Raw genomic sequence first — 54,485 nt, forward strand, 5'->3', positions numbered from 1 at the left:
AATCTGGACGAGACCAAAGGGGAACGCGCCCGGCTGGAAGAAGCCCTGCGGATCAACCAACCGCTGGCGACGGCGTATTACATGAAAGAAGAGTTTCGCCACTTCTGGGAGCAGGGGAGCCCGAAAGACGCCGCCCGGTTTCTGGACGACTGGTGTCGGCGGGCCGAGGCGTCCAAGCTGTCGGTGTTGCAGAAGATGGCGAGTTCTTTCCAGATGCACCGGACCGGCCTGCTGAACTACCATCGCTGTCCGATTTCGACCGGCCCCCTCGAAGGGGTGAACAACAAAATCAAGACCCTGCAACGACAGGCCTATGGCTACCGTGACCAAGAATTCTTCCACCTTCGCATTTACTCAATCCATCGAGCCAAGTACGAACTTCTCGGATGAGCCCCATTTTTTATCACCGACTTTGGCCCAATCTCCAGCTTGCGGGCTCATGCCTTGCTTGGTGTCAATCAACCCGAGTTTGGCGGCCTTCTCAAACCTCGCCTTGCGAATCGGTTCGTAACCGCCGTCGTATTTGCCTTTTTGTTTGGCGATATCTTCCGGAAGGGCGTGCATCGGCCAGTGGGCGGCCGTGTAGGCGACATAAAGGAAAAACGGATCCTTCGCGTGTTCCTTGTTGTGTTCGCCGACGAATCGCACGGCATGATGCGTGATAGCATCGGTGTAATAGTAAGTGTCCGGTTTGTATTCCGGGTCGGCGAACGGAGAGATCATCGTTTCATCACGGATCAGCGACGACGGATCGAAGAAACTCCCGGCTCCGTGGATGGTGCCGTAATAATGATCGAACCCACGGGAGAGGGGCCAGTTCTCTTTCGGCCCGTCTTTGCCGGCGTGCTTGGTGACGTGCCATTTGCCGACGGCATAATTTCGGTAGCCCGCCGGTTTCAGCATCTCGGCAATCGTGCGGCTTTTGTTCAAATCCCCGCGATAACCGGGGAAGGCCGCTCCCTTGTCCTCCATCATGTGGCCCACCCCGGCCTGATGGGGGTAAAGCCCGGTGAGGAGGCTTGCCCGAGTCGGGCAGCAGCGGGCGCAGTTGTAAAACTGCGTAAACCGCAACCCGTCGGCGGCCAGCGAATCCAGATTCGGCGTGGGAATTTCCCCGCCGTAGCAGCCGAGGTCCGAAAAGCCCATGTCGTCGGACAGGATCACCACGATATTCGGCGGCTTGCGGGCCGGTTCCTCGGCCGCAGCCAGCCCGCCGGTCAGGATGAGGCAGAGAGAACACAACATCCGTTTCATGATCGATTCCTCCTTCGTTCGCATTCGCAGGTGATTCACGTTGGCGGTCATCCTGCTTGATAAAGCGACTTGATGAAGACATGGCCATCGGAAAGCGGCTGAAGGCCGACATCGTTATGTTGGTTGTGTTTCGAGATGATTTCATCCTTCACGTTCACTTCAGTTTGCCGGGATATGCTGGGCAATGAAAGAAGCCATTTGGAACGAATGGCCCGAAATTGTGAGAAAAATATTAAGTTAGCTCTCGACATGAAGCTAAAGGGATTGTTAGAATCGCCTCCGACTTTATCCACCACCAAAGTGTTTTCTGGTGGCAATACCCTCAACATTGTCGGAGTCGATTGGATGAATGCTCTCCGTGTCTGGCTGGCTTGTTTGATTGTGATGGCGACTGGTGTTGCCCATGCGCAGGACAAATCGCTTCTGCGACCCGATCCCAATTGGAAAGGGATGCTGATTGAGTTTCTGTACCCGAAGGAATGGCTGGCGTATTATCCGACCGCCAAAGTGGGTGATTTTGTCGTTTACTCGGGCAAATTCGGAGACAAGCGGGAAGAAGTGGTTGCTGTCACGCCTGATTATGTCGTCGTGTCACGGACGTTTTCTCTCCGCAAAGATTCGGTGACGGAGTTGCGGACGCAATACAAGCTCAGCGACGATGACAAGAAGAAGCTGGCCCAGGGAATCCAACCCCCGGCGGCGAAAACAAAGACACCGACAAAAGGCAAAACAACCACGAAAGGCAAACCGGCCGCCAAGGAAGAAGAGACTTCGGACACAGTCAAGGTGGGTGACAAAGAGTTGAAATGCGAAATCAAAAAAACGGGCAAGACCACCACGTGGCATTCCTCGGAACTTCCCTTTGACGGCATCGTCAAGAAGGAATCGACCGGTGAGTCGTTTACCGTTTCCAGTTTCGGACGAGGCAAGTGACATTGGCGTGATCGCGGGCAAGCGATGACTCCAATGATGGTGCGGAAACAATGACTCGGGTGTGAAAACAATCGTTTTCGCACCCGCATTTTTTTGGAGTGATCGTTGATGCGTATCAGGGAACTGACCGCCGGGGCGTTGTTGTCGGCGATCATCGTCGGCCTTGCTTCCTCTCAACCAATGCCCGAGGGGGGCAAAGGCCCCAAGGGAAAATTCAAAGGCCAGAAGGAAGTCCGGGAACGCCCGGAGGCATTGAAGGTTGACCTCAAGGAACCGCCGGCCGGGTTGGTCAAAAATCCCCGCATCATGACCAAGAGCAGCGATGTGAACATCCCGGAGCATTACATGCTGGAAGGCGATGCCGCCTGGGTGTGGTGCGGCGGGGCCGACGAGGATTCCGAGGCCGGGATCGCGTTGTATTCCGGCGTGGATCGCAACAAAGACGGCCAACGATCCGGCATGGTGTCGCAACGAGTGACCGGGTTTCCCGGCGGCGTTGGCAAATGGTTTAGGTTCACCATTCGGGGTTTGGCCGAACCGGCCTTTGCGGTGGAGAAGGACGCCCTGTTCATGAAGGTTGATTACTTCGGCAACAAAGGAACCAACCCGCTCGACGGGGTCACGCAGAACATTTATCCGCATGTCGAGCGTGACCGCAAAGAACTGGAGAACAACGGGAGATACTTCAAGAACGGCGGGGCGATCTGGAAAACGTACTCCTTTGAATTCCGGTTGCCGTTCGCCGAAATCGACACGCTAAACATCGGCGTCGGCTTCAAGAACGGCTCCGCAAAGACGGCCAAGGATTCCGAGTTTTATGTCACCAATTTCACCCTGAATTCAATCCCGACGCCGGAGGATGCCCCGAAGGTCGTCAAGACGGAGAAGGGGGCGATGCCGAGCCTCAAGTCGTTGATCCCGCTTGGCGGCCGATGGTATTACGACCCGGAAGCCGGCATGAAAGATAGACCGGCGACGCTGGTGGTCACGGCCAAAAACGCCGGGCGACTTTATTACATGGACGGCAAACTCTCAAATCCGTTCGTAGAGAACATGACCGCCTGGCTTCGCAAGGGGCATCTCGACATCAAGGGCAAACTTGTGGAGGAAGACCGGTTTTTGCCGGACAACGTGGTGTTGGAATTCAAGGACGGCAAGGAAATGGTGGTTCACGCCCGCAACATCCCGAACCACCCGACGGGGCTGTTCCCCGGCCGCCGGACGAACCCGAACTCCATTCAAGAATGCGACCGGACCTATTATCTCCCGTTAGAACCGGTTCGCAATCCGAAGGCCATTGCGATGGACAAGACCAATTCCAACCGGGGCCTGCCGATGGGGCCAATCGGTTTCGCCATCAACGGCGTCTCCTTTTTCAATCCCTTCGACATGGAGGGAACCGAGGCCATTGACATCATGGACCGCTGCTGCGGCCATCCCGCCCCGGACAATCAATACCACTACCACAAATACCCGGTGTGCGTGAAATCACCGTTCGTCGATGATGGCGAAGGCCATTCCCCGCTGATCGGCTTCGCTCTGGATGGCTTCCCGGTGTACGGGCCGTATGTGGCGAAAGGCTTGATGGCCCGAGATGACAAAACGAATCCGCTCGATGATTTCAACATGAAGTTCGATGAGGACCGGGGCTGGCATTATCATGTGACCCCCGGCAAGTTCCCCTATCTCATCGGCGGGTTTGCCGGAACGCCCGATGCCCGGAATAACCGACGCGGGCCGCCAAAATAGCCAAGAGTTCTGCGAGAAGGGATCTCAAAATCCCTTCTCGCGTTTTCAAATCACTTCTTGAAATCCCCCGCCCGGATGACGACCAGTTTTTTCGGATCGACATGCTTGCGGAACGCATCCGCAATTTTTTGAGGCGTGAGGGCCAGAATCGCTTTCTCCTGCTGCGCGGAATGAGCGAAGGTGCGGCCGATGTTCAGGTTCGAGACGATTTGACCGGCGATGGCCGCGTCACCCGTGCGGCCGACTTTTTGGGCTTCGACAAAAGCCTGTTTCGCATCGTTGACTTCCTTTTCCGTCGGGCCGTCTTTGATGAATCGCACCAGCTCTTCCATCACAGCAGCCGTGACTTTGTCGATGTTCTCCGGGTTCGTGCTGACGGTCACCGTGAGCGAGGCCACCGGATCGCGGGACGAGGCGGCAAACGACGAAGTTGCGCCGTAGGACAGTCCGTCCTTTTGTCGAATCCGGTCGCCAAGACGCGAAGCCAGCGTGCTGCCGCCGAAGATGAAGTTGCCGATCCGCATCGCGGCATAGTCCGGGTCGCTGTCCGAGAGCGGAAACGTCAACCCGGCGAGGTATTCCGCGTTTGACTTGTCGGGCGTGACAATGTCTTCCTGCATCCCCTTCACGTTGTCAGCCACCTTGCGGTCGAATCGTTTCACCGGAACTTTCGACTCCCAACCGGCCAGCATTTCCTTCACGAGTTTGAGCGTGACATCCGGGTCGAAATCGCCGACGACACCCAGTTCGGCATGCGAGCCGCCGACTTGTGTTTCGTAGAGCGTTTTGATTTGGGCCAGCGTGACCGTCTCGACGCGGTCGAGGCTTTCCTCAAGGGTGGGAACGTATCGGGCATCTTCCAGCGAATAGGGGGACAGCGTCCGGCTCAGTTTGTTCCCGGCCAATGCGCCCGGTTCGGTTCGCCCGGCTGAAAGCATCGAGGTCATGCGGCGTTTGGATGTCTCGAACTCATCGGCTGGGAACGCCGGTTCTCGCAGGATTTCGCCAAGCAGCTTGAGAGCCTTCGGCAACGTATCCCGTTTGGCTTCGACGCTGAACGTCAGTTGCCCTGCGGAACCGCCGCCACCCCCGCCGCCGCGTCCGCCACGGCCCCCGCCGCCAAAGCCGGTTCCGATGCGGATGCCGAGCGAATCGAGTTCTTCACGGAGGGCCTGACGGTCGTGCTTTTTCGTCCCGGCCATCATCAGACCGGGGAGCATTCCCGCCGCCGTCGTTTCCCCCCGGAGGGATTCCGGGTTGCCGTAGTGTAGTGTCAGCACGAGCGAAACCGTCTCGCCCCGGTTTTTCTTGGCCAGCAGACCGGCCTTCAATCCTTCCGATTCAACAACCTTGAGCCGCGAATCCAAGTTGGCGGGCGACGGGTCAAATGCCTCCCCGGCGACCCCGACGCTTCCCCCTTTGTAATCTTTCACGATGGTGTCGATGGCCGGAGCGTTGGGCACGGCAATCCGGGTCGATTCTTTCGACGGAATGTACAGGCCAACGGTGCGGTTGGGTTTCTGGAAATACGCCTTCGCCACGCGGTTCACATCGTCTGCCTTGACGGTCTCGACGCGGTCACGCTGGATGAACAGCAACCGCCAGTCGCCGTGGCTGGAGGCCGAACTGAGGGCCGAGGCCATCCCCTGGCTGTTCGCCTGAAGCATCTCGGCGTTTCGCTTGCTGCGGATTTTGGCCTTGTTTACTTCTTCATCAGTGAACGGCGTGTCACCGAGGGTTTCGAGCGTGCCAATCAGGGCGTCGCGGGTGGCGTCCAGCGATTCCGGAGGGCAGGAGGCCGAGGCGAAAAACAAGCCGGGATCATGCGAGTTGTCCGAGCGGGCGAAGGCGCTGGTGGCCAGTTTGGATTCGACCAATGCCTTGTAAAGCCGGCCGTTGGGTGATTGAGAGACGAGGCCACCGAGCAGGCTCAACGGCGCCCAGTCGGCATGCGAGGCCGAGGGGACGTGATATGCCACGCCCACGGAGCCGACCGCGCCGACCCGGCGCAAGGTGACGGTTCGTTCGCCGTCTTGTGGCGGTTCCTCGGTATAAGTGTCGTCGAGTTTGCGGATCGGTTTCGGAATCGAGCCGAGATGCTTGTCCAACAGAGAAAGAGCCTTGGCCTCCTCGAATTTCCCGGCCACGATCATCACGACATTGTCCGGCTGGTAATACTTTTTGTAAAAGGCCCGGAGGTTTTCGATCGGCACCCGTTCAATGTCGGAACGGTTGCCGATGGTGGATTTGCCGTAGTTATGCCACTCAAACGCGGCGGCGGTAATCCGTTGGTTGAGGATGGAAGCGGGGTTGTTCTCTCCGCGTTCAAACTCGTTGCGAACGACGGTCATTTCGGAAACCAAATCCTCCCGCCGGACGAAACTGTTGACGAGGCGATCCGATTCGAGCGAGATCCCGAATTCCAAGTTCTCGTCCGTGGCTGGCATCGTTTCAAAGTAGTTGGTGCGGTCGTCGTTCGTGGTGCCGTTGAAACTGGCCCCGTGATCGCGGAGGGCTTTGGGAACCTCCGGGTGCCTCGGCGTCCCCTTGAAAACCAAGTGTTCGAGCAAATGGGCCATGCCTGATTCGCCGTAGCCTTCGTGACGGCTGCCGACGAGGACCGTCATGTTGATGGTCACCGTCGGCCGCGAGGCTTCGGGGAACAGCAGCGCCCTCGCCCCGTTGGCAAAGCGGTATTCCGTCACCCCTTCGACGGACGCGACCTTCACCGGCGCCTCCGCCATCGCGGATAAACCGCTGAAAAGAAGGCATCCGATCACAATCAAATGGCGCACGACAACCCCTCCGTTGAATAATCAGTGAGATGAAAAACAGCGAGGGGAAATGAAAATTTGACGAGAGGGAGGATGAGTTCGACAGAGGCCGAACCAGATTCCGCAATTCAATTCCCCGGAATTGATCTGCGAAATCCGGCCGGCAAATGTCTGTTGAAGTTTCTCACCGGGCCGGTTTGGCGCCTTGAAGCGGGACTTCGCAGAACGTCAGCGCCGCGAGGCCGTTCTCCCCGCGAAGCAGCGTCGCCTGGCTCCACGCCTTGCTGTCGAGATAAGTGATATTCCTGGCGGACGAACCCCCCGAGAGCTTAAGCGTTACCCGGTTGCCCAAGCCAGTGCCGGAGGCGATTTTGCCTTTTTCGCCATCAAGGTAAAACTGACCGGTCAGGGTGTTGTCCCATTTCACCGGTTGGTCGAACTCCAGCACAATTTCGTCTTTCTTGTCATCGTTGAAAAAAGCCCGTTTGAGATTCGGCGGGGTGATCGACATGGTCGCGATCTTTCCGTAGTTGTCACGCTCGACCAGCGGGGTGATCAGCCGGGCAAACTCCGCATAACCGGCCGCCGGGAAGTGGCAGCCGCCGGGCGGGTCGATGCCCAGCGTGGACATGATGCTCATGCGGGAAAACGCCGACGGCAAATTTCGCTGCACTTCCCGCAATCGATTGTCGGAACCGTTGATGCCCATCGCGCACGATCTGGGCCAAATCTGGAAGATGTAGTAATGCTGGATATTGGGAAAATCCTGCTTCCAAGAGGCCGCGAGTTCGATGAACAAGGACCGATAAGTTTCCCATCCAAAACCGCCGGTCGGGCCGTCGGCTCCCTGATCGTTCTCGCCCTGATGCCAGAAGAGTCCGCGGATGCCGTGCGTGAGTTTGGCCTGCCGAACGCGCCAGAGCAAACGGCCGTAAATGGTCGTCATGTCTTCCGGGTCGGCTTGGTTGCGCTGGTGTTGGTCAATGCGGGTGCCGCCGACGGCGCCATTGATGATGAAGACCGGAACCTTTTGGCTTTCGACCAATCGCTTCGCCAGTTCCATGCCCCAATAGCCGATTTGAAGTTTTTCCGCGTCCCGGCTCCTGTGAATGGCATTGCCCCAGCCGGACACTCCCTTGGGACTGCCAGACATGCTGCCAAACGTGCGAATCCATTCACTTCGATAAGCCGGGTCTTCCTTGCCGAAATCAGTCGCCACCGCGTTGGATTGTCCGGTGATGATGTAGGCGTCGCCACACACCAAGTTGCCGACGGAGTGCAACACCTTCGTGTTGTTTCCCGTTTTGGTGCCGAACTCGACCCGATACTTGACCAAACCCGGCTTGAGCTTCACGGCAAAAGAGTAAGCGTTATCCTTGCCCGGCTTTTGGTCCAAGGTGTTGATCAATTTGTCGTCGGCATAAAGGTTCAAAAAGGCAGACTCGGCTTGTTCTGGGAGAACGCCGTTGTAGATCAACATGCCTTCGTTCTTGTCGTCGCGTGCGTAGAATTGGCCCTCTTCGGGTTTTTCGTCTTTGCCGGGCAAGCGAGAGATCCAATCGTCTTTTACCGGTTCTTTCACGTTGATGATCGTCGAGTGAATCGTCTCTTGGCCGCCGTTGTGGATTGCCACGGAGACTGTCAGTTTGCCGCTGTTTTGGGATCGTTTGAGCAGGAGTTTTTCCGGCAGAGTTTCCTTGATGACGGCGATTCCGTCAGCCTTCCAAGAGTAGAAAAGTTTGTCGGCCCCTTTAGCCCGCATCTCATCCAGATTGGCGATTTGCGGAACCACTTCGATGGGCTGGCGTCCGTCCCATTCGGTCGGAGCTTTTAAGGTGAACACCGGCTCCGGGATGTCTTCCCGGATGGTCACGGGAATGTCTTTGGTCTTCACTTCGTTGGCGTAGACAGCTTTGAATTGAAGAATAGCCGATTGGCTGCCGACCACCCGGCCGGCGTCGAACGTGAAAGAGAACCGGTCGGTCGCCGCCACGGTTTCTTTGCCATCCCGCTTCACGATCCAATAAATCTTTTCGGCTCCGCCAGCCTTGGCGGTGATGGTGATGCTCTTTCCCTCGGGCACGGCGACTTCCGTTTCCGGTATCGAGAACTCATTTCCCGGTTGCACCAACGGGCCAACGAGTGTCTGCATCGGTTTCTGATTTTCAAACTGGAGCTTGATCCAATCAGCCGGGCGGGCCACCTTGGATATGCGAACCTCGTCGATGTCGCCGACAAAATCGTAATTGTTGTACCATCCCCCGATCCACAAGCGAGCCGGGGTTTTGATGTTGAGCAACGGTTTCGCGGAGCCATCAAGCCGGCCATTGATATAGATCTTGCCGTCCTCGCGGTCATAGGTGTGAACGACATGAATCCACTCACCCAGCGGCAACCGACCCGGCGCGTCCACATCCGAGAAGTCGCTGTCAACATGGACATGCGGCGGGCTGCGAAACTGCATCCGTACCTTGCTGCCCCGGCCGCCACCTTCGTTGCCCCAACCGATGATCGTTGAATTGGGCTTCTCGGCCCGGAACCAAGCCTCTGTGCTGTGGGAACTTGCCGCCGAGGGATAATTCGGAATCTTGTCACCCCCGAAAATCCCCTTCTGGCCGGGGAAATTTCTCCCCCCGCCGACGATGCCCGGCGATGGCGTTGTTCCCGTGTCCTTCGATTCCAGCGTGCCAGCAACATCTTGGACGCGCCCGCCCATGTGCCAGACGCTCACATATCCGTTCGACTCGTTGAACACCGCTGTCGCGTTCGACTCGCTTTTGGCGTCGGCCTTGCCCCAGCGCATTTTCAACTCCTGCCGCTCGTTCCCCCGGATGCGGGGGACGCGCACCCAAATGGCCGCCGTGCCTTCGGCCGGGTTCCATTCGTCAATCTCGTAGGGGAGCGGTTTGCCATCGGCGGTCGAGAAGCGGATGTCCTCTCCGTTGGCCTTCGCCTGGCTGAAATTGAAAAAATCCTTGTGCAACCGAACCAACACCGGAAACTCATTCACCGATGCGGACGCCGCCAGATTCGCTCCCTCGGGAGTGGTCAGCAAATAGAGCGAGCCGGAATGCCGCCAACCCGGTTCTTCGCCAACGGCCAATCCGGTGAACAAGGCGAGCAAGAGCAGGGGGGCTGAAAACCGCGTTTTCATTTTGGGAAGTCCCTTCGCAATTCACGAAGTCGTTTTTGAAAGGGGAGAGATTCGAGAGATCAGAAGTCCGCCAACCGTTGCTGACATGATCTACGGAATCCAACCGAAACGACCGGGCATCATCCAAGATGACAATGTCCCAAGTATCAAACTCGGCTTGATTCCCATCGTTGCCAATTAGAAAATGCACCAATGAACGCCATCACCAGTAATGCCGACCTGCTCGACGATCCGGTTCTCCAAGAGACCGATGCCTTGGCCGTCCAAGAGTTCGTTGCCAATGGGGCTCCTCTTGATCCGGCAGTGCGAGAGCGAGTTTTTGCACGAGCCGCTCGATTGCGACAACAGATTTTGCAGACGCACGGTTCTGTTGACTGGGAGCGATTTCGCAATCTCTCAACGGATGACGCATGAAGTGAATTGTCGATGTTTAGGTTGCGGAAGGCGATTCGATAGAAAAATCGAATCAGCGATTGTCGCCGTTCAAAAGTTCCAAAAACCAAGCCATCAGTATTTGAGTTCGATCTGAAATCGAACAAACGGGCCGTTGCCCACATCCACGCGGTTTCGGCCGGATAATGAGAAGGTTTGCGTCTCGAAGAAGTAGCGGTCAAACGCATAGCCGCCTCCGAGTTCCACGTTGACGCCCGGAGTCGGGATCAACACCAAGCCGGTGTCGAGGCGTTTTTCATAGTAGAAGAATTGGTCGTTACGGGATGGTCGATCCGACCGGAACCATGCTTGGTTCGTCCAGGCAAAGCCGCCATAAGCCCGTGCGTAATCGGTCGGGTACCAGTTCACGCGGGTTTGGATATCAGTCAGCGCGGCGTAATTCAGTTCCCAACCCCAGTCGCCGGGGGGCCGATAATTCAGGTTCACGAACGGGAAGCCAACCGAGCCTTTCCAGTCGGTGGTTTTGAACTCATACGCCAGGCCGGGGATGGGGATGTTTCGGCCGATCTGTCCGTTGGTGGCGCTGACAACATAGAAGAGCCAGGCATCATCCCCGTTGGCCGGTGTTCGCAGGAAGACCAGCGAGTTGACGGCGACTTCGTTGAGGGTTTGAAACGGACGGTCGGAGATGGAGCCGCCGGTGAGGCTGACCCCCCAACTCCAGCCCCTATCCATCTGATGGACAAACAATCCCCCCGCTTGAATGTCGTACCAATTGTTGGCCAGCGGCACATGATCGGTGGGCAAGATCGCCTGCGTGCGGAGGTTCACCCATCGGGTGGAAGCCAGCGCGAACAGTTGATCGGCCCCTTCGTCCATCACCGGGACAGTCAGCCCCCCTTGACTGGTAAGCATGCCGAGGGCGGTTTGCTGGCCGCGAACATGTTGCTTGGGGAGCCATTCCACGCCGAGGCCGTCCGGCACTCCGTTGCTGGCGCCGAGCGCGTACAGCGAATTCAGCACACTTTCTTGGATTTGGGCATGTCCGGCCGCCGGATCTTGGGCCAAGGCCGGGACCGTCAACATGCCCAACAACAAAGCCCATCGGAACCGAGTCATTTTTCGATACCGCTGAGTTCCAGAACCACCGTGTGCCCGTCCCACTTCATTGATTGTCGAATCGGCCGGCCGGTGGTGTCATAGGCCCATTCGGCATCAATCCCTTTTCCGCTGACCTTGTAGCGATTGCCCTCCAAGGTTTGATTGGCGAGCTTCAATTGAATTCGGCCGACGTACTCGATCTTTGCCGGTGTGGTCGTCCCGTCCTCGGAGTCCAAGATAATGGCGTCTTGAGTTTCACGGTCAAATCGCGGAATCCGCCAGCCGGTGACCGGAATGGCGGTTTTTGCGCAAGTTGATGCACGATTATCGACCACCACGGTCAATCCTCGCTCACCCACATCGGCCTTGACATGTGATTTCTTCCCGTCGTCATTAACAACTGATTCAAATTTTTGCACCTCGCCGTTCTTCCAGACCTCGACGCATTTGGAGAGGTATTCGTATTTGATCCCCAGCGTGCGGAAGCGAACATCAACATTCATTTCGACGGTTTCGGCGCCGACGGCCGATGTCACTTTCATGCGGCAAATTCCCGCTGGTTTGCCGTCCACCGACACTTGAAACGTCCGTTCTTCGGCAAAAACCGATGTTGTCAGAAGGATTGTCCAAGCCAATCCGATCAGGGCCGCGCGCATTGTTGTCTTCCTTGACAATCATGGGGGGAATGGTTGACAGGCGAAGTCGCCGGGATACTACCACACAATTTCCAAATGCAAAAGAGGTACCGGCTTGCCGGGCGCCAAAACGAAAATCTGAAAAAAAGATGAGAGAAACAAAATAGTTGGCGCAAGAACTGCATTCTCACTTGTCACAGTCACAGACATGGATGTCTGTTGCTCAATCAACTCGCCACAAGGTCATGGATGATTGATTTATTCTTGCCGCCGTTCGCCATCTCAGCCGAAGCCTTGGCAACCACACCTTTGAAAAGCACCAATAGTCTGCGCTGGCCGAAACCCTTGTCAGGCGTCACTGCCGGACACGATGCCTCATCCAGTCTTCTGGCCGGAGTTTTGAAACGCCGGGCTGGCATTGCAACGGCCGGAGTGATTGGAATGCTGGCGCTTGCTGGAAATCTCTCAGCAACTTCGTGATCCGTCATCGGACTGATTGCCTTGGTGTGAGTTTGGTTGGCTGGTCAACGCCCCGTTCTGATTGAGTCGAAATTATTCCTTCGATTGTTGCTTCGGCAAGAAAAGCCAAACATGAAACGCATTTTACACCCGACTTCCAACGTTCTCATCACAGGCGTCACCGGCCTCGTTGGCGGCGAAATCTTCCGGCATCTTCTGGCCCGCGGCCATCAGGGAATGATCTGGCCGCTGATCCGTCCCGGTGAATCAGACCCGATTTGTCGATTGAATCATCGGCTTGCCCGAAGTGGCGATGATCGTGAATTGCCACCGAATGTGCGGCCGGTCGCCGGGGATATCCTGCAAGACCAGTGGGGACTGGACGTCGATGACCTGATCGACGTGACGGCGGCCGACATCATTATTCACAACGCGGCCGACACCTCGTTCGACGAGAACAGCGAATCGGCCACAACGAACGTGGAGAGTGTTCGGCAACTCATTGATCTGGCCCGCAAGTTTCCCAAGCCGCCTTTGATCGTCTACATGAGCACGGCCTCGAACGTCGGTGATGTGACGGACGCCAACGTCGCCGAGGATGACGGATGCCGGCCGGATAATCACCACCATAACGGATACACCCAATCGAAAGCCGTCTCGGAGCGATTGCTGCAAGAGAGCGGCTTGCCCGTTCTCGTCCTGCGGCCAACCATCGTCCTCAGCCCCGGAATCCCGGATGCCAAATTTGCCCGGCAGATTCTGTGGTGCGTCCCGCTGATGCAAGTGTTTCGCGCGTTGCCGATCAACCCCGGTTCGCGGCTGGATGTGGTGGATGTCGGTTTCGTGGCCGAGGCGACGCTCCGGTTGCTGGAAAAGAAAGACCGACAATTTGACTGCTACCACCTCTCGGCCGGAGCGGATGATGCCGTCACCTTGGGGCGTCTGAACGAAGTCACTTGCGTGTGCTACGACCGTTCCCAACTCGATTTGATCAATCCGGCCGATTGGAATCGGCGGCATCTTCAAGAAGCGTTGCGAGGCCGGGTTCGCCGAAAGATATTCAAGTCTTTGCGATACTACTTCCCGTTCTTGAACATGAACGTTGTCTACGACCGGTCACGATTGGAAAAGGAACTCGGCGACGATTGCCCGGCGGTGCGGCCCCTTGTGGAATATCTGCCGGGCATGCTCGAACTGATTGGCGCCAAGGCCGCGCTCAGGGAAGCCATGATGCCTTGATTAATGACAATTTCTTGATCGCCCGCCAAAGAAACCCGGCGGTCATTTCTTCGCCGGGGCGGTCTCTTTGGACACCTGTTCTTTCCATTTTGCATGGGCCTTGTCCCTCGCGTTATCGCTGGGGAAGGCGTAGTAAAAATGCGAATAAGGCACGCTGTCACCGAAGCGGTCGGTGTTGAAGCCGAAGTCGGATAACTTCTCGTCGGCCAATCGAATGCTGACACCCAAGGCGATGTCTCGAAACTGAACAGACATCGGATCGGTGTTTCCGATGTTGATCGACCCGAGGTCTGTCTTGTCTTCCAGCAGCGGGGCCACGGCCTTCAGGGCTTGCTTGTCGGCTCCCAGATTGCCCGCATGGACCAGCGCAAGCCCGCGGGTGTGACTCGGCAGGTTGCGATCGAAAGCAACCTTCAATTCAATGGGACGCGCCTCCTTGACCTTGGCGGCTGTCGCAATCCGAAAGCCTGCCAGTTTTATGGCCGCCCGCCGTTCGTTTCGGAGCCAGTGCAGAAACAGGTTCTTCATTCCGGGGATTTCTGTTTTGCCCGATACGAATGTCTGCAACTTGGTGGCTCCCGCCACGTTGGAAATCTGCCCGATGTCTTCGTTGGCGTTGGCGAACGCCTTGTGTCCGCGGACGAACAGAAACATAGCGACTTGCCCCCGGTCGGTGAGAAGGGCCTCGTCGCTGAGGTCGCAGGGGCGGGCGCCGGCTTGCGCCCGATCACAGGCGGCGGCACAGAATTCACTCATGAGCCGGCCGGCTGTTTTGGGGTCCGTCTCCAGGGCTTCGATGATTCGATGATGGGCGGTCAGCATCTCCGTGTACAACTGCCGGGTGGCCTTGCTGTCACCGGTGATGGCGAGAAAATCCTCCAACCCGGCAAGGCCTTTCGGCAAGGGAGAGCCGGCCGGCTCCTTTACAAGTTGGGCCAATTTCTCATTCCGTCCGGTGGCGGCGGCCAGCGGAAGCAACTGCCGGGAACGTTCGGCCACTTCCGGATCGGTGTCCTTCTCGCCAAGGGTCAGGGCCGGAATCGCCGCTGATCCCAGTTTCGTCAACTCGCGGGCGGCGGCTTCCCGGACGGTGAACGACTTATCCCCGAGTTGCCGGACCAATGCCGCCAGTTTTGGGTCCGGCGTCATTGGCGTCTCGGGAGGGGCGCCGGACGGGATGGCCGCCAAGATCAGGCAGAAGAGCGGGTTCATGGTTGTGTGCCAGAGGGGAAGGAATGAACCATGCTAACCCGGAATATCCGGGCAATCAAGCGAGCATCACTTGGAGAGCCGCGTGGATAATCACATCATTGTTTTGGGTTGGCGGAGCAATGAACGGGTGAATCTGAAGTTCAGACGAGAAGATGTGGTGATAAAGTGAGAAAATGTCTTCGACAGGAGTCGAACCTGTAACCTTCGGCGCCGGAGGCCGATGCTCTATCCAGTTGAGCTACGAAGACTCACCCATGTGGGTTTTAAAAGTATAAGCACGGAGCGGCCTTCGTCCACTGTGGTTCGGGCACAATTCGGGGCGAACCGTCCGGTTTTCTCCTTGCGAACGACCGGCCTCCCGGCCACAATAACATTCCACCTATGATCAATTGATTTTGTTTGCTCTCCACCAGAAAGGCTGAAATTCCGTGAGTGACGAAACGATCAACAACGGCGTGAACCGCCGCGATGCGATGACCATTGCCGGGGCGACGGCCTTTTCGGCCCTGATGGCCAGCGGCAATTTTGTCCATGCCGCCGAAAGCAACACGATTAATATTGCCCTCATCGGTTGCGGCGGCCGGGGCACCGGGGCGGCGATCAACGCCCTCGAAACCAAGCAGGGGCCGGTGAAGATCGTCGCCATGGCCGACGTCTTCGAGGACAACCTCAAGGGCGCCCACAAGGCGATCAACGGCAAGTTCCCCAAGCAAACCGAAGTTCCGCCGGAACGGCAGTTCATCGGGTTTGACGGCTATAAGAAAGCCATGGATTGTCTCAAGCCGGGCGACGTGGCCATCTTCGCCACGCCCGTGGCCTTCCGTTGGGTCCACTTTGGCTATGCCATCGAAAAGGGCCTGAACGTGTTCATGGAAAAGCCCGTTTCCTTGGACGGGCCGAGCAGCGTTCGCATGTTCAAGCTGGCCGAAGAGAGCGAAAAGAAGGGCCTCAAGGTTTCCGTTGGCCTCATGTGCCGGCACTGTGACGCCCGTGGCGAACTTTACAAGAAGATTCGCAACGGCGACATGGGGGACATCACCTTCATGCGAGCCTACCGGATGGCCGGGCCGACGGCTTCCGCGTTCAGCGAAAAGAAGCCCGATGGCATCAGCGAACTGGCTTACCAAATTCGCCGGTTCCACTCCTTCCTGTGGGCCTCGGGCGGCGCGTACAGCGACTTCCTCATTCACAACATCGACGAATGTTGCTGGATGAAGGACGCCTGGCCGACCCAAGCCAAATCCTCCGGCGGTCGGCATTTCCGCGGCAACTACATCGACCAGAACTTTGACACCTACTCCACGGAATTCGCTTTCGCGGACGGCGCCAAGTTGTTCCTCGAAGGCCGTTGCATCCCCGGTTGTCACTCGGAATTCGCCAGCTACGCCCACGGCACCAAGGGCAGCGCGATCATCAGCGAATCGGGCCATGCCCCGTCGCACGCCCGCATGTTCAAGGCCCAGAACATGATCGATTCCGAAATCAGCTGGAAGTTCGAGAAGCCCGAACCGAACCCCTACCAACTGGAATGGGAACACTTGATGGACGCCATCCGCAAGGACAAGCCCCACAACGAAGCCCGACGCGGGACGGAAGCCAGCCTTGTGACCGCGATGGGCCGGATGGCCGCCCACACCGGCAAGATCATCACCCGCAAGATGATCTTGGAAAGCAAGCACGACTTCGCCCCCGACGCCGACAAGTTGGTGATCGACGGTCCGGCTCCGATCCAAGCCGACAAGGACGGCAAGTACCCGGTCCCGGCTCCGGGCCTGAAGGGCTACAAGGAGTTTTAATTGATCGTGGAATGAGACGACAGTAAAGAACCAAGCCCGACCGCAGGCCGGGGCTTGGTTCTGTTTTTCGCTAGTTTCCAAAGTGTGTAAGCGGGAGATTATGTCGTGGATCGACACGAGGATGATGTTCCCGATGTCAAGTTGTGGAGTTGGTCGGCTTGGCCTGACTGGTTGGCGAAACGGCCCTTCGCCAACATGTTGTTGTTTGGAGGCGGCGGGCTGATCGCGTTCTTTGGCTTGTTGATTCGCGCCAGCGCCCGTGCGATGGCATGGGGAGACGGCGGGGAGCGATCTGCCGCCGGATTTGTCTTTGCCGAAGGCTTTTTCATCGACATTGGCATGGTGTCGATGCTTTTTGGTTTGATTTTGGTGTTGATGGGTGTATGGCGAGTAGTTCGATGATAGAATCGGCCGTCACACCTGTCGAGAGTTTGCCGGAAGAGCGTTCGGTTTCCGAGCGGAGTGGAAATCGACGAAGGATTCTTTTTGTCGTGTTGGCAATGATAATATCGCTGCCCATCTCGTGCGTGACCACCATCGTTCTCAATCTGAAAAGCAACCGGGTTGTCAGACAATGGAATCAACCGGCGGAGATCAGCTACAAGAGTTTCGATCCTTATAGTCTTTCCGTGATCGAAGGTTCTGTTGATTGGGCCAACTTGAGTTTTCCTCGTCGCCATCAATTGGTCATTGCCGTTGGTCCGGGCCATCCAACTTATGGTCATATGATTGATTATTCGTTTAACTCTGGCGGCGATGATATCGACGAACACATTGGCCGGTCAAGGGTCGAGTGGAGCGACGACGGGGTGACATTCATTGAGGTGACAGGCCATCGATTGTTTGTCCCAAAGGCGATGTTCATTGGCGGTCGTTGAGAGGATCAGTTTCGCCCATTACTCGCGTGGGATTTGGACATGATCTTGTTTCCGAATTCCGGATTCCGAATCCCGCATTGGCGAGTTTTGCTCGCGAGCTTCTTCGTCGCTTTTTGCCCGGCATCCCCCGCTTTTGCCCAAGGTCTCAAAGGTTCGGATGATCCGAATCTTGTGTCCAAGGCGTATAACGTGCTGCGGACTTATGGGGTGCGGATCGCCAGTTATCAGACCAGTCTGCCGACACTGGACGAGAACGAGGCCGACCCGGATAATCGGATGCGATTCAACCGGCCGTTTTTGATCACGTTTCCCGGCAAACTCAACTCCGCCGAATTGCCGACGATGCTCGGGCAATGCGCCAAACTGCCCAACCTCGGCGGATTGGATTTTGGCCACACGGTCATCAACGACAGCGGCCTTCGCGGTTTCGACGCCCTCGCCGATTTGGAAGTGCTTTACTTCGACAACACGGCCATTGGCGATTCCGCGATGGAACAGACGGCGAAGTGTTCGCGTCTGCGGTGGCTGGATGCCTCGAACACCCGCATCACCGATGCCGGGGTGAAAAACCTCGGCAACCTCAAGATTCTGCACACGCTCAATCTGGCCAACACCAAGATCACGGATGCCGCGATCAATCATCTGACCGGGTTGTCCAAACTTCGCGTGCTGAATCTCGCGGGCACGGGCGTCACGCTGGCCGATGTGAAGTCTCTGGAGGGGATGAAAAACCTTCGGCACCTCACGCTGGACCGCACGGCGGTGACAGACGACACGCTCAAGGTTCTCGCCGGTTTGCCCGCATTGGAACGCATGTCCATTCAGGACACGGCCGTCACCGGGGCCGGATTGAAACCGCTCGCTGCGCTCGCCAGTTTGCGCGAGTTAGAACTGACCGATAGCAAATTGACCGACGAAGGTTTGTCAGGCGTCGGCGCCCTGAAACAACTTTTCCGGCTCGATTTGTCCAACTCGGCTCCGTTGTCAGATGACCCGAAGAAGTCGACAAAAAGCCAGGTCACGGACGCGGGATTGACGCATCTGGGGGGATGCGAATCGCTCACCACCCTGCGGCTCAACCGCCTCAAGATCAGCGGCGCGGGCCTTGGCGGGCTTGGCGGCCTGACCAATTTTGCCGAACTGCACTTGGAACAATGCCCGCTGGCCGATCCGCAGATGATCAGCCTTTCCCGCCTCAAAAAACTGCGAACGATTAACCTTACCAAGACGCCGGTGACCGGTGAGGGGTTGTTCAGTCTTGGTGAAATTCCCGATTTGGAAACCGTCTTGCTCGACGGGGCAAAAGTCACCGATGTCGGGTTGAAACAGATTGCCGCCGCAAGGGACATCACCGAGCTTTCTCTGCGAGACACGCCGCTTGCCGGGTCAATCCCGGAGTGGAAGCAGTTTCGCCGACTGGCCCGGCTGGACTTGAGCCACACCCGCGCGAACGATTCGATTACCAAGCACTTGGCGAACATCAAGACGCTTGAAGTGGTCGGCTTCGCGGAAACCGCCGTCAGCCCGGTCGGCTATCGGGCCATGCTGAAGTCGAATCCGGAGTGCCGGTTGTTGTTTGCCCTGACGAAGCCCTCGCCCCCGGTTCCCCCGCTGCCGTCCACGGTGGCCCGGCCGAGCCGGCTTCCCGTATTTACTGATTGATCTTTCCTCGTCGGAGGGTGTGACGATGAAAAGGGTTGTTGCCCGGCAGGCGTTGGGGCTTGGCTTGCTCTCGCTGGTTGCCGTTTCGTCGGCCCAGGCGCCGAAAGACAAGCCCGCCCCGGCGAAGCCCAAACTCTCGGCAGTCGAGATCACCCAAATCGAAACCAAACTCCGGGCGGCCAATTGCGCCCTGAGTTACGAGGATCTTCCCCCGCTTGTTCCCAACGGTCCCCGGCAAAAAGGCCAAATGGATCATCTGGCGTTTCCCGCCGACACCAAGGACGCGGACTTGGCCAAACTGGTGCCGCTGGCCGTGAAACTCCCCGGCCTGAAAGTGGTCGATCTGGGAGGCTGCACGCTGGTCACTTCCAAAGGGTACAAAGAACTCGCCAAACTCTCCGACTTGAAGGCGGTCTATCTTGATGGCGCCACCATCGATCATGAGGGCTTGGTCGAACTCGCCAAAATCAGCGGTCTGCGATGGCTCGACCTTTCCCGCAGCACGGTCACCGACACGGATCTTCGGGACATTGGAGATTTTGCCAGCCTGATGACGCTAAAACTGGAGGAAGTTCCCGGCCTCACCGAAAAAGGGCTGGCGCATCTTGGCAATGTCGCCCGGCTGAGGGCGTTGCATGTCACCATCGGAGCCGATCAGGCGGCGATGATGGCCGAGATCGGCAAACTTGCCAAGCTCACGGAGTTGAAGGTCTATCCCGTCAGTGATGCCGAGACCGGGGAGATTGCGAAACTCACAAGCCTGCAAGAGCTGGATGTGAACGATCCTTATGTCTCGAAATATGCCCTGCGGGCGGCGAAAAAAGGAATGGTCCGAAATCCGAAGGTTCCCGGCATCGTGAAGGGGAAAGTTCCGGTGAGGCGGTTTGTTGCCACGACACACGAGATCACCTCGAAGGGACTTGAGAACATCGTCAAATGCGCCGATCTGCGGGTTCTCAAAATCGCGGGGCATCCGTTGAATCTGAAGGAATCGAATATCAGCAAGTTGGAATTCCTCATGGAACTCGACGCCACGGGCACGGATGTGAATGACGACGGGGCCATTTCCCTCGGCAAGATCAAGACGCTCACCAAACTGCGCCTCTCGGCCACGAACGTGACCACGACGGGGGTGCGGGAACTCTCGTTGATCGGCTCGCTGGAGGAACTTTATGTGGACTCTCTCCCGCTCACGGAAGAGATCATCCGCTATGTGAGCCAGAACCGGAAGATCAAGGTTTTGTCGCTTAACAACACCCGCGTGGATTGCACGGATCGGCGGTCGTGGGCCTCCTTCAATCGGCTGGAATCTGTCAGTCTGGAGAACACCAATGTCACGGACAGCACGATCATGGGCCTCGCGGCCGTCAAAACGCTAAAATTTGCGGATGTGGTGATGAATTGCCCGAACGTCACCCAAGACGGGGCGATGAACCTGCAAAAAGAAATGCCCAACGGACGGGTGATATGGTATTCATGCGACATGACGTTCTGGCCGGGCGGGGGGGGCGACCCAAGCGTTTTGGCCCGGCGGCCGGACCTGACGTATCGCATGCCGAATCAAATGCCCACCAAGGGAACCAACACGCCGCCGGCAAACACCAAGGCCCCGCCGCCGGTGATCCGGAACATGGGGGGCGGCGGGGTCGGGACCAAGCCGTGATGTCGCCGGGGCCAAACGCCCCATGCTGAACGCCAACGAGCGGGCGGTGTTGAATGACTGGGTCCGGGCGGTCGCCCCGCGAGCCATCGCCTATGCCCGGTCGCTGTTGGGCCGGTCGTCGGCCGATCCGGAGGATGTTGTTCAAGAAGCCTTCCTGCGGGTGCTTCGACATGCCCGCGATTATGACCTGCCGAACGACGGCGTGAAGATTCTCTTTCGCACCGTCAGCAATTTATGTATCAATGCGTCGGTGCGGGCGAGGAACATGGCCAGCCTGGAAACCGGCGGGCCGGAAGATGGTCCGATGGCCGTGGCCGATGAATCCCTCCCTCTCCCGGAGGAAATCGTTGCCGGTCGGGAACTGGAAGCCCGCCTCAACCGGGCGATGGCCGGGCTTCCCGAACTGCAACGAGCCGCGTTGGAACTCCGCGCCCTCGGGCAAGGAAAACAGGCCATCGCGGAGATCCTCGAAATCACCGAGTCCCACGCCGGTGTGCTGGTCCATCGGGCCAGACAAACACTGGCCGGATTGTTGGCGTCCGACTTGAAGGAACAGGAGTGAACCCCGTGCGAAGATGCCTTTTCGTGATGATGTTCGTGGTCGGTTGTTCCCGACAGACACCGGCCGAGGTTCCCGCCGATTTGGGCACGCGAACGGCCGGTGTTGACTGGCCTCGTTTCCTTGGACCGACGGTCGATGGCAAATCCCCCGAGACCGGCATCCTCACCAAATGGCCCAAGGATGGCTTGAAGGTTCTTTGGGAAACCGAAATGGGGCTGGGTTACGCCCCGCCGGTGACCAGTCGCGGGCGGTTGTTCCACTTCGACCGTTTCCGCGAAAACAACCGGCTAAGCTGCCGGAATGCGGAGACCGGAAAACTCATTTGGAAGTTCGAGTACGAGACGGACTATGAGGACTTATACGGATACAGTCCCGGCCCGCGCGCGTGCCCGGTGGCGGATGACGACCGCGTGTATATTCTCGGCCCCGAGGGGTTGTTGCATTGCGTGAGCGTGGCCGATGGCAAGTTGATTTGGAAGGTGGACACCAAAACGGAATATCACGTCCACCAGAATTTCTTCGGCATCGGCAGCGTGCCCTTCGTCGAGGGGGATGTGCTGATTGTCGCCGTGGGGGGCAGCCCGAAAGGTCCCCGGCCCAATGACCTGCGGGAAGCCAAGGGGAACGGTTCCGGGGTCGTCGGTTTCGACAAGAAAACCGGCAAGGAGCTTTACAAGGTGTCGGACGAAACCGCGTCGTATTCCAGCCCGGTGGTGGCGACGATCAACGACACGAGATGGTGTGTCCACTTCGCCCGTGGCGGCTTGGTTGCCTTCGACCCCAAGACCGGCAAGAACCCGGTTCAGTTTCCCTGGCGGGCCAAAATTCTTGAAAGTGTGAACGCCAGCAATCCGGTGATCGTTGGCAACAAAATTCTCGTCTCCGAATGTTATGGCCCCGGCGCCGCCTTGGTGGAACTTACCCCGACGGGGTTCAAGAAAATCTGGACCGACGATGACAAAGACCGGGGCGACAAATCCCTCCGCTGTCACTGGAACACGCCGGTTTACGAAAAGGGTTACGTGTATGGTTCAAGCGGCCGGCATGAGAACGAGGCCGAATTGCGTTGTGTCGAAATGGCCACCGGCAAGGTGATGTGGAAGGAACCCGGCCTCACCCGTTCATCGCTGACGGCCATCGACGGGCATTTCCTGTGCATGACCGAACGGGGTGAATTGCTGCTGTTGAAGATCAACCCGGAGAAGTTCGATCAGGTCGCCAAATGGCAGACCGACCTCGACGCCCCATCATGGGCCGCCCCGGTGGTGTCGCATGGCCTCATGTACATCCGGGGCAAGGACCGGCTGATCTGCGCCGAGTTGATCCCGGCGAAATAACGGCCGGTCAGCCAATCATGCGGACAAGCCGGAAGCCTATCGTCGGCGTCAGATGAGTCCGTCCCCTGACGCCGTTGATATGGCACATCGAATTTCGGAAACTCACGGTGCAGACATCCGGGCAATCGGCCCATGAGCCGCCGCGAATCACCCGCTCCTCCCCGGTGTCCGGCCCGGTCGGGTCTTCGCGGGGGGATTGCCCGTAAAATTCGCGGTCGTAGTAATCGCTTGTCCATTCCCAAACGCCGCCGGACATCCCATAAAGACCGTAAGCATTCGGCGGCAGGCTCCGCATCGGCTTGATGCCGAAATCGTAAAACCGGTCGCAATCAATCCGCTCCGGCGAAGCCGGTTCCCAACCCCAAGGGAACGGCGCCCCGATCAGCCCGCCTCGCGCGGCTTTCTCCCATTGGGCCTCGGTGGGAAGGCCGTATTGAGTCTTGCCCGCCGGGGAATATTGTCTGTGTTGGTTGACAGGCAATGAATCCGCGGGGTTAACACTGTTGCTTGCAGAAAGTGTCGAGAGCTTATGCGCCAGCAGAGAGGCGATTTGAAAATGCACAGCCGTGTATGGTTTAAGATCCAAACAATAGGATTCAAAAGATCCGTGCGGTTCCTTGTGAAGATCGACCATGTTGTCCGCTGATCCGATGGAATATCTGATCGCCGTGCGATCAGTGAGAGAGATGCTAAAAGTGTTCTCTCGAAGGAAGTTGTATGCAGGATCATCTGCATAAGTGTTCGATTGCCGACCACCATTTCTCTTCCATTCCATCAATCGGTTCAAATCTTCCCAACTAATGCAAGTGTCCGTGACCCAGTAAGGTTTCAACCAAATGGGATGCCACGGCCGTTCATCCGGTTCACTGAAATTGTCCCCCATGAGGAACACGCCGCCGGGGATATAACGCCACGTCAAACCATGTTCTTTTACCTCCAGGCGGTTCAGCAAATTCATGAAAGCCGCGCGTATTTCCAAGTCGTCCGGGGCGAGGCCGAAGGCCCGGTTGTACATGGTGGCCGCCGAGTCGAGATCGCCGGCATTTTCCAGAACCTGACCGGCCTCGAAGGGAATGCGAGGATTGCCTTCCGGCTCGAACTCGACGGTCAGATACTCGAATTCCGGGGGAATCATGGGGTTGTTTCCTTGAATCACAACGGTCACACCATCGGCAGCGCCACACGTCCGTGCATTTCCAAATTGTCCCCCGGATGGTGACAGCCGCCATCGGACCGGTGTTCGTCGTACCACGGATCAGCGGCGTCAACTGAGCCAGCCATGACCAGCGACCTCGCCCGGCAACCCCCTTGGAAACCATCTTCCGGAAGGGCCTGCCTCATCCGGTGCATCGTCTGGCTATGGCGCCAGATATCCGGAAAAGGTGTTTCGCGGATATTCCCGGAGTTGAACGTATTGCCGAGAAAACTGCATGGGTTCACATCTCCCTGCACGGACACGGAACACACATGCTGACCGGCGCCGCAGGTTTGCGAACGATGAATTTGCGGTTCGGTCGCCGTTCGTGTTTCGGGACTGAAGACATCCAGCCCGTGCAGATCGTTGCCCGGCAAATCCAACGTGCGAAGCTCGGCGAGGGCGTTCGTGTATTGTCGGAACGTCGGCATCAGATCGAGATGATGCAGCCCCGTTCCGGCCGGATACATGGGCCGGAAAACGGCCGTGTGCGCCCCGACTTGACGGGCCAGTTCCGCGCAGCGTTTCACGAGATGCACGTTGGTCTTCATCAGGGTAAATGCCAGCGTGAAACGGGTGTGCCTGCCAAGCAACTTGAGTTTTTCGATCACGCCGTCGAAGACACCGGCCCCGCGAACGGCGTCGTTGGTTTCGCGATCCGGGCCGTCCAAGCTCACGTTTAACCAGACAAGGTTCCGCTTGCCAAGTTCGCGGGCCGTCTCCTCCGTCACCAAAAGCCCGTTGGTTGTCAGGCAAGGATGCAAACCATGCGAGGTGGCCGAGTCGAGAATATCGAAGACATCTTTTCGCATCAACGGTTCGCCCCCGGTGAGGCCCAGCCTCATGGAGCCGACGGCCGCCAGATCGCCGAACAACGTGTCCATCTCGCGGACGCTCAGGGGATTCTGGTTGCGCGGCAATTCCCCGGCGAAACAATGCGAACACGCCAGATTGCACGCGGCGATGATTTCCACGTGGGTGGCCAGCGGCCCGACGAGATGGTCGGCCGGAACATCGACGGCCCGCATCTCCGCATCCAGTCGGCCCCGCCGGGTGAAGAACCCCCGATCCTCGAAACAGCGGATGAATAGAAAGACGGCTTCCCGTTCTTCGAGATCGTCCACAGAGCCCAAGACGGCATCAATCCCCTCATGATGCAACCTCATGAGCAATTCGGTGGCCTCATGATCGAAAGGGAGGTAACGGCTTGTGCGGCGTTCAAAGACGAGTGAACCGAAATGTTGCGGAATCAAGACCAGCGATGGCCGGGTGGATGACATGATCATTCCTCCCCCGGAATTACGGCCGGAGCGGGAATCTCAAACACAAAGCGGATAAAATAAGCGGTTTTGCTCAACCAAGGTTTCGATGGTCCAAGTACCATCGCGCCGGCTTCCTTGCAAGAAGCAAAATTGTAGTGTCCCTCGGATTGGCGATCAGGTTCCGCAATGTTGAAAAGCACCAACGGTTTCCAGGCAGAATCGTCGAAGCCCGTTTGCAACCAATCATCCGTTTCGGGCGGACTGGCGGCATGCCGCCAATGGCCGGACGGGGATGAAACAATCTTGATGGCTTGCTCGTTCACATCCCCCGGAAGAGAGCCGTTCAATTTGCCGATGCTTTCCAAATGGAACATCACCACCGGATCGGCGGAAGCTTGATCATCCGTTTTCAGGGCATAGACATGCTTGCCGGGGGAGAGGTCCATCATCCGGTCTTTCAACTCCCGGCCGTCAAGGTATTCATGGATACTGTGACCGGGGTAGGTCCGCACTCGCACACAACGACCGGCGAAAGGATTTCGCCATCGCAGAATCGCTCCTCCGCATCCGGCGGGCACTTCGCAATGGCTGTGCTGTTCAAGCACTAATTTCGAGGAACGCTTGCGGAACCGGTTCAGGGAATTCAAATGTTGTTCGTCGGCCACGGCTTCCTCACCATGAGAAGGGTGAAGTCAGATTAGCCGGTGATGGGCGGGAGGGAGAAGAGAAAAATGTGTGTCATCAAAAATAGCGAGCCGGGCCGCAGACGCAGCCCGGCTCGCTTGGTCGAACCGGTCGGTGATTGTTATTGCGGGATCACTTTCAGCTTCACTTTCTTTTCCTCACGCAACACCTCGAATTCCAGCTCTTCGCCTTTCTTCGCGCCGCCCATCACCTTCATGTAATCCTGCACATTCTTGACCGGCTTGCCGGCGATGGCGGTGATGCGGTCGCCTTTTTTCATGCCCCCTTTTTCGGCCGGGCCGCCGGGGATCACGTTTTCAACGGCCATGCCTCGGGTGTCCGTTTCGTCGTAACCCGGCATCACGCCGATCTTGGGGCCGCCCCGGCTGCCGCCGGATATCGAGCCGCCCATCCCGGCGACGTATTCAGGTCGATCGGGGGTGGTGCTGATGCGGTTGGTCATAATCTCCACCAGATCGGCGATCTTCTTGATGCCCGCGATGTTGATGGTTTCCGGCTTGTCCTTCGGCGTGTGGTATTCCGGGTGGTCCTTGCTGAAGAAGAAATACACCGGCACTTTTTCCAGATAAAAGGAGGTGTGATCGCTCGGGCCGGTACCGCTCTTGCCCTTGTCGAATTTGAAATTCAGATCCTTGTTGCTCTCGTCCAGAATCTGCTCGAAGTTCTTTGCGGAGCCGACACCCCCCACGAAGATGTTGTCCTGCTTCGATTTCTCATCCGGCCGGACGCGGCCGATCATGTCCATGTTCAGCATGGCCACGGTGTCCTTCAGCGGGAACAGCGGGTGCTTGGTGTAGTAGAGGGAGCCAAGCAAGCCGCGCTCCTCGCCGGAGAAGGCGATGAACACCAGTCGGCGGCCCTGTCGGTTCTTGTTGGCCCCATACCGGCGGGCGAGTTCCAGCAAGCCGGTGGTTCCGGAGGCGTTGTCGTCGGCCCCGTAATGGATTTCGGTGTTGCCTCGCAGTTTGGTGCCGGTTTCGCCCCGGCCGAGGTGGTCGTAGTGGGCGCCCAGCACGACGGTTTCATTTGCCAGCGGGCCATTTCCCTCCAACACACCCACCACATTTTTGATGTTCAGTTCTTTGATGCCGATGGTCGCTTCGGTCGTCGCGGACCATCCGGTGATTTCGATGCTCTGCGGTTTCGCTTCGGCAACAATCGTCTTTTCGATGTCTCCGAGGCTTTTGCCCGCCGGTTTCAACAGGGCGTCGACCACTTCCCGCCGGACTTGGAATACCGGGACATCGGAAGTGATTCCCGAGTCTTGGGCGTATTCAAAGCCCATCAGGCGGTCTTCTTTGCCGGCCATGTCAGCATCGTTGACGAAAATCACGGCCGCCGCTTTGCGTTTGACGGCTTCGGTGATTTTGGTTGTCAACGGGGCGTATTTTTGAACGTCCTCGTCCGAGAACAGCGGTTTGTCGCCGACCTTCGCCTTGGGAACCTGACGCATCACGACAACCACTTTGCCGGCCACGTCCAGCCCGGCGTAATCGTCGTACTTCTTGTCGGCCGATACGCCGAACCCGGCGAACACCAGTTTCCCGGTGGCGGTTCCCTTGCCGGTGAGGCCGCACACGCAGAACTGCTTGTTCAAGGCCAGTTCGAGTTTGGCATTGTCAGGACCGGTGAGGTTGACCTTTTGGGCGCCCTCCGCGAGGAAACTTTCCTTCACCACAAACGGTTGGAAGTAACTCCCGTCCGCCACGGCCGATTTCAATCCGGCGGCCTTGAACGTGTTGGCGATGAGATCGGCCGCCTTGTTCAGCCCATTGGTCTTGAGGCCGCGGCCTTCGCACTCCTCCCCGGCGAGGTAGAACAGATCGGCCTTCATCTTGTCGAGAGGATCATCCGCACGAAGGAACGGACTGGAAAGAAGCAACAGGGCGAAACCCAGACGGAATCGGCTCATGGAATGTCTCAGGGATGACGGTGGGAAGAGGCGAGGGTATTTTACGCGAACCGTGGCCGGGATGCCAAAACTCTTTCGCTCAGACGCCCATCAATCCCCGATATGCCGTCGCCAAATACTCCTCCGGGTAAAACACCCAAGAGAAATCCCGGCGGGCCAGTTTCTTGTTGGCGTCCAGCTCCCGGCCGATGGCATCCAGTGCGCGGGCTGCTTCTCCGGTCCGTGTGGCCGTTGCGGGCCGCAGACGTTGCGTGATGTGGGAAAGCTCCCGGAACCAAGCCCGGCGTTCGGTCTTCGCCGTTGGCTCCCGGCGAACAGTCTCGTGCTTGGCGGCCACCAAGTCAGGATTGAGGTCGCGGGCTTCCGCGAAGTTTTGCGGGTTCCATTCCAAATCACGCATCAACCGTTGTTGATCCGTTCTCGCCCGTGCGTTCGAGGCGAAGCGTTCCAGCGGCAGCCGAATCGTGGCGCTCACCACGGAATATTCCGGCGGTTCGATGTTGAAGTAACGCCGAATGATCTCGTCGGTCACTTCGTCGTACTTGCCGCCGCCGATGCCGTGAATGAACAGATCGCCGAGGGCCAGACGGCTGAACAATGTGAGAGTCAACGCGCGAGGCCGGAGTTTCCAGCCGGAATGCTCGAACATCTCCCGGAGATTGATGTCGGCCGAAGCGGAAAACGTCCCGATCAGTTGTTCGGTCCCCGCAAGCACGTCCAGCCGATCTGCCTGCCGGCGCACAAACACCCGTTGACGGGCGGGGGTATCAGCCCGCCATGTCCAAAAGGCCGTTTCGATCAAATCTCCGGTGACTTGCAATTCCGGTGCGGGATGGTTTCGGCTGCGGATGCCGTTGGCGAAGCGATAGTCGGCGATGGACGAGTTGTAAACGCTGGCGAATCGCTCCGCGTCAACCATCAAATGGCGGGCGAAAATATTGAAGGAACGATGCCCGGACAATTGGCTCACCGGGAGTTCCGGGGTTCCCGCTCCCCAGCGGCGTTCGAGAATTTGCCGGGCTTCCACAAAGGCGCGAGTAAACGACACGCCCGTTTTCAAGCAAGTGACAATTCGCGGCCAAATGCAGAAAACCATCGGCTCAAATGGCCATGTTTTCGTGACGGCCCGCAGCCGGTCCGGCCACGATTCCAACGCGGCCCAATCTCGGGGATAGGCTTCCTCGTAAGGAAGTTCCGGGACCGATTCGTCGAAAGGGATCGTCTCCAACACCACCTGATCCGGGGCGGGAGAAGACACTGGCAACATCAGGGAACGAGTCTTGAACGTGTCGTTGTCCACGATCAAGTTGACGGCATTCGCCCCCAGCTTTTTCGCCTGGGCGGCCAAGACAAAATTCTTGGCCCACACGCCGGGGTGAAACAATTCCGGTTGATGCCCGGCCATCAGAATCGGTTGATCCGGGGGGGCTTGGCCGATGAGTTCGGTTCGGGCCGATGCCCGGAATTCCGGCCAAGTCAACGAGCCAACCGAACCTGTCAGCCGGGATAGTCGTTCCCGGTTGACGGAGAGCAGTCGTTCGTAATCGGCGATGGGCGGTTCGGCCAGCAAACCGCCGTCGGTCTGGGGCGCTTTGAAGTGCCTGGTCAAACGGTCGGCTCCCAACATTCAATCGGAACGGGACACTCGATCATGCCAAGGGGGCAGGTTTGAGCGGCACGGTCGATCACCTCGCGGTAATAACGCAACCGTTCATCGGGTTGGTTCATCAACCCGCCGAAGGTCCGCGATGGGTCAAGATACAATCGCGGCACGCCGATCTCACGGACGGTCAGCCCTCGCTTGGCGGCTTGCACCCACAATTCCAAGGGCATGCCCCAACCCGGTTCGGTGCTGTGCAGCAATTCGATGGCCCGGCGGTCGTATGCCTTGAAACCGCAAAAGGCGTCGGTGATGTTCAGTCCGAAACGGTCGTTCAGTTCTTTCGTGATCGTTGCATTGATGAACCGGCGGTCCGTCGGGGCCGGGGTGTCCTGCCGGAAGTCCCGATAGTAGCGGCTGCCGGAGACGATGTTCACCCCGTGCATCGCTTCCAACAAGACGGGAATACGGCCCGGTTCGTGCTGGCCGTCGCAATCCATCGTCACCAGCACTTCGTAACCGTTCTCTCGGGCGTATTCAAAAGCGGTGCGCAGGGCGGCTCCGTAGCCGCGATTCTGCGGATGGGTCAGCACCTTGATGTTGGGTTCGTTCTTCAGCAACTCGGCGGTTCCGTCGGTGGAACCATCGTCAATGACCAAAATCTCGGGCGAATAACGACGCACTTCCGCCAAAACCGTGGGCACGGATCGCACTTCGTTGTACACCGGGATGGCAGTGATCCATTTCATGGGGTGTCTCCGGCTGTTCCTAAAAGATTTTAGGCACAACCAGATACCGTCTCCAAATTCTTCTCTTACACGATCTTGGGAACCGCCCGACGACCGGTCCGGTATTTCCACCCGCCGGCGCATTCGCCCCGCCAGCGTTGGTGAATTGCCGGTCATCGGGCGGGAATCGAGCGTTTTTCGCGATGCTACTGGAAGGGGAGGCCTTGCGCCAAGCACGGTGCCGGGTTTCGGCAAATTCCCGCAAGCGGGCGCAAGAAGGCCGGGAAAATTCATTCGCCGGGTGCGAACCCGGATCGGCATCGCCCGCTCCTCGTTGGTAACCAAACAAGGAAACACGCAATGTCCGTCTTCTTCCAGCAACCGAAATTCCAACAGACGAATCGGAAACAAAATCCGAAATCGCCTCTCCATAATCAACCGTGATCGGTCGGTCTTTCGGAATCAAACCGGGGCCGGGCCTCTCGCGGGAGAGGCCCGGCCCTTTTTCGTTTTTCACGCACAGGGGCGTGGCCGAAAGGTAAGGCGTCGGTCTGTTAAACCGATTGGTGCAGGTTCGAGTCCTGCCGCCCCTGCTGAATGTCTCCGGAGTAGTTTAACTGGTAGAACACCGCACTTTGAATGCGCAATTTGCAGGTTCGACTCCTGCCTCCGGAAGTAGGGTTTAGTAAAGACTGCTTGTACTCGATGCCTGCGAGATTCGATCAAGTGATTTATGCCAAACCCTAAACCCTAAACCCTAAACCCCAATCCCTAATTTCTGCTGGTGTGGCTCAATTGGAAGAGCAACAGACTTTTAATCTGTCCCATGTGGGTTCGAGTCCCACCGCCGGCATGGTTTGATTCCCAGTGTGGCTCAGTTGGTAAGAGCGCGCCGCTGAAAACGGCGAGGGCGTTGGTTCGATTCCAACCGCTGGGATCTATTCTTCCGGAGGCGTTTCAGGCTTTTGCTCGGATAGGGAGATGATTTCCGTTTCTTTGGCCCCGCCGTCGAGAAAGCCTTGAAGCATAATCTGCGCAGCGATGGCGTCTCGCAGTTCTTTTCGCTTTTTGTGTTTGAGGCCCGCTTCCCACATGGCCGAATCGGCGAAGGCGGTTGAGAATCGCTCGTCGGCGAACATCACCGGCAGACCGGTCACTTCGCCGAGCCATTTGCCGTAGGCCCGGCTTTCCTTCGCCTTCACTCCTTCTCGCCCGTCTGTATGGACCGGCAGACCCATCACGATGGCGGCGATTTGTTCTTTCGCCACCAGATCCTTGAAGAAATTGCCGTCGGCCTGCGGGTTCTTGCGGACCCGGATGTCGTGCGGGGCGGCGATCATCCGGCCTTCGTCGCAAATCGCCAAGCCGACGCGAACGGTGCCGAAATCGACGCCAAGCAACTTCGTTCGCGGACGTGTCGGCATCACAGATATCTCTCCAAGCCCGGCGTCTTTTTCAGTTTCTCGACGATCTCTTTTACCGTTGCCTCGTCCCGCCGGTCGGCGATCAGGGTCGCGTTGCCATCTTGAATAATAAGCAAGTTGCTCACGCCTATGGTGGCGATCAGGTGTTCCGCATCGGAGACAATCACACACGCGGAAGTGTTGATCCCCGTGTGTAATCCCCTCACGGTGTTTCCGTGCTTGTCCTGCGGGTTGCGGCGTTCGAGGGCCAGCCAGCTTCCTACATCGTCCCATTGATAGGGAGCTTGCAACACCAACACCTTTTTCGCGTTTTCCATCACGGCGAAGTCGATGCTGATTTTCTCCACATGAGAGTATTCTTCGGCAAAGACGGCTTGTTGATTGGGTGTGCCCCAAGCGTCGGCAATGCGAGAAACTGATTCAAAAATACCCGGTTTGAGTCGCTTCAATTCGGCGAGGATCGTTTTAACCTTCCAGACGAAGATGCCGCTGTTCCAGTAATACTCGCCGCTGGCGATGTATTGCTCGGCCACCTCGGCGCTTGGCTTCTCGCGGAATTTCAACACTTCAAACGAGTTGACTCCCTGCCGTTGGGCAATGTGCGTGCCCCGTTGAATGTAACCGTAACCAATGGCCGGATAGGCGGGCGGGATGCCGAAGGTTAACAGGGCCTCTGGGTTTTCATCCACCAGTTGCTCGGCCGCTTTCAAGGCCCGGTGGAATTCCCCCACCGGTTCGATGGCGTGATCGGCGGGCATCACGACCATCGTGGCGTTCGGGTCTTCGCGGGCGATCAGGGCCGCCCCCAAGCCGATGCACGCGGCGGTGTCCCGGCCCGTCGGTTCCCCGACGATGCGGTTTGCGGCCACGGCGGGGAGTTGCTCGATGGCTTGATCCCGGTGGGCTTTTGAAGTGATAACCCAAAAGCGTTCCGGGGGAACGAGGGCCTCGCTCCGGTCGAAGGTGGCTTGCAGGAGCGTGCGATCTCCCTCAAAGGAGAGAAATTGCTTCGGTCGGGCCGACCGGCTGCGGGGCCAGAACCGGGTTCCGCCGCCGCCGGCCATAATCATCGTGTGCAACATGCCTTACTCGAAAAAGGTGGCTTCGGTGATCGTCCGTCCGGGGTAAACGCGGGCCGCAAACTCGGCGGCATCCATCGCAAACCGCGGGGAAACTTCCAAGGGTACGTTCGCTTCCACACGAATGCCGGCCTTTTTGGCCCAGTCGGCCGTGAGATTGGTGAGGGCTTGCCGACAGGTCTCCGGGGAATCGACGCCCGTGGCGTTCTTGACTGGAGCGAATTCCACTTCGCGGGGTGATTCCACCACCAGCCAACGCTCGGCCATCGGCAAGGCGTCGAACACGAACATCTCAAACTTCAAGGCGTTTTCGGCGGAGGGTGTCACCATGTTGCCGGTAGTGTCCATGTGCGGGACTTTCTTCCGGGCATAGTGGAATGGCAGCCGGGTTTCCCCTTGGGTGATTTCCTTAAGGAAGCCCACGTCGAAGAGATGGATCGCCGGGCTGCCGGCCCGGTGCAACAACTTGCCGTCCGGGGCCGTCGCGTGAACCAGTTCATCCGGCATGTCCGAGTATTCGATGATGCCGCACTTCCCGGAGACGACGGCCAGCACGCCCATTTTTTCCTTCGGGTATGCCTTGTCGATGGCCCGCGACGAGACCTGCGATTTCACCCGGATGTGTTCGCCGAGGAAGGCCGGATCGGCCAACCGCACCAGCGGGTTGTCCACTTGGAAGTAGAAGATGTGTTTGATGCCTTGGGCGGCGAGTTTGTCCAGCAAGCCGCTTTCGGAGAGGGCCGTCAATGTCCCGCCGTGGCCGTTGGGGCTGCTGAAGACCGAGCCGGGCTTTTCCATCAGGAGCTTGCCGCCCTCAAGCGTGAGGGCGGGCATCGTCCCTTGTTGGAAGAAGTAAACCTGCGACGCCGGAAGCCCGAAGTAGTTCTTCTCTTGGAAAAAGCGTTCGGTCTCCTCGTGCGTGACCGGAGAGGTCATCACCAGCAGCGGGACGGGCTTGCCATATTTTCGACTGAGGGCGAAAACCTTGTCGGCATGAATCTCAAAGAGGGATTTGTCCGAGACCGGGCCAATTTTGAAAAGTCCCTTCGGCAGATCAAACCCCAATCGGGTTCCCTGTCCCCCGGCGACCAGCAAAACGGCCACCTCGCCGGCCGCGAGGGCGGCGTGGCCGAGATCGGTTGCTTCCTTTGATATCTCATCACCGGCGATCATCGGCACCGGTTGAATTTGTTCGGAAGGGGGCAGGGCCTGCGACTTGTCCCGATTGGCATATAGATGGGCCAATTGTTCAAAATCAATCCCGGTCAGGTGTTCGACCAGCGCGACCCGGTGAGTTATTTCCAACTGATCCCAACCATGCAGAACGTGTTCCTGCTGGTGTTTCCGCAGACGGTGCATCAAATCCGGAGGAACATCTTGCATGAGCCAGGCCCGTTATGGGGATGATTGAAGCCTTTCCCCATTTTAGAACTCGAACCGCAGACCGTCATACGCCATCTCAACCCCGCCGGGCAAACTGGCCGGAAGGGTTTCGTAGTCCAGTTCATGGGACATGTGGGTGAAGTATGCCTTTTCCGGGTTCAGCCGTTCGATGACTTCCAAGGCTTCGTTGAGACCCATGTGAGCCGGGTGGCCTTTGTAACGCAGACAATCAATCACCAGCGTTTGCACGCCTTCCAGCAGCGGCCAGCTTGTCTCGGGGATCTCGCTGACATCGGTGCAATAGGCCATGTCGCCAATTCGGAAGCCGAAGACGTTGAACGAACTGTGGATCAACGGTATCGGCGTGATGGTTTCCCCCAACACATCGAAGGGGGTTGGGTCGATTCGTTGAAAGTGCAGTTTGGGGAGAAAGCCGACCGGGGCATCTTCGTCCGTGAAGGCATACGAGAAGGTCTTTCGGATGACCTTTTCCACTTCTTCGGTGCAATACAGCGGCACGGACCCGCCGAGATGCTTGGCGACCAGTCGCAGGTCGTCGAGACCGTAGAGATGATCGACGTGGTAATGGGTGTACAAGACGGCGTGAACAACGCTGACCTTTTCACGAATCAGTTGCAGCCGAAGCTCTGGGCCGGTGTCGATGAGGATATTGCCGTTCGGAGTCCGGATCAGGGCCGAACTCCGGTAACGGTGGTTCTTGGGATTGTCAGACCGGCAGACCGGGCAATCGCACCCGATCATCGGCACGCCGACGGACGTTCCGGTTCCCAGAAAAGCGAAGATCCGATTCCCGCGACTCATCGAAATCCGTTTCCCGTTGAAACTCAAAAGGCATCAACCACAAAGGCACAAAGATCACGCAAAGGTTCACCAAGTGAAAACCATTCGTTTTGCCTTCTTTGTGAAACTTCGTGTGATCTTTGTGCCTTTGTGGTTAGTCTTCTCTTTTCTTTTTCCTCACACCGCCGGGGCGGGGAATTGCTGGCAAAGGCTGCGGACATCTTCCCGCACCTTGGCCAGCTTGCCCGCGTCGTCCGGCTTGGCCAGCACGTCGCCGATCCACCCGGCGATCGTGCGCATTTCGGTTTCCTTCATCCCCCGTGTGGTGAGGGCCGGGGTGCCGAACCGCACGCCGGAAGGGTCCATCGCCGCCCGTGTGTCATACGGGATCATGTTCTTGTTGACGGTGATGCCCGCCTCGCCCAACGCATGTTCGGCGATTTTCCCGGTGACACCCTTGGACCACACATCCACCAGCATCAGGTGGTTGTCCGTCCCGCCGGAAACGATGCGGAAGCCGATCTTCTGAAGTTCCTCGGCCAGCACCTTGGCGTTGGTGATGACTTGATCGATGTGCTTCGCGTATTCCGGCTGCGAGGCCTCCAAAAACGACACGGCCTTGGCGGCGATGACGTGCATCAGCGGCCCTCCCTGAATGCCGGGGAACACCGCCGAGTTGATTTTCGGCAGCCACGCCTCGCGGCACATGATGACCCCGCCTCGCGGACCGCGAAGGGTCTTGTGCGTGGTGGTGGTCACGAAGTCCGCATGCGGGATCGGGTCGGAATGCCGTTTGGCGGCGACCAATCCGGCGATGTGGGCCATGTCCACCATGAACAGAGCGCCGACTTCCTTGGCGATCTCCCCAAACTTCGCAAAGTCGATTTCGCGGGGATAAGCGCTGGCCCCGGCGAGGATCAGTTTCGGCTTGTGTTCGCGGGCGGCCTTGGCCACGGCATCATAATCAATGCGGTGGGTGTCCGGCGTCACGCCGTAACCGATCGGCTTGAAATACTTCCCGGAGAAGTTGATCTTCATCCCGTGGGTGAGGTGGCCGCCGTGGGCCAGATCCATCGCAAGGAAGGTGTCGCCCGGTTGCAGGGCGGCCAGAAACACCGCCATGTTCGCTTGCGCCCCGGAGTGGGGCTGGACGTTGGCTTTCTCGGCCCCGAACAACTTGCAAAGCCGGTCAATGGCCAGCTTTTCGACCACGTCGACGTTTTCGCAACCGCCGTAATAACGTTTGCCGGGATAACCCTCCGCGTATTTGTTCGTCAACACCGAACCTTGGGCGTGCATCACGGCCGGGCTGGTGTAGTTCTCGGAGGCGATCATCTCCAAACCATCCTGTTGGCGGGATTTTTCCGCCTGGATGGCCTGCCAGATGTCGGGATCAATTCGCTGCAAAACGTCCATTCGCGTGGTTCCGCGGGTAAGTGGTCAAAGATCGTGAGCCAAACTTACGGTACATCATAGCAAGCCGTAGAATGCGGGCATGGGCAACCCCGCGATTCGGCAATTTCACCGATGAAACAACCCCTTCCACGAATCGCCATCGTCGGCGGCGGCCTCGCCGGGCTGGCCGTCGCCTTCCGCATTGAGCAACTTCTGCCGATGGCCCATTTGACCATTTTGGAGAAGAAGCCTGCGCCGGGTGGGAACATCGCTTCCCCGTTGATTGACGGCTATCGTGTCGAAACGGGGCCGAACGGCTTTCTTGATGCGAAGCCCTCGACGATGAATCTGTGCCGGGAACTCGGAATCGCCGATGAACTGATTGCCGCCAGCGAAGGTTCGCGCAAGAACCGCTACCTGTGCATCGGCGGGAAACTTGTCGCCCTTCCCGGTTCGTTGGGGGCGTTTATCCGTTCGCCACTGTTGGGCTGGCGAGGGAAGTTCAATGTCCTGTGGGAAAAATACCGCCGGCCGAACCCGCCGGAGGAGGAGGAATCCATCGCGGATTTCGCCCGCCGCCGGGCCGGATCGGAAGTGGCCGATGTACTGGCCGATGCTTTTGTGACCGGCATCCATGCGGGCGATCCGAAACTTCTGAGCGTGGACGCCGCCTTTCCCCGGTTGAAGCAATTCGAGCGGGATTTCGGTAGTGTCAGCCGGGGATTTCGGAACGCCTCACGCCTTCGCCGGGCGGCCGCGAAGGCCGAGGGACGCGAACCGCAACCCGTGAAAATGTGGTCGTTTCGCAATGGATTGGGCCGGTTGATTGATCGTTTTGCAGAGGTGTTGAGCGATTCCCTGAAACTCAATTCCCCCGTTCACCGCGTTCGACAAATGCTCGACGGAACTTGGCAACTCTTGCTGGATGACGACCAAGTTCTATCGGCTGACGCCGTGGTAATGACCTCCCCGGCGCACGCGCAAGCGAAGCAACTTCGGGAATTGGATGCGACGCTGGCCGACGAACTTGCGGGCATCCCCCATAACAAGATCGCGGTTGTCGCCCTGGGCTACCGCCAGAAAGACGCCGGGAAGCATTCCTTGGACGGGTTCGGGTTTATCACCCCTCAATCCACCCGGCGGGATGTCTTGGGCGTTCAGTGGTGTTCGTCCATTTTTCCCGGCCGCGCACCCGAAGGCCATGTGCTGTGGCGGGCCTTGTGCGGAGGCTGGAACCGGCCGGATATCCTTGAGTGGGATGATGCCCGATTGACGGAGGCCGTGCATCGAGAATTGCAGCAAGTGATGGGTGTCGCTAATTTTCCGGCGTTTCGGCACATTATTCGCTGGGAAAATGCCATCCCGCAATATCATGTCGGGCATTTGGCGAGAGTCGCCCGGATCGACCGGGAAGCCGCCAAATGGCCCGGTCTGTTCTTGGGCGGAAACGCCTTCCGCGGGGTGGCGATCAACGACCAGACGGAAGACGCGGAGCGGATTGCCGCGGCCGTGGCCGGTTATATCGGCAACTCTTTCTCACCGTCCGGTATTTGCCCGCTTCCCTTCGGTGACGGGGCAGTGTAGCATTTGCCTAAACGACTCACTCTCCGGGAATGCAGTTCATGCTACGATCGGTCCTCAGCATCATTCTGGGCGGAGGGCAGGGGGCGCGCCTGTTTCCCCTCACTCAACTCCGGGCCAAGCCCGCCGTGCCTGTTGCCGGGAAATATCGGCTGATCGACATTCCCATCAGCAATTGCCTGAATTCCGGCATTAATCGCATTTATGTGATGACGCAGTTCCTCTCCGCGAGCCTGCATCGGCACATCGCCAACACTTATAAATTCGACCAGTTCTCCAAGGGATTCGTCGAGATCCTGGCTGCCCAGCAGACGATGGAAGGGTCGCAGTGGTATCAGGGGACGGCCGACGCCGTCCGGCAAAACGTGCGGCAAATTGAGGAAGATCCCTGCACGGATGTGCTGATTCTTTCCGGCGACCAACTTTACCGGATGGACTACAGCGAGCTTCAGGCGACCCACACGAAATCGGATGCCGACATCACGATTGCCATGCTCCCCGTGCCGGAAAGCCATGTGGCCGGGTTCGGGATCATGAAGGCCGACGATTCCGGCCGGATCACGTCGTTCATCGAAAAGCCGAAGGTGAGCTTGAAGGAACACGAACCGTTCCGCACAAACGCGGAGTGGATCGAGGCTCGCGGCATCAAGTGCGACGGGCGAAACTATCTCGCCAGCATGGGGATTTATCTCTTCAAGCGAGAAGTGTTGCTGAAACTCCTCCAAGACCCGCAGGACACGGACTTCGGCCGGGATATCTTCCAGAAGCACTACAAGCAACTCAAAGTACAGGCTCATTTGTTTGATGGTTATTGGGAGGATTTGGGGACGATCCGGTCTTACCTCCAGTCGTCGCTCGACCTGGCCCGCGAGAATCCGAAGTTCGAGTTCTACCACCCGTCGGGACCGATTTACACCCGGATGCGGTTCTTGCCCGCCGCCCGGATTTGCGGGGCGACGATCAACGAAAGCCTCATTAGTGATGGCTGCGTGGTGAAAGCCGGCACCAAGTTGAACCACTGTTCGCTCGGGGTTCGCAGCCGGATCGGTCAGAAATGCGAGATCATTCAGTCCGTCATCATCGGGGCCGACCGTTACGAATCGGATGAGGAACGAGAGTCGAATGCCAGGAAAAGCATCCCGAACTTCAATGTCGGGGATAACTGTCACATTGAACGGGCGATCCTCGACAAAGATTGCCGCGTCGGCAACAACGTGACCATCGACTACCACGGCAAGGAACCGAACGTGGACGGTGATTGTTACTACATCCGCGACGGCATTGTGGTGATTCCCAAGGGAATGATCGTGCCGGACGGCACGGTGATTTGAAGAAACGCGGCGAGTGTCGAGGTATCGGCCCGACACTCGCACCTCTTTTCACAGTTTCACCACATCCCCATCGGCTTTCCACCAATCTCCATCTGTGGCCGGTCCAACATCCATTGATGCCCCGCATTTGGGGCATTCCTGAACCGTTCCCCGCAGGGCGGCGGAGAATGTTGAAATCTGGCCGCATTCCTCGCAGCGGGCTTCGACCAGATGGACGGCGGCTTCCTCGCGGGCTTCCAGCTTTTTGTCCCGTTGCTGCTCATATTCACGCAGAATCTCGGCGGCGGTTTCCGCCATTTCATCATCGACCCACATTCGTGACGAGTGATAGGGGGCCGCACTGACGCCCATCCATTCCCCATCCGGGGTGACGTCTTCGGTGATTTCGGCGTTGATTCCCGCCTCGGACAGCAAATCCTTCAGCAGTTGCGCTTCTTGGGGGGACGAAGCCGCGTAGACTTCGACCGGATTGGCGATGGCCATGAGAGTGTCTCCGTCTTGATTAATGACCCCCGGTTCCGCAAACGAACGAAACCCGCAAGGGGTACTCGCGGGTTATATTGTCGCATATGGCATGCCAAGGTGGAAATCAGAAAAGGCTGGCAACGAGACTCATTCGGAAGAGGATTCGGAGTCTTCATTCTCTCCGTTCGCCATCCACCAATCTCCCTCCTCGACGGGACCAACATCCATCGAAGCCTCGCACTTCGGGCATTTTTGCACTGATCCCTTTTGAATTGCCGGGAACAGGGAGGTTGCCCCGCATTCTTCGCAATGCCCTTCAACCGGAGCGGCGTCCGCTGGAATATCTTTTCCCAACTCTGAACGCTCAAATCGTTTTTTCTCGTAGTCAGCCAGAATTGCGGTCGCCGCCTCGGCTTGGGGGCGGTCCACCCAGACTTTCGGCGTGTGGATGTTGTTGGCCGTCCCGCCCATCCACAGGCCAGCCAAGGACAAATCCTGCGTGATGTCTGATTCAATTCCAGCTTCGATCAACAGGTGTTTGAGAAGGATCGCTTCTTGATTGGTTGATGCCGAATAAACGACGACCGGGTTGGCGAGGGGCATGAGGCTTTTCCGTTTGAGTTGATGAACCGGGCGTCCGCAAACGAACGGAACCCGCGAGGATCGCTCGCGGGTTCCATTATCACACACTTTCAAATTGATGCAATCACTTGGCGCCGAGCGTCGCCACCGAGGCCGACATGCCTTCCACCGGCTTCGGCTTGCCTTCGCCGAACACCAGCAGCAGCGGGGCCGCGATGTAAATCGAGGAGTATGTTCCCACGATCACCCCGACCACCATCACGAAGGCGAACAGGTGAACCCCTTCGCCGCCGAAGGCATACAGCACGATCACCACGAGGAAGGTGGTCAAGGAGGCCAGCACGGTCCGGCTCAGGGTTTGGTTCACGCTGTCATTAATCATTTGCTCGTTCAGGGCCGGGTTCTTGCCACGCACTTCCTTGATCCGGTCAAACACCACGATCGTGTCGTTCACCGAGTAACCCACCAGCGTGAGCAGAGCGGCCACGGCCGGAAGGTCAATCTTGAAGTCTTGCAACCCGAAGATTTTCCCAATGAACGTGTCGTGCAGATAGTAACACGCGGCGATGGCCCCGAGGGTGAAGCAGAGGTCATGGATCAGGCAGATCAGGGCGGCCGCCCCGAATGTCCAGTTCCCGAAGCGGAACCAGAGGTACATCAGGATGGCGATCCAACTGGCGACGATGGCATACAACGCCCGAGACCGGGTTTCCGAGGCCAGCGTGCCGTCGAAGGTTTCAAGCCGTTCGGCCTGTGGCTTCACGGAAAATTCCTTCGCCGCGTTGTTGACGATCAAATCTAGTTTGGCGGGATCTTTCACCAATTGGGCGATCCCGTCATTGGCTTCCTTGAAGACTTCCAGCCGCATCTTTTCGTAACGGCCGTCTTTCTCCTCGCCCGCTTCGGTGATTTCAAACACGTCGGAGGCGACGTATTCGGACGAGAGATTCTTCTGGAACTGCTTTTCGATCAGCGTCTTCACATAGCTCTTGGAAACCGGCTTGTTGAACGTCAGAATCCAGTCGTTGCCCTGCTTCGTCGGCGTGCAGTTCGTTTCCAACAACAACGACTTCCCTGCCGGATTGGTGAACAGCCGGTTGATGGAAGCCTGCACCAGTTCCGATTCACGTTCGGTCGAGCGGACGTTGAAAATCCGGCTGGAGTCCCCCTTGGATTCGGAGGTGAAAATCTGCTCCACCGACCAGTCGGGCAACACGGAGGCACGGGCCTTCACATTGGCCAATTGCGCTTCCGGCGTCGAACCGTCCGGTTCGTTGGCCAGGCTGACGGTGGTTGTGCCGCCATCCGCGTAATGGATTTCGTAAGTCTTGCGGGTGGAAGTTTCCTTCACCTCGGTCACGTTGAGTCGTTCTTTTTGGCGATCTTCGGAAAGAAGTTTCCGCAGTTCGCCAATTTCAAGCGGTTGGTCCAACTGACCGCTGAAGGCGGTCCCGCCGACGAAGTCCACGTTCAACCCGCGTTGTCCCCGCATGAAGAACAGGCCGACTCCGAGAACTGTGAGAATACCGGTGATGGTGAACATCAACTGGCGAATCTTCATGAAGTCGATGTTCGGCTTGCTGAACAGTTTCATCATCGACAACTGACGGGCTTTGCCGCTGGACTGCCAGATGTCAAAGATCAGCCGGGTCATGTACAGCGAGGTGAACAAGCTGATGACGAGGCCGACGGTCAGCGAGATGCCGAAGCCCTTCAATTGGTCGTTGCCGACCGCGTAGAGCACGATGGCGGTGAAGATGCTGGACAAGTGGGTGTCAATAATTGTCGGCAAGGCCCGGTCATAACCGTTCCGGAGGGCGGCCGTGAGGTTTAGCCCCCGGTCGCGTTCTTCGCGGACCCGCTCGTAGATCAGCACGTTGGCGTCCACGGCCATCCCGAGCATCAACACGATGCCCGCGAGACCGGGGAGGGTGAAGGTCGCGTTCACCAACAACATGAAGCCGATGGTCAGCAACAGGTTGGCCAGCAGGGCGATGGTCGCCACCACCCCGGCGAAGCGGTAATAGACCATCATGAAGACCAAGATGGCGGCAAAGGCAAAGCCCACGGCCCGCGTCCCGTTGCGGATGGTGTCCGCTCCGAGCGTCGGCCCGATGGTGTTTTCGCTTACCGGCTGCTTCTTCAACGTGGCCGGAAGGGCGCCCTGCCGAAGCAGCTTCACGATTTTTTGCACGTCATCCATCTTGAAGCTGCCCTGGATGATCCCGTTCGTCCGAATCGGCTGATTGAGCGTCGGGGCCGAGATCAACTTTTGGTCAAGGATGATGGCCAGTTTGCGAACGATGCCGTTGCCGCCGGAAGGGTCGGACGGCTTGTTCCGGGAGGTGACCTCGAAGAACTTGTCGCCGCCCCGACTGTTGAACGTGAAGCCCACGGCCGGGTTTTGCTTTTCGTCCTGTGTCACGTTGGCCGAGATGGTCACGTCGCCGCCGACGAGAACGCGGTCTTTTTCCGAGACTCGCGTCAGCACGAAGTAATCGAATTTCTTCTTTTCGCTCTCGGCTTTGTCCCGAAGGTTTTCAGACTTGCGGCTGTAGTAGACGGCGCCGGTCCGGCCCTTGTCGACCGGGGAGGTTTCAACGTATGCTTCGTTCCGGTTGCGGGCGGTTTCCAGGGTGGCGAAATAATCATGGCCCCGGCTGTTCTTCGTGGTGGCGGTGGAACTCAGGCCGAGATCGTATCGTTCGTTCTTGGCGAGTTCGACCCATTCGTAACGGACGGGCACATCCATCACCAACAATTGGGCGTCACCCGTGCGGTTTGGAAACGGCGGGGGAGCCCCGGTTTCGGCGGCCTTCTTCAAGGCATCCGCGTTCTTGGAATCGGCCAGGAATTTCTTGACGTCGTCGATGGCATCCTTGTCGTCGTCCACGTTGGCGACGATGCGGAACTCCAGGCTGCCGACATCGTTGATGCGGCGCTTGATGTCATCAACTTCGTTCTGGCCCTGTGTCGACCGGCCGTCCTTGGTGGGCGCGCCGAACGGCATGATGATTTCGACGCGGGTCTGGCCAAGCGGCCGGACGATCACGTTGAGCAAGTCCTTGTCGTCGATCCGGCGCTTGATGGCGTCCGCAAGGGCCGAGTCCACGATGGCGCGGTCGCCGGGGTGGTCGTCGATGCCGCGGTTTTGCTTGGAGAGGGTTTGGTCCACCTCATAGACGAGAATCGTCCCGCCGGAGAGGTCGATCCCCCGCCGGAAGCCGGATAATCCCGTGGGGTCCTTGGTGTACGCCCAGGCCACCAAGCCCGTCGCCAGAAGGGTCGGGATCAGACAGATGATGATCCGCGACAGGAAAGCTCGTTGCATCGTTCCACCCGGAGCCAGCCCCCCGGCGTCCCGGCCGAAGGGAAAATGTTCAAGACACGAACCCGCCGATCAACTCGTTTTGACTTCGCCCGTCGTGGTGTCACCGGAGGTGATCTTCACCACGGAACTTTTCAACACCCGAATGCGGGAATTCGTGGTGTCGTCCACCTTGAGGGTGATTTCATCCTCATTTTCCTTGATCGCCACAATGACCCCGATGATCCCGCCGGAGGTCACCACCTTGTCGTTCTTCTTCATCGCCGAAAGAGCGTTTTGGAGTTCTCGCTTTTGCTTCGTTGATGCCCTCATGAACATCAAAAACATCAATCCGGCCAAGACACTCGCCGCAATGCCAAACCATGAGGGTGCTCCCCCCTGGGCGGGGTCGCCTCCTTGGGCCAAAATCGCATAACTTGCGTCGAAAATCACGTGCGGGTCCATTCGGTCGCCAAAGTAAAGATGCTTATACTAGGTTGGCCGCTTCCAACGGGCAAGACAGTCCCGATGGAAGGCCGCAAAGGTTCTGTTTTCGATGGCCGACCGGGCGCTGGCCATCAACCGAAGGTAGTAAGCCAGGTTGTGCAACGAAAGCAGCGTCGGCCCGAGCATTTCCTTCGAGTGGAACAAATGGTGCAGGTACGCTCGCGAAAAATGCACACAGGTGTAACAGGGACAATCGGACTCCAGCGGCCGGGAATCTCGCCGGTGGCATGAATTCCGCATCCTCAAGGTGCCTTCGCCGGTGAAGGCAAAGGAGTTGCGGCCGTTTCGTGTGGGCATCACACAGTCAAACATGTCGATCCCGGCGGCCACCCCGGCGAGCAGATCTTCCGGCCGGCCGACGCCCATCAGATAACGCGGTTTGTGTTCGGGAAGCAATGCGGCACATGGAGGCAACAGGGCGTGCATCACCTCCGGGCCCTCGCCGACGCTGAAACCCCCGAGGGCGTAACCGGGGAAATCCATGTCCGTCAAAGGTTTGGCGCATTCGGCCCGCAGATTCACATGAACCCCGCCTTGGACAATGGCGAACAAGACCTGATCCGGCCGGGTATGGGCATTGCGGCAACGCTCGGCCCACATCAAGGTTCGGTTGATCGCCCGGCGAATGTGTTTTTCATCCGCATCAGCCGGGGGGCATTCGTCCAACACCATTGCGATGTCGGAGCCGAGGTTTTCCTGAATCTTAACGGCTTTTTCCGGGGTGAGTTCCAGCAATCGGCCGTCGATGTGGGACCGGAATTTGACGCCGTCGTCGGTGATTTTGCGGATCTCGGCGAGGCTGAAGACCTGAAATCCGCCGGAGTCCGTCAGAATCGGGCCATCCCAAGCCATGAACTTGTGCAGGCCGCCAAGTTCGGCCACCAACTCGTCGCCCGGTCTCAGGGCTAGGTGGTACGTGTTGCCGAGGATGATTTGCGCGTTGATTCCCTTGAGTTGCTCCGGCGTGATTCCCTTGACGGTCCCCTGTGTGCCGACCGGCATGAAGATCGGCGTCTCGATGAGACCATGCGGGGTGGTGATTGTCCCCCGCCGGGCGAGATCGTCCGTTGATTGGAGTCGAAAAGAAAACATAAAGCCCTTCGGGCGTTGGCTGTGAGCAATGAGCCGTGTGCTTTGAGTAAAACCAAGAAGGTTTTTCTGGCTCAAAGCACACGGCCCATCGCTCGCAGCCAACGCCCGAAGGGCTTTATGAAACTCAGGGGTCAGTCGCCCCGCAGTTTCAGACCCATGATGGTCAGCTTCTCGCGGACTTCGTTAAGCGAGGTCACGCCGAAGTTCTTGGCTTCCATCAGTTCATCGCCCGTTCGGGAAAGGAGTTCCCCGATGGTGGTGATGTTCAGCCGGTTCATGCACTTGCGGGCACGGACGGACAGATTCAACTCGGACACCGGCCGGCTGACGGCGGCGGCCTGTTCCGGCGGCAGATTCACGGTCGGGGAGTAACGCGGTTCGTATCGGGCTCCCTGCTCGATCGACTGGCCGATCCGCAAGCCCTTGGCGTGCATGATGTTGCGAATTTCATCAAGCGACGTTTCGCCGAAGTTTTTGCTGCCCAACAGGCTGATCTCGTTGATGCGGGTCAGGTCGCCGAGGGTGCGAATGCCCATCTTCTTCAGGCAATTGCGACTGCGGACCGACAGTTCAAAGTCGGTGACCGGGACTTCCATGACCTGCCGGTTGGCCACGCTCACCTGGTCTTCGTCCGGGTTGTAGAACTGCGTGACGGACGCTTGGGCATCCTTCAAGAACAGCCTGGCCCGGTCGTCGTTCGCGTCGGCCTTGAGAAGCCGGCCGTAGCAATCGGCGGCCTTGTCAAACCGTTCGTTGTCCTCGTAGAGGATTCCGAGATTGTTCAACACGCCCTTGTTGACCGGCGGGTACTTGAGGCAGCGCTCGTAATACGAGATCGCCTCCTCGTCATTCCCGGCCAGATCATTCATGTAGCCGAGTTGAAACAGCGATCCGGTGTGGCCGGGATCGAGTTCGATGGCTTTTTCGTAGGCGAGGATCGACTTGGAGCGGTCTCCGTCCGCGTCGGCCACCCCGGCGACTTGGAAATGAAACTCCGCGCTATATTTGCTGAGTTCTTCCAACTTGCTGAGCAGGGCCTTCGCCTGCGAGATTTCCCCGCGGCTGCGATGAATCCCGGCCCGTTGAAGTTGCACTTGGGCCACCGAATACCCGGCCTTTTCGGCCTTGTCGAAGGCCTTGGTGGCTTCGTCGTATTGGCGGGAGTTCACCAGCGCGCGACCCAGATAAAAGAACCCGAGCGGCATGTCCACCTGCTTGAGGTGTTCGATGGCCTGGTTCATGTAACCCAGAAAGTAGTTAACGACGCCCAGCTTGAGCTGGAGCTTCTTCGCCAGGGCGGGAGGCGCGCTTTCCAGCCGCTTCTTCAACTGGTCGTTCACATCCTTGAGGTTTTTGAATTGGGCGCCGCCTTGCGTCAACCCTTCGCGCAACCGCTGAATGGTCCCGGCATCACAATCTTCCCGTTCGACCAACAGGGCTTTCAGATCAATGACCTGATCCACGATGCTACCTCGCCGATTTGTTGATTCTCACCATATGGCAACCTGAATTGGACATGATATGACAATGATCTGTCGGTTGGCAAGATAACCTGCCCCGCCCCCGCGTCCTCGCCGGTTCATCCCGCAAGGTCGTTTGGGAAATTCGGGAATCCTTTGTTGAATGAAATTTCGGTGCGATCATGGCAAAAAATGTGCTTGGCACTCCACTCAAAAATTGTTCCACCAACCCCATGACCGGGTTTTACCGCACTGGCTGTTGCGACACCGGGGCCGGGGACGACGGAGTTCATGTGGTTTGCGTCATCGTCACTGCCGAGTTCCTGGCGTTTAGCCGCTCGCGCGGGAACGATCTCAGCACCCCCGTTCCGCATTATGGATTTCCGGGATTGCGACCGGGAAATCAATGGTGTTTGTGCGCGTCGCGGTGGCAGGAAGCTTTTGAAGCCGACATGGCTCCGCAAGTCGTGCTGGAGGCGACCCATATGTCGGCCCTGGAGTTTGTCTCGCTTGAGGATTTGAAGAAGTATGCCGTCCCCGTGTGATCGGTGCGGGGGCTTTCGTAAAACAATCACCAATCATTGTCGCCGGGAGAACCGATGAACATTCGCGGAATCGTGCTGGCCGGGGGCAAGGGCACCCGTCTCGGCGAATTAACGAAAGTCACCAACAAGCACTTGCTCCCCGTGGGGGATGTGCCGATGGTGTATCACCCGCTGAAAAAGATCATCGGCGGGGGCATCCGGGACATTCTGTTGGTGTCCGGCACCGAACACATGGGTGATTTCGTCGAACTGCTCGGTTCCGGCAAGGACCACGGTTGCGCGCTCACCTACCGTGTGCAGGACGAGGCGGGCGGCATCGCCCAAGCCCTCGGTCTCGCGGAGACGTTCTCGGCCAATCACCGGAGTTTGGTGATCCTCGGGGACAATATCTTCAAGGCCCCGGTCACCCAAATTCTTCAAGACGCCAACAAACACCCCGACTGGGCTTGGGTCGGCCTCAAACAGGTTCCCGACCCCGGCCGATACGGCGTCGCCGAGTTGAAGGGTTCGCAGGTTCTCAGCATTGAGGAAAAGCCGAAGAACCCGAAGAGCGATTTCGCCGTGATCGGCGTCTACATTTATCCCGCCGATGTCTTTCAAGTAATCAAAACCCTGAAACCCAGCGGTCGCGGGGAACTCGAAATCACGGATGTGAACTCGTACTACCTGAAACAAGGCCGCCTCGGCTCCACCGTCATTGATGGTTATTGGACCGACGCCGGAACCTTGGATTCGCTGCAATTCTCCAATCAACTCGTCCGACAAGACCCGCCGGTGTTTTGATCCGAACCCCAAAGACGATCATTTCACGCGAGCCGGATGGCTCGCGTGTTCGTTTTCGTCGGGTAATTCATTTCGATCAGCCCAAGTCAGTCGAGAGGGTCGCCTGTCGGCGCCGATAAAGCCCGTAGGCTCCGAGCAACACCAAGGCCGTGGCCGCCGAGACGAAACTGGCCGGTTCCGGTGTGGAAACGGTGGGGCCGCCGGTGGGGGATGGCGGTTCCGGTTCGCCGACGCCGCCGGCGGTCGGCGGGACGAAGGGATCAGGGGGAACCGCCGTCGTCGTGACGGTGGGTGGTGGCGGGAAATAGGCCGAGGCGATGGCCGGCGCTAGCAGGGCCAGCCCGCAAGCCGCTGTCCCGATTTTGAGTCCTGTGCGGAACATAGTGATTCCTCCTGAATTGCCCGGTCTGTGCCGTCTGTGCATCCTTGCTGGTCGCGGCAGATTAACCATCGGCATCTTCTTCGCCATCTTTGCGGTCAAGGACCGGCGAATTTGAAGTTTCACTCAAGTCTTAATGAGTAACGCGCTGGCTGGATCGGCTGTGCATGTTCCGCCGGTCACAACGCCCCCCCGAACAACTTCCATGACCGGAACGTTATCCCCGAGTGACTGTTTTCCCTCAAGTGACCGAAAAGAATGATGTTGGAAACGGAGAGTGCCGTTGTCGCCCGGCGGCGATGGTTCGCAAGGAGTGTGCCTCATGAAACGGACTTTGTTCGGCTTGGGTGGTTCCCTCGCCTTCATCGCGATGCCCGCCTTCGCGCAGGATTCCGTTCCGGCGGCTTCTCTCGGCCGACCGGCGGCTTCATTGGGGCGGCCGGTTGCGGATTACGCTCCGGGGATCACCTCTCCTTCTTTGGATGTGCGGCCGGTGGCCGCCATCGACTTCGTTCCCAAGGCCATGCCCAAGGGCACGGTGAACGAAACAACCCCCATCCTGCCGATGCCGGGGGGAACCGGGCCGATGGTTCCCATGCCGGGATCAATCGGTTCCTCGACGCCGATGCCGGTGGTCACTTCCCCGTCCATGCCTGGCCCGGCTTTCGTGACGCCCGGCACACCCATTCCCATGAACGGGCCAATTCCCGGCGTGCCGGTCATGGTTCAACCTCCGGGGGGTGGAATGCCCGGCCCGGAGATGGGAATGCCCGGCCCGGTGATCGCCAGCCCCATGCCCGGCGGTTGCGACAGCCCTTATGGCTGCGGCATTCCGGGCTTGGCGGGCGTCGGCGGGATGCCCGTCCCCATGAGCCGTTGGTACACCAGCGGAGAGTATCTCTTATGGTGGATGAAGGGATATATCGCCCCGCCGCTGGCGACCGTCGGCCCGGTGGCGAGCGAGGGAATCCTCGGCCGACCCGGCGTGACGACCATCTATCCGACGGACCGGATCACCAATAATCCCATTTCGGGTTTCCGAATGGGGCTTGGCTATTGGTTCAGTCCGAAGTGGGCCATTGAGTCGAATTTCTTCTTCCTCCGTGATTCGGGAAGCACGTTCTCGGCCAGCTCGAACCAATACCCCAATTCGATTCTGGCCCGGCCGTTCTTCAGCCTGAACCAGAACGCGGAATTCGTGGAGCAGATCGGCAACCCCGGCATTTACGCCGGTTACATTAATGTTCTCCATCGATCAACCTTGTGGGGCCTTGACCTCAACCTGCGAAAGCATCTTTACCAATCCTGCACGTCTTCCTTCGACTTGCTGGGTGGTTTCCGGATGGTTGACTTGGGCGAAGAACTGACGATTCAGGAATCGGCGACCGGCCTCGCCGGGGCGCCCCGGCAGTTCATCGGTCAAAGCCGATTGTTGACGGACTCGTTCAAGACGAAGAACCAGTTCTATGGCGGTCAGATTGGCGCCGTGTTTAACCAGCAGTGGGGCCGATGGTCTCTCAACACCCAAGCCAAGATCGCCCTCGGGGGATCGGTGATGACCTCCAGCGTCTCCGGGGGCATCGCGGGCGGAGTTTCGCCGCCTCCAAATCAACCGGGCGGATTGCTGGCGCTGAACTCCAACATTGGATCGGTGACAGCCACGAAACTGGCGTATGTGCCGGAAGTGAACCTCAACCTTGGGTACGACATTACCCAACACACCAAGATCTTTGTGGGATACTCATTCCTGTACTGGTCATCGGTGGCGCGACCCGGCGCCCAGATTGACCGGAGTTTGAACGAGTACAGCATTCCGGACTTCACGATCGGCCGCAGCCCGCCGCAAACCACGGACCCGCGACCGCTGAATGTCGTCCAACGCGAATCGTTCTGGGCGCAGGGGTTCAACGTTGGATTGCAATTCCGCTGGTAATCGAAGCGAACAAGAAAGAGAGAACCCCGGCTTTCATCAGGAAGCCGGGGTTCTCTCTTTTGTTTTAACGTCCTGAGAACATCACCGATCCGGCGCCGATCAGGAGTTCCAGTTCTTCGAGAGGCACTTCGGCGGGGTTTACCCGGTAATCATCCCCCAGCCGGAATTGAGCCGTGCGGCCTTGTCCGTCCTTCACCACCATGAAGACATTGCAAGTGCCGGTTTTGCGTTTCAGGATGGTGCCGATGCGGTCCACGGTGTCCGGACCATGCTGACCAAGGGTGACGTTGAGGATCATTGCCTTGGTCAATTCCTTCCTCGCTTGTTCAAGCGTCATCAACTTTCGCAGGATAGTTGACTTGTTGCCGCTCTTTTGATCATCCTCGACCACGGCCTCGAACAGATAAATCTTGTCATCCACAAACTCGGTGGGATACCGGCCGAAATCGTCCGGCCACATCACGCAGTCCAGTTGTTTGGTGAAATCCTCGATCTTGCAACGAACATAACGATTTCCCTTTTTGGTGGTCATGAACCGCGTTTGCGAAATCATGCCGCCGAAGCGAACTTGCGAGCCGTCTTTCGCCTCACTCACCATCTGACAGGTATGGGTGGCGAAGCGTTTGAGCGCCATCTCAAACTCCGCGAGCGGGTGGCTGGAGAAGTAAAAGTCGAGGGCTTCCTTCTCAAACTTGAGTTGGTCCGTGTTGGACCAACGCGGAATGTTTGGCAATGGCGGATTTGTTTTGGCCGCCGGCTCCCCGGTTTCGTCATCGCCTCCCATCATGTCGAAGATGCTTCGCTGCCCGCGGCGACGATCTTCTTGCATGTTTTCGGCTGATTGCAAGGCCCCGCCTAGCGCGGACAGCAATTGCGCCCGGTGGGCAAATGGTTGGGCAAAGCCGTCCATCGCCCCCCCTTTGATGAGGCGTTCGATGGCGGACCGGGAAACGGTCTTGGTGTCCACCCGTTCGCTGAACTCGAACAAGTCCTTGAATGGGCCGCCTTCGGTTCTCGCCCGCATGATCTCCTCGGCCGCCCCGCGGCCGAGACCCTTGATGGCCACCAACCCGAAGATGATCTGGCCGTCCTTCACCGTGAAATTTGGCTCCCCCCGGTTCACATCCGGCGGGTTGACGGGGACGCCGAACCTCCGGGCGTCCGCGATGTGGTCCACCATGATGTCGCGTTTGTTACCGTCATCCACTTCGCTGGAAAGCAACGCGGCCATGAACTCGGCGGTGTAGTGCCGTTTCAGGTAGGCCGTGTGGTAGCTCATGTAGGCGTAGGCCGCCGAGTGGGACTTGTTGAAGCCGTACCCGCCGAACTTCACGATCATGCCGAAGATTTCATCGGCCTTTTCCCGCGACATCCCCTGCTTTTCGGCCCCGTTGATGAAGTCCACCCGCCGGGCGTTGATGATGTCTTCTTTCTTCTTGCTAATGGCTTTGATACAGGCATAGGCGCTGGACAACTCCAACCCCCCCATGCGGTTGAGAATCCGCATCACCTGTTCTTGGTACACCATCACGCCGTAGGTTTCGGAAAGCAATTCCTCGACAATCGGGTGGGGGTAAACCGGCTTCTTGCGGCCGTGTTTGCAGTCGATGTATTCATCCACCATCCCCCCTTCGAGCGGGCCGGGGCGGTACAGGGCGGTGCAGGCGATAATGTCCCGGATGTTGTCCGGCTTCAGGCGTTTCAGGAGTTCCCGAATCCCCTCGGACTCAAACTGGAACACCCCCTTGGCGTCCCCTTTTTGCAGGAGTTTGTACGTTTCCAAATCGTCCATCGGGATGCGTTCGAGGTCGATGGCCACGCCCCGCGTCTTCTTAATCATCTGCAGCGAGTTATCCACCAGCGTGAGCGTGCGGAGACCCAAGAAGTCCATCTTGAGCAGGCCGATTTTCTCGATGTCCCCCATCACCCACTGCGTGGTGAGGGCCTGCCGGGTTTCGCCGCTTTCGTCTTTGCGCTTGATGATTTGCACGGGCACATAGTCGGTGATCGGCCCGTTGGCGATCACCACCCCGGCGGCGTGTGTCCCGGTGTTGCGGTTGGTGCCTTCCAGTTTCAACGCAATGTCGATCCACTCGCGGACAAGCGGATCGTTTTCATATTCTCGCCGGAACTCTGGCGAAGCGGCGAGAGTTTCCTCGATGGATGTGCCCGGCTTGGGGGACACCCATTTGGTCATGTAGTTGACGCGCTCCAGCGGGATATCCAGCACCCGGCCGACGTCCTTGATCGCGGCCTTCGCGGCCATCGTGCCGAAGGTGCAAATCTGGGCGACGCTCTTTTCGCCGTATTTTTGCTTCACATAATCGATCACCATTTCCCGGCGTTCCTGACAAAAGTCGATGTCGATATCAGGGGCTTCGCTCCGGTTCGGGTCGAGGAATCGCTCGAACAGCAAGTCATACATCAGCGGATCGACGTGGCTCATGTACAGCACATAGGCAACGACCGCCCCGCAACCGGAACCACGAGCGCTACAGGGGATGCCCTGTTCGCGGGCGAACCGCACAAAGTCCCACACGATCAAAAAGTAACTGGCGAAGCCCATCCGGCAAATGATGCCCAACTCGTGGTCGAGCCGGGCTTGGACCTCGGGCCGCATCCGGCCTTCGTAGCGCTCCCGCATTCCCTGTTCGCAGAGTTCCCGGAGATAGTCCTCGGGTTTTTTGTTCTCGGGGGGGACGAACACCGGGAAGTAACGTTTCTTGAAGTCGATGTCGATATTGACGCCATCGGCGATTTCCTGGCTCCGGGCCACGGCGTCCGCGAATTTCGGGAACGCGGCATACATGTCCTCGGGCGTGCGGACGTAGTAGGGGCTTTTGATCTTCCCCTCGGGGTAGTTCCGCTTGCCCGGTTCCCGTTTCCGGCTGGTGTTGATGCAGAACAGCACATCGTGGGCGTCGCCATCAGCCTGCACGAGATAGTGGGCGTCGGCCGTCGCCACCAGCGGAATGCCGACCTTCTGGGAGATCCGCACGGCCTCGACGGTGCATTGGTCCTGCAAGTCCAGCCCGTTATTTTGAATCTCGATGTAAAAGTCTTTCTTGAAGACCTTCTCAAACCACTCGGCGAGTTCTTTCGCCTTCTTGGTTTCATTCCGCAGGATCAAGTCGTTGAATTCCCCGGCGAGGCAACCGCTCAAGCAAATTAACCCTTCGCTATGGGCTTCGAGCAATTCACGGTCGATCCGGGGGTGGTAATAGAAGCCCTCCAGCCAGGCGATGGAGGAGAGTTTGATAAGGTTCTTGAAGCCGGTATAGTTCTTGGCGAGCAGCGTGAGATGGGAGTAAGCATCCCCTTGCCGGAGCGCTTTCTTGTCATGTCGGCTGCCGGGGGCCATGTAGGCTTCGTACCCGATGATCGGGTTAAGGCCCGCCCCTTTGCATTCCCGGTAAAACTCGACGGCTCCGAAGAGATTCCCGTGATCGGTGATCGCGATCGCGTTCATCCCCTGTTTTTTGGTCTGCTGGACAAGTTCTGGAATGCGATTGGCCCCGTCGAGGAGGCTGTAATGCGTGTGGCAGTGCAGGTGGACAAATGAACGGCTCATGCGGCTCTCAAGATGGGCTGACAATCAATAATTGTAACCGGATACCTGAGAGCTTCCGAGGGGTAAAGAGGAGCTTGGCGAGGTGAAAATGGTCGATTCGTGAGGCAAATCTGAAACTGGTTTGCAGCAGAATTCCGCAAGGTGTGGCGGGTTAAAAGTCAAATTGTTGCAGAAGTTGCATTTTTGAACCCGTCACCCCACCGGTAGGACGCCGCTTTAAAGATCAGTGCAAGGATAATCGGCCGGACTTCAGCCCGTCGGGGAACTGTTGGACCACCGGGAGTCGCGGTACCCTCGCTGGCGCGTTTTGAAGTTGCGCTTTTTGCTGAGGAGAGTGGGCCGGGATAGAAAAACGAGACTCCCCCGGCCGGATCGGTTGGGCCGTGAGGCCGGGTGATCACCAACCGGAAGGAGTCTCGGTCATGATTGTGCAAGAAGGACTCCCCGGAATCAAACAGTTTCTTCGTCCGGCCGGCCTGAGTCCCCGGGCGCTCGGCCTGGTGATTCGTTGCGTGGCGGCGTTTTGTTTGCATTGGGGGCGCATGAGCGCCTCGCAAGCCTCGGGGTCGGTGGCCTCGGAGCCGCGTCATCGCGCCCAGATCAGCCGGTTTCTCGGCCGCAAGGGCCTTCGCCAACGGCCGCCGCTGGCTCTGGTGCGGGACCG

General features: G+C 58.2%; 45 protein-coding genes and 5 tRNA genes. 23 read left to right on the forward strand and 27 right to left on the reverse strand.

The annotated features are described in order from the left end of the window. Positions 1-390, forward strand: a 390-nt coding sequence (locus BGIM_RS66930) for a transposase (protein WP_020468248.1), incomplete at its 5' end; no start/stop codon positions are given. Here BGIM_RS66930 and BGIM_RS48390 read toward each other — a convergent pair. Then, positions 355-1,254: a sulfatase-like hydrolase/transferase gene (locus BGIM_RS48390; protein ID WP_086026084.1), complete on the reverse strand. Its 900-nt coding sequence runs from the start codon at positions 1,252-1,254 to the stop codon at positions 355-357. The genes BGIM_RS66930 and BGIM_RS48390 overlap by 36 nt on opposite strands. 47 nt (positions 1,255-1,301) lie before the next feature. Next, complete coding sequence (locus BGIM_RS62470) at positions 1,302-1,583, reverse strand: hypothetical protein (protein WP_157368571.1); 282 nt, start codon at positions 1,581-1,583, stop codon at positions 1,302-1,304. 16 nt (positions 1,584-1,599) lie between these two features. Between BGIM_RS62470 and BGIM_RS0102650 the strand changes: the two genes are divergently transcribed. After that, positions 1,600-2,187: a hypothetical protein gene (locus BGIM_RS0102650; RefSeq protein WP_157368572.1), complete on the forward strand. Its 588-nt coding sequence runs from the start codon at positions 1,600-1,602 to the stop codon at positions 2,185-2,187. A gap of 108 nt (positions 2,188-2,295) precedes the next feature. Next, a complete protein-coding gene (locus tag BGIM_RS56855; RefSeq protein ID WP_020468251.1) occupies positions 2,296-3,936 on the forward strand; it encodes a YHYH protein in 1,641 nt (546 codons plus the stop codon). A gap of 50 nt (positions 3,937-3,986) precedes the next feature. Here BGIM_RS56855 and BGIM_RS0102660 read toward each other — a convergent pair whose 3' ends face one another. Then, positions 3,987-6,731 carry a M16 family metallopeptidase gene (locus BGIM_RS0102660; RefSeq protein ID WP_020468252.1) on the reverse strand — a complete coding sequence of 915 codons (2,745 nt, stop codon included), beginning with the start codon at positions 6,729-6,731 and terminating at the stop codon, positions 3,987-3,989. A 163-nt stretch (positions 6,732-6,894) separates the two neighbouring features. After that, entirely contained in the window at positions 6,895-9,864 is a 2,970-nt protein-coding gene (locus BGIM_RS0102665; RefSeq protein ID WP_020468253.1) for a DUF2341 domain-containing protein, read from the reverse strand. Between the two features lie 192 nt (positions 9,865-10,056). Here BGIM_RS0102665 and BGIM_RS0102675 point away from each other — a divergent pair, with 192 nt between their 5' ends. Then, positions 10,057-10,278 carry a hypothetical protein gene (locus BGIM_RS0102675; RefSeq protein WP_020468255.1) on the forward strand — a complete coding sequence of 74 codons (222 nt, stop codon included), beginning with the start codon at positions 10,057-10,059 and terminating at the stop codon, positions 10,276-10,278. A 93-nt stretch (positions 10,279-10,371) separates the two neighbouring features. Here BGIM_RS0102675 and BGIM_RS0102680 read toward each other — a convergent pair whose 3' ends face one another. Beyond that, positions 10,372-11,376, reverse strand: a complete 1,005-nt coding sequence (locus BGIM_RS0102680; RefSeq protein ID WP_020468256.1) for a hypothetical protein — start codon at positions 11,374-11,376, stop codon at positions 10,372-10,374. Then, a complete protein-coding gene (locus tag BGIM_RS0102685; protein WP_020468257.1) occupies positions 11,373-12,014 on the reverse strand; it encodes a DUF6134 family protein in 642 nt (213 codons plus the stop codon). The genes BGIM_RS0102680 and BGIM_RS0102685 overlap by 4 nt, the downstream gene beginning before the upstream one ends. Positions 12,015-12,242: 228 nt before the next feature. Here BGIM_RS0102685 and BGIM_RS0102690 point away from each other — a divergent pair, with 228 nt between their 5' ends. Both BGIM_RS0102690 and BGIM_RS0102695 read left to right on the forward strand, forming a co-directional pair. Beyond that, positions 12,243-12,473 carry a hypothetical protein gene (locus tag BGIM_RS0102690; RefSeq protein ID WP_020468258.1) on the forward strand — a complete coding sequence of 77 codons (231 nt, stop codon included), beginning with the start codon at positions 12,243-12,245 and terminating at the stop codon, positions 12,471-12,473. A gap of 111 nt (positions 12,474-12,584) precedes the next feature. Further along, on the forward strand, positions 12,585-13,691 hold the full coding sequence (locus tag BGIM_RS0102695) for an SDR family oxidoreductase (RefSeq protein WP_157368573.1): 1,107 nt from the start codon (positions 12,585-12,587) through the stop codon (positions 13,689-13,691). Positions 13,692-13,733: 42 nt separating this feature from the next. On the opposite strand, the gene BGIM_RS0102700 is transcribed toward BGIM_RS0102695, so the two are convergent. Together BGIM_RS0102700 and BGIM_RS0102705 are read right to left on the reverse strand one after the other, a co-directional pair. Further along, the gene (locus tag BGIM_RS0102700) at positions 13,734-14,903 is read right to left on the reverse strand and encodes a hypothetical protein (RefSeq protein WP_029629687.1); all 1,170 of its coding nucleotides are present in this window, start codon (positions 14,901-14,903) and stop codon (positions 13,734-13,736) included. Between the two features lie 174 nt (positions 14,904-15,077). Beyond that, positions 15,078-15,151 (reverse strand) — tRNA-Arg (locus tag BGIM_RS0102705). Positions 15,152-15,331: 180 nt separating this feature from the next. Between BGIM_RS0102705 and BGIM_RS0102710 the strand changes: the two genes are divergently transcribed. The 7 genes from BGIM_RS0102710 (at position 15,332) to BGIM_RS0102740 (ending at position 22,801) form a co-directional block, all read left to right on the forward strand. Beyond that, the gene (locus BGIM_RS0102710; protein ID WP_020468261.1) at positions 15,332-16,699 is read left to right on the forward strand and encodes a Gfo/Idh/MocA family protein; all 1,368 of its coding nucleotides are present in this window, start codon (positions 15,332-15,334) and stop codon (positions 16,697-16,699) included. A 105-nt stretch (positions 16,700-16,804) separates the two neighbouring features. Further along, positions 16,805-17,101: a hypothetical protein gene (locus BGIM_RS0102715; protein WP_020468262.1), complete on the forward strand. Its 297-nt coding sequence runs from the start codon at positions 16,805-16,807 to the stop codon at positions 17,099-17,101. Beyond that, on the forward strand, positions 17,098-17,577 hold the full coding sequence (locus BGIM_RS48400; protein ID WP_040887551.1) for a hypothetical protein: 480 nt from the start codon (positions 17,098-17,100) through the stop codon (positions 17,575-17,577). Before BGIM_RS0102715 ends, BGIM_RS48400 begins: the two co-directional genes overlap by 4 nt. 39 nt (positions 17,578-17,616) lie before the next feature. After that, positions 17,617-19,239, forward strand: coding sequence for a leucine-rich repeat domain-containing protein (locus tag BGIM_RS0102725; RefSeq protein ID WP_020468264.1), 1,623 nt, complete (start codon positions 17,617-17,619; stop codon positions 19,237-19,239). A 25-nt stretch (positions 19,240-19,264) separates the two neighbouring features. Then, on the forward strand, positions 19,265-20,902 hold the full coding sequence (locus BGIM_RS0102730; protein WP_020468265.1) for a leucine-rich repeat domain-containing protein: 1,638 nt from the start codon (positions 19,265-19,267) through the stop codon (positions 20,900-20,902). Between the two features lie 22 nt (positions 20,903-20,924). Next, positions 20,925-21,464: an RNA polymerase sigma factor gene (locus BGIM_RS0102735; protein ID WP_020468266.1), complete on the forward strand. Its 540-nt coding sequence runs from the start codon at positions 20,925-20,927 to the stop codon at positions 21,462-21,464. A 5-nt stretch (positions 21,465-21,469) separates the two neighbouring features. Continuing rightward, on the forward strand, positions 21,470-22,801 hold the full coding sequence (locus BGIM_RS0102740) for a PQQ-like beta-propeller repeat protein (protein WP_157368575.1): 1,332 nt from the start codon (positions 21,470-21,472) through the stop codon (positions 22,799-22,801). Between the two features lie 7 nt (positions 22,802-22,808). Here the strand turns inward: BGIM_RS0102740 and BGIM_RS48405 are convergent, their stop codons facing one another. The 6 genes from BGIM_RS48405 to BGIM_RS0102770 form a co-directional block, all read right to left on the reverse strand. Then, positions 22,809-23,936: an SUMF1/EgtB/PvdO family nonheme iron enzyme gene (locus BGIM_RS48405; RefSeq protein WP_157368576.1), complete on the reverse strand. Its 1,128-nt coding sequence runs from the start codon at positions 23,934-23,936 to the stop codon at positions 22,809-22,811. 26 nt (positions 23,937-23,962) lie between these two features. Further along, positions 23,963-25,276, reverse strand: coding sequence for a radical SAM protein (locus BGIM_RS0102750; protein WP_157368577.1), 1,314 nt, complete (start codon positions 25,274-25,276; stop codon positions 23,963-23,965). Between the two features lie 2 nt (positions 25,277-25,278). Further along, entirely contained in the window at positions 25,279-25,923 is a 645-nt protein-coding gene (locus tag BGIM_RS0102755; protein ID WP_020468270.1) for a hypothetical protein, read from the reverse strand. Between the two features lie 140 nt (positions 25,924-26,063). After that, complete coding sequence (locus tag BGIM_RS48410) at positions 26,064-27,875, reverse strand: M28 family peptidase (protein WP_020468271.1); 1,812 nt, start codon at positions 27,873-27,875, stop codon at positions 26,064-26,066. Positions 27,876-27,954: 79 nt separating this feature from the next. Continuing rightward, on the reverse strand, positions 27,955-29,484 hold the full coding sequence (locus BGIM_RS0102765) for a hypothetical protein (RefSeq protein WP_157368578.1): 1,530 nt from the start codon (positions 29,482-29,484) through the stop codon (positions 27,955-27,957). Continuing rightward, positions 29,481-30,224, reverse strand: a complete 744-nt coding sequence (locus tag BGIM_RS0102770; protein WP_020468273.1) for a glycosyltransferase family 2 protein — start codon at positions 30,222-30,224, stop codon at positions 29,481-29,483. Before BGIM_RS0102770 ends, BGIM_RS0102765 begins: the two co-directional genes overlap by 4 nt. Before the next feature lie 500 nt (positions 30,225-30,724). On the opposite strand from BGIM_RS0102770, the gene BGIM_RS0102775 reads away from it, so the two are divergent. The 4 genes from BGIM_RS0102775 to BGIM_RS0102790 all read left to right on the forward strand — a co-directional run bounded on the left by BGIM_RS0102775 (position 30,725) and on the right by BGIM_RS0102790 (position 31,140). Beyond that, positions 30,725-30,796: transfer RNA gene (locus BGIM_RS0102775), tRNA-Asn, on the forward strand. A 9-nt stretch (positions 30,797-30,805) separates the two neighbouring features. Then, positions 30,806-30,878 (forward strand) — tRNA-Gln (locus BGIM_RS0102780). Positions 30,879-30,983: 105 nt separating this feature from the next. Beyond that, positions 30,984-31,056: transfer RNA gene (locus BGIM_RS0102785), tRNA-Lys, on the forward strand. A gap of 10 nt (positions 31,057-31,066) precedes the next feature. After that, positions 31,067-31,140, forward strand: a tRNA-Phe gene (locus tag BGIM_RS0102790). 1 nt (position 31,141) lies between these two features. Here BGIM_RS0102790 and ruvX read toward each other — a convergent pair. The 5 genes from ruvX to glyA all read right to left on the reverse strand — a co-directional run bounded on the left by ruvX (position 31,142) and on the right by glyA (position 36,306). Beyond that, entirely contained in the window at positions 31,142-31,627 is a 486-nt protein-coding gene (gene ruvX, locus BGIM_RS0102795) for a Holliday junction resolvase RuvX (protein WP_020468274.1), read from the reverse strand. Beyond that, positions 31,627-32,709, reverse strand: coding sequence for a mannose-1-phosphate guanylyltransferase (locus BGIM_RS0102800; protein ID WP_020468275.1), 1,083 nt, complete (start codon positions 32,707-32,709; stop codon positions 31,627-31,629). Before BGIM_RS0102800 ends, ruvX begins: the two co-directional genes overlap by 1 nt. A 3-nt stretch (positions 32,710-32,712) precedes the next feature. Continuing rightward, the gene (locus tag BGIM_RS0102805; RefSeq protein WP_020468276.1) at positions 32,713-34,089 is read right to left on the reverse strand and encodes a UTP--glucose-1-phosphate uridylyltransferase; all 1,377 of its coding nucleotides are present in this window, start codon (positions 34,087-34,089) and stop codon (positions 32,713-32,715) included. A 42-nt stretch (positions 34,090-34,131) separates the two neighbouring features. Continuing rightward, positions 34,132-34,911, reverse strand: coding sequence for an MBL fold metallo-hydrolase (locus tag BGIM_RS0102810; protein WP_020468277.1), 780 nt, complete (start codon positions 34,909-34,911; stop codon positions 34,132-34,134). Between the two features lie 156 nt (positions 34,912-35,067). After that, positions 35,068-36,306, reverse strand: coding sequence for a serine hydroxymethyltransferase (gene glyA / locus BGIM_RS0102815; RefSeq protein ID WP_020468278.1), 1,239 nt, complete (start codon positions 36,304-36,306; stop codon positions 35,068-35,070). Between the two features lie 111 nt (positions 36,307-36,417). Between glyA and hemG the strand changes: the two genes are divergently transcribed. Both hemG and BGIM_RS0102825 read left to right on the forward strand, forming a co-directional pair. Next, the gene (hemG, locus tag BGIM_RS48415; RefSeq protein WP_020468279.1) at positions 36,418-37,869 is read left to right on the forward strand and encodes a protoporphyrinogen oxidase; all 1,452 of its coding nucleotides are present in this window, start codon (positions 36,418-36,420) and stop codon (positions 37,867-37,869) included. Between the two features lie 38 nt (positions 37,870-37,907). Next, entirely contained in the window at positions 37,908-39,197 is a 1,290-nt protein-coding gene (locus BGIM_RS0102825; RefSeq protein ID WP_020468280.1) for a glucose-1-phosphate adenylyltransferase, read from the forward strand. A 48-nt stretch (positions 39,198-39,245) separates the two neighbouring features. On the opposite strand, the gene BGIM_RS0102830 is transcribed toward BGIM_RS0102825, so the two are convergent. From BGIM_RS0102830 to BGIM_RS0102855, 6 genes are all read right to left on the reverse strand, one after another. Then, positions 39,246-39,680: a putative signal transducing protein gene (locus BGIM_RS0102830; RefSeq protein WP_020468281.1), complete on the reverse strand. Its 435-nt coding sequence runs from the start codon at positions 39,678-39,680 to the stop codon at positions 39,246-39,248. A 129-nt stretch (positions 39,681-39,809) separates the two neighbouring features. Beyond that, positions 39,810-40,265, reverse strand: coding sequence for a DUF2007 domain-containing protein (locus BGIM_RS48420; protein WP_020468282.1), 456 nt, complete (start codon positions 40,263-40,265; stop codon positions 39,810-39,812). A 103-nt stretch (positions 40,266-40,368) separates the two neighbouring features. Next, a complete protein-coding gene (locus BGIM_RS64630) occupies positions 40,369-43,575 on the reverse strand; it encodes a protein translocase subunit SecDF (protein WP_020468283.1) in 3,207 nt (1,068 codons plus the stop codon). Between the two features lie 69 nt (positions 43,576-43,644). Then, positions 43,645-44,016 carry a preprotein translocase subunit YajC gene (gene yajC, locus BGIM_RS48425; protein ID WP_020468284.1) on the reverse strand — a complete coding sequence of 124 codons (372 nt, stop codon included), beginning with the start codon at positions 44,014-44,016 and terminating at the stop codon, positions 43,645-43,647. A gap of 27 nt (positions 44,017-44,043) precedes the next feature. Then, positions 44,044-45,150: a tRNA guanosine(34) transglycosylase Tgt gene (gene tgt, locus BGIM_RS0102850; RefSeq protein ID WP_020468285.1), complete on the reverse strand. Its 1,107-nt coding sequence runs from the start codon at positions 45,148-45,150 to the stop codon at positions 44,044-44,046. Between the two features lie 131 nt (positions 45,151-45,281). After that, positions 45,282-46,613 (reverse strand): DNA-directed RNA polymerase subunit alpha C-terminal domain-containing protein, encoded by a 1,332-nt coding sequence (locus tag BGIM_RS0102855; RefSeq protein WP_020468286.1) that lies wholly within the window; start codon positions 46,611-46,613, stop codon positions 45,282-45,284. A 179-nt stretch (positions 46,614-46,792) separates the two neighbouring features. Between BGIM_RS0102855 and BGIM_RS0102860 the strand changes: the two genes are divergently transcribed. After that, positions 46,793-47,155 carry a DUF2237 family protein gene (locus BGIM_RS0102860; protein WP_020468287.1) on the forward strand — a complete coding sequence of 121 codons (363 nt, stop codon included), beginning with the start codon at positions 46,793-46,795 and terminating at the stop codon, positions 47,153-47,155. 54 nt (positions 47,156-47,209) lie between these two features. Further along, complete coding sequence (locus tag BGIM_RS0102865; RefSeq protein ID WP_020468288.1) at positions 47,210-47,938, forward strand: sugar phosphate nucleotidyltransferase; 729 nt, start codon at positions 47,210-47,212, stop codon at positions 47,936-47,938. A gap of 76 nt (positions 47,939-48,014) precedes the next feature. On the opposite strand, the gene BGIM_RS0102870 is transcribed toward BGIM_RS0102865, so the two are convergent. Continuing rightward, the gene (locus BGIM_RS0102870; protein WP_020468289.1) at positions 48,015-48,320 is read right to left on the reverse strand and encodes a hypothetical protein; all 306 of its coding nucleotides are present in this window, start codon (positions 48,318-48,320) and stop codon (positions 48,015-48,017) included. Between the two features lie 319 nt (positions 48,321-48,639). On the opposite strand from BGIM_RS0102870, the gene BGIM_RS0102875 reads away from it, so the two are divergent. After that, a complete protein-coding gene (locus BGIM_RS0102875; protein ID WP_029629690.1) occupies positions 48,640-50,250 on the forward strand; it encodes a BBP7 family outer membrane beta-barrel protein in 1,611 nt (536 codons plus the stop codon). A 64-nt stretch (positions 50,251-50,314) separates the two neighbouring features. Here BGIM_RS0102875 and dnaE read toward each other — a convergent pair whose 3' ends face one another. Then, on the reverse strand, positions 50,315-53,821 hold the full coding sequence (gene dnaE / locus BGIM_RS0102880; RefSeq protein ID WP_020468291.1) for a DNA polymerase III subunit alpha: 3,507 nt from the start codon (positions 53,819-53,821) through the stop codon (positions 50,315-50,317). Positions 53,822-54,243: 422 nt separating this feature from the next. Between dnaE and BGIM_RS64635 the strand changes: the two genes are divergently transcribed. After that, positions 54,244-54,485: hypothetical protein (locus BGIM_RS64635; protein WP_040887562.1), on the forward strand; the 242-nt coding region annotated here is incomplete at its 3' end.

It is taken from the genome of Zavarzinella formosa DSM 19928 (assembly GCF_000255705.1).
Classification (GTDB): domain Bacteria; phylum Planctomycetota; class Planctomycetia; order Gemmatales; family Gemmataceae; genus Zavarzinella; species Zavarzinella formosa.

Bases quoted from the DNA above. Each gene is read 5' to 3' on its own strand.
- BGIM_RS48410 (WP_020468271.1), bottom strand. From the start codon at position 27,875: ATGAGCCGATTCCGTCTGGGTTTCGCCCTGTTGCTTCTTTCCAGTCCG.
- BGIM_RS0102810 (WP_020468277.1), bottom strand. From the start codon at position 34,911: ATGAGTCGCGGGAATCGGATCTTCGCTTTTCTGGGAACCGGAACGTCC.
- BGIM_RS48420 (WP_020468282.1), bottom strand. From the start codon at position 40,265: ATGCCCCTCGCCAACCCGGTCGTCGTTTATTCGGCATCAACCAATCAA.
- BGIM_RS48405 (WP_157368576.1), bottom strand. From the start codon at position 23,936: ATGATTCCCCCGGAATTCGAGTATCTGACCGTCGAGTTCGAGCCGGAA.
- BGIM_RS48390 (WP_086026084.1), bottom strand. From the start codon at position 1,254: ATGAAACGGATGTTGTGTTCTCTCTGCCTCATCCTGACCGGCGGGCTG.
- BGIM_RS64630 (WP_020468283.1), bottom strand. From the start codon at position 43,575: ATGCAACGAGCTTTCCTGTCGCGGATCATCATCTGTCTGATCCCGACC.
- glyA (WP_020468278.1), bottom strand. From the start codon at position 36,306: ATGGACGTTTTGCAGCGAATTGATCCCGACATCTGGCAGGCCATCCAG.
- BGIM_RS0102830 (WP_020468281.1), bottom strand. From the start codon at position 39,680: ATGGCCATCGCCAATCCGGTCGAAGTCTACGCGGCTTCGTCCCCCCAA.
- tgt (WP_020468285.1), bottom strand. From the start codon at position 45,150: ATGTTTTCTTTTCGACTCCAATCAACGGACGATCTCGCCCGGCGGGGG.
- dnaE (WP_020468291.1), bottom strand. From the start codon at position 53,821: ATGAGCCGTTCATTTGTCCACCTGCACTGCCACACGCATTACAGCCTC.
- BGIM_RS0102680 (WP_020468256.1), bottom strand. From the start codon at position 11,376: ATGACTCGGTTCCGATGGGCTTTGTTGTTGGGCATGTTGACGGTCCCG.
- BGIM_RS0102735 (WP_020468266.1), top strand. From the start codon at position 20,925: ATGCTGAACGCCAACGAGCGGGCGGTGTTGAATGACTGGGTCCGGGCG.
- BGIM_RS0102865 (WP_020468288.1), top strand. From the start codon at position 47,210: ATGAACATTCGCGGAATCGTGCTGGCCGGGGGCAAGGGCACCCGTCTC.
- BGIM_RS62470 (WP_157368571.1), bottom strand. From the start codon at position 1,583: ATGTTGAGGGTATTGCCACCAGAAAACACTTTGGTGGTGGATAAAGTC.
- BGIM_RS56855 (WP_020468251.1), top strand. From the start codon at position 2,296: ATGCGTATCAGGGAACTGACCGCCGGGGCGTTGTTGTCGGCGATCATC.
- BGIM_RS0102870 (WP_020468289.1), bottom strand. From the start codon at position 48,320: ATGTTCCGCACAGGACTCAAAATCGGGACAGCGGCTTGCGGGCTGGCC.
- yajC (WP_020468284.1), bottom strand. From the start codon at position 44,016: ATGGACCCGCACGTGATTTTCGACGCAAGTTATGCGATTTTGGCCCAA.
- ruvX (WP_020468274.1), bottom strand. From the start codon at position 31,627: ATGCCGACACGTCCGCGAACGAAGTTGCTTGGCGTCGATTTCGGCACC.
- BGIM_RS0102875 (WP_029629690.1), top strand. From the start codon at position 48,640: ATGAAACGGACTTTGTTCGGCTTGGGTGGTTCCCTCGCCTTCATCGCG.
- BGIM_RS0102770 (WP_020468273.1), bottom strand. From the start codon at position 30,224: ATGAAATGGATCACTGCCATCCCGGTGTACAACGAAGTGCGATCCGTG.
- BGIM_RS0102650 (WP_157368572.1), top strand. From the start codon at position 1,600: ATGAATGCTCTCCGTGTCTGGCTGGCTTGTTTGATTGTGATGGCGACT.
- BGIM_RS0102665 (WP_020468253.1), bottom strand. From the start codon at position 9,864: ATGAAAACGCGGTTTTCAGCCCCCCTGCTCTTGCTCGCCTTGTTCACC.
- BGIM_RS48400 (WP_040887551.1), top strand. From the start codon at position 17,098: ATGATAGAATCGGCCGTCACACCTGTCGAGAGTTTGCCGGAAGAGCGT.
- BGIM_RS0102685 (WP_020468257.1), bottom strand. From the start codon at position 12,014: ATGCGCGCGGCCCTGATCGGATTGGCTTGGACAATCCTTCTGACAACA.
- BGIM_RS0102825 (WP_020468280.1), top strand. From the start codon at position 37,908: ATGCTACGATCGGTCCTCAGCATCATTCTGGGCGGAGGGCAGGGGGCG.
- BGIM_RS0102750 (WP_157368577.1), bottom strand. From the start codon at position 25,276: ATGTCATCCACCCGGCCATCGCTGGTCTTGATTCCGCAACATTTCGGT.
- BGIM_RS0102725 (WP_020468264.1), top strand. From the start codon at position 17,617: ATGATCTTGTTTCCGAATTCCGGATTCCGAATCCCGCATTGGCGAGTT.
- BGIM_RS0102700 (WP_029629687.1), bottom strand. From the start codon at position 14,903: ATGAACCCGCTCTTCTGCCTGATCTTGGCGGCCATCCCGTCCGGCGCC.
- BGIM_RS0102805 (WP_020468276.1), bottom strand. From the start codon at position 34,089: ATGCAAGATGTTCCTCCGGATTTGATGCACCGTCTGCGGAAACACCAG.
- BGIM_RS0102695 (WP_157368573.1), top strand. From the start codon at position 12,585: ATGAAACGCATTTTACACCCGACTTCCAACGTTCTCATCACAGGCGTC.
- BGIM_RS0102690 (WP_020468258.1), top strand. From the start codon at position 12,243: ATGATTGATTTATTCTTGCCGCCGTTCGCCATCTCAGCCGAAGCCTTG.
- BGIM_RS0102730 (WP_020468265.1), top strand. From the start codon at position 19,265: ATGAAAAGGGTTGTTGCCCGGCAGGCGTTGGGGCTTGGCTTGCTCTCG.
- hemG (WP_020468279.1), top strand. From the start codon at position 36,418: ATGAAACAACCCCTTCCACGAATCGCCATCGTCGGCGGCGGCCTCGCC.
- BGIM_RS0102800 (WP_020468275.1), bottom strand. From the start codon at position 32,709: ATGTTGCACACGATGATTATGGCCGGCGGCGGCGGAACCCGGTTCTGG.
- BGIM_RS0102860 (WP_020468287.1), top strand. From the start codon at position 46,793: ATGGCAAAAAATGTGCTTGGCACTCCACTCAAAAATTGTTCCACCAAC.
- BGIM_RS0102675 (WP_020468255.1), top strand. From the start codon at position 10,057: ATGAACGCCATCACCAGTAATGCCGACCTGCTCGACGATCCGGTTCTC.